The sequence below is a fragment of the Citrobacter sp. Cc139 genome, from assembly GCF_030334645.1.
Taxonomy (GTDB): Bacteria; Pseudomonadota; Gammaproteobacteria; order Enterobacterales; family Enterobacteriaceae; genus Citrobacter; species Citrobacter werkmanii.
Window position 1 is genome coordinate 1 of sequence record NZ_JAOWDM010000066.1, and the last position, 44,284, is coordinate 44,284.

The window sequence follows — 44,284 nt, forward strand, 5'->3', positions numbered from 1 at the left end:
CAGCGGCGCGGGGTGTGCATATTACGCTATCCCGCTTCAGAGTCAAGCGTTTATTTACGCTTTTCTCCGCTGACCCGGCGACGTGTAATCCGTTGTTCCGTGTCAGTGGAGGCGAATTATAGGGAGTTATTTCAGGCTGACAAGTTAAAAATACAAAAAACTTATCAAACGATTACTTTTCACTCAATCCTTCTATTTTTGCCTGGTTTTTAAACAAAAACGAGCCCCACAGGGCTCGTTTATTATCGTTTTGTGACTTACTGCACTGCCACGATACGGTCGTCGTTCACTTCCAGGCGAATGGCTTTGCCAGGAATCAGCTCCCCAGACAAAATTTGCTGCGCCAGCGGGTTTTCGATCTGTTGCTGGATAGCGCGTTTCAATGGACGCGCGCCATATACCGGATCGTAACCATTCGCGCTCAGCAGTTTGAGCGCTTCGTCTGAGATATGGATTTCATAGCCACGCTCTTCCAGACGTTTATACAGACGCTGCAGTTGGATCTGAGCAATAGAAGCAATGTGCTGCTCACCCAACGGATGGAATACCACAACCTCATCTATACGGTTGATAAATTCCGGACGGAAGTTATGGCTCACAACGCCCAGCACCATATCCTTCATGTGGCTGTAATCGAGCTCGCCAAAACGTTCCTGGATCAGATCAGAGCCCAGGTTCGAAGTCATGATGACCACCGTATTACGGAAGTCGACCGTTCTCCCCTGCCCGTCGGTCAGACGACCATCGTCAAGCACCTGCAGCAGAATGTTGAACACATCCGGATGCGCTTTCTCCACTTCATCCAGCAGGATGACGGAGTAAGGACGACGGCGCACTGCTTCAGTGAGATACCCCCCCTCTTCGTAGCCGACATATCCCGGAGGCGCACCGACCAGACGAGACACCGAGTGTTTCTCCATAAACTCGGACATATCGATACGCACCATTGCATCGTCACTGTCGAACATAAAGTTTGCCAGCGCTTTACACAGTTCGGTTTTACCGACACCGGTCGGCCCAAGGAACAGGAATGAACCAATCGGACGGTTCGGGTCAGACAGCCCAGCACGGCTACGCCGAATCGCGTTAGATACCGCTTCAACCGCTTCGTTCTGGCCAATCACACGGCTGTGCAACTCCTGCTCCATACGCAACAGTTTTTCCCGTTCGCCTTCCAGCATGCGGGCAACCGGGATCCCCGTCCAACGTGCCAGCACTTCAGCAATTTCTGCATCGGTCACTTTGTTACGCAACAGACGCATAGTTTTACCTTCCGACTGGGTAGCGGCTTCCAGCTGTTTTTCCAGCTCCGGGATTTTACCGTACTGCAGCTCGGACATCCGCGCCAAGTCGCCCACACGACGCGCCTGCTCGATGGCGATCTTCGCCTGCTCCAGCTCAGCCTTAATCGTCTGAGTACCGGAGAGCGAGGCTTTTTCCGCTTTCCACTCTTCTTCTAACTCAGAATACTGGCGCTCTTTGTCGTCCAGTTCTTCGTTGAGCATATCAAGACGTTTTTTACTCGCCTCATCAGACTCTTTCATTAATGCCTGCTGTTCCAGTTTGAGCTGGATAATACGGCGGTCGAGTCTGTCCAGTTCTTCCGGCTTGGAGTCAATCTGCATACGAATGCTGGATGCCGCTTCATCGATCAGGTCGATGGCTTTATCCGGCAACTGACGGTCGGCGATATAGCGGTGAGACAGCGTCGCTGCCGCAACAATCGCCGGGTCAGTGATCTGCACATGGTGGTGCAGCTCATAACGTTCTTTCAGACCACGCAAAATGGCGATGGTGTCTTCTACTGAAGGTTCAGCCACAAACACTTTCTGGAAACGACGTTCCAGCGCCGCATCTTTTTCGATGTACTGACGATATTCATCGAGCGTGGTTGCGCCTACGCAGTGCAGTTCCCCACGCGCCAGCGCCGGTTTCAGCATGTTCCCGGCGTCCATGGCGCCATCGGCTTTACCCGCGCCAACCATGGTGTGCAGCTCATCAATAAACAGAATGACGTTGCCTTCTTGTTTAGAGAGATCGTTCAGCACACCTTTTAAACGTTCTTCAAACTCGCCACGATATTTCGCCCCGGCCACCAGCGCGCCCATATCCAGCGCCAGTACGCGGCGACCTTTTAAGCCTTCCGGCACTTCGCCGTTGATAATACGCTGCGCCAGCCCTTCAACGATGGCGGTTTTACCGACGCCAGGTTCACCAATCAACACCGGGTTATTTTTAGTACGACGTTGCAGCACCTGAATGGTGCGGCGAATTTCTTCATCACGACCGATAACCGGATCGAGCTTGCCCTGTTCGGCGCGTTCGGTCAGATCGACGGTATATTTTTTCAAGGCCTGACGTTGGTCTTCAGCTCCCTGATCATTCACGCTTTCACCTCCACGCATTTGTTCAATTGCCTGAGTGATATTGGCGGTCGTCGCCCCTGCTGATTTTAATAAATCGGTCAGCGTACCGCGTGACTCAAGCGCCGCCAGAACGAACAGCTCTGACGAAATAAAGTTGTCCCCTCGTTTTTGCGCCAGCTTGTCGCAAAGATTCAGTACACGCACCAGATCCTGAGAAGGCTGCACATCACCGCCGGTACCTTCTACCTGCGGCAAGCGGCTCAACGCCTGGTCAATGGCTGTACGTAACTGGCCGGCATTAATGCCAGCAGAGGTTAATAAAGGACGTACCGATCCCCCTTCCTGATTCAGCAAGGCGCTCATTAGATGAAGTGGTTCGATGAATTGATTGTCGTGCCCCAATGCGAGTGACTGGGCATCGGCAAGAGCAAGCTGGAATTTATTAGTAAGACGATCCAGACGCATAACTCCTCCCATAACAGGTCAAAATTGCTACTGGAGATTAAATGAGGTCATCCCTCAATTATTCAAGGTGAATGACCTGAATTATGTGAAAAGAAAATTACACGTACCGGATCGTCTTGATTCTTTAGGTTATATCAGCCAAATAAAACTTGCCATACGACCCGTGGTATTGTCGCGACGATAAGAGAAGAAAGTCTCACTTTCGCTGAAGGTGCACCGGTCACCGCCGTAGAGGTGCGTCACGCCGACATTTACCAGACGCTGGCGCGCAAGCTGGTAGATATCCGCCAGATATTTGTCTGCGCGCGGTACAAATGCGAGGTCCGCCTGCGGATCATGCGCCATGAACGCTGCGCGGACTTCTGGCCCCACTTCAAACGCGTTCGGGCCAATCGCCGGGCCTAGCCAGGCAATAATGTTTTCAGGTTTGTCGGCAAAACACGCCACCGTCTCTTCCAGCACACCGGCGCATAATCCGCGCCAACCTGCATGGGCCGCCGCGACTTCCGTACCTGCACGATTACAAAATAGTACGGGCAGACAGTCCGCCGTCATCACCGCACACACGGTACCAGGCGTATTGCTGTATGACGCATCCGCACGTTTGGAGGAGTACGGCTCGCCCGTCAGTTTCAGGACGTCCTTGCCGTGAACCTGTTCCAGCCAGACTGGCTTTGAAGGCAGATTGCCCGCAGCAAACAGTCGTTTGCGGTTCTCTTCGACATGCTCCGGGTTATCGCCGCAATGGGCGCCCAGATTCAGCGAATCATAAGGCGGCATACTGATACCGCCAATACGGGTAGAACTACATGCCGCAACACCTTGCGGTATCGGCCACTGCGGGACAATTAGCTTACTCATAACCAGGCAATATCATCCTTATGTTGTTCGAAATCGGCGCGCATCACTTCAATCAGTTCCACCATATCTTGCGGAATTGGCGCATGCCATTCCATTTCGATACCGGAAATCGGGTGATACAGACGCAGCATGGTCGCGTGCAGCGCCTGACGGTCGAACTTACGCAATACGGAAATAAATTCGTCAGAAGCGCCTTTTGGTGGACGCGGACGACCACCGTAGACCGGATCGCCCACCAGCGGATGGGTGATATGCGCCATGTGCACGCGGATCTGGTGCGTACGTCCGGTTTCCAGACGCAACCGCAGACGCGTGTGCACACGGAAGTGTTCCATAATACGATAGTGCGTCACCGCCGGTTTACCCATCGGGTGTACCGCCATGTGTGTACGCTTGGTCGGGTGACGGCTAATCGGCTCTTCAACGGTTCCGCCCGCTGTCATATGACCAATCGCCACGGCTTCGTACTCACGGGTAATTTCACGCAGCTGTAATGACTCCACCAGACGCGTTTGCGCCGGAACGGTTTTTGCCACCACCATTAATCCGGTCGTGTCTTTGTCCAGACGATGGACGATACCCGCGCGAGGAACATCCGCAATTGGCGGGTAGTAATGCAGCAACGCATTCAATACCGTGCCATCAGGATTGCCTGCGCCCGGATGCACCACGAGGTCACGCGGTTTGTTGATAACAAGAATATCGTCATCTTCATAAACGATATCCAGCGGGATATCCTGAGGCTCAAAACGAACCTCTTCGTCAATTTCTGCATTGATGGAGACCTGCTCTCCACCCAACACTTTTTCTTTCGGTTTATCGCAAAGATTGCCATTTACCAGCACGCGCTGGTCGAGGATCCATTCTTTTATGCGCGATCGCGAATAATCAGGGAACAATTCGGCCAAAGCCTGATCTAAGCGTTGACCGAGCTGATTTTCGGAGACTGTTGCGGTGAGTTCTACTCGTTGTGCCATAAACTGCTTCTTTGTTTAACGTTGGGTTTTACGGCTTTGCCGTTTAATATAGTGTGCTATTGTAGCTGGTCTTAACCGGGAGCAGGAACAGAGAATCTCCCGTAAAACATTTTGAGGAAAGTCAAAACGTCATGACGCGCATGAAATATCTGGTGGCAGCAGCCACGTTGAGCCTGTTTTTGGCGGGTTGCTCTGGTTCAAAGGAAGAGGTGCCCGATAATCCGCCAAATGAAATCTACGCGACTGCTCAGCAAAAGCTGCAGGACGGTAACTGGAAACAGGCAATAACGCAATTGGAAGCGTTGGATAACCGTTATCCATTTGGACCGTATTCTCAGCAGGTGCAATTAGATCTCATCTACGCCTACTACAAAAACGCCGATCTGCCACTTGCTCAGGCTGCCATCGATCGTTTTATCCGTCTTAATCCGACACACCCTAACATTGATTATGTCATGTATATGCGTGGCCTGACCAATATGGCGTTGGATGATAGCGCACTGCAAGGATTCTTTGGGGTTGATCGCAGCGATCGCGATCCACAACATGCCCGAGCTGCGTTTAATGACTTTTCCAAACTGGTACGTGGCTACCCGAACAGCCAGTACACCACTGACGCCACTAAACGTCTGGTGTTCCTGAAAGATCGTCTGGCGAAGTATGAATACTCCGTTGCGGAATATTACACTGCCCGTGGCGCATGGGTGGCGGTGGTAAACCGTGTGGAAGGCATGCTGCGCGACTACCCGGATACCCAGGCAACACGTGATGCTCTGCCGTTGATGGAAAACGCTTATCGCCAGATGCAAATGAATGCGCAGGCAGAAAAAGTAGCGAAGATCATTGCCGCCAACAGCAGCAATACCTGATTTACCTCAGAATGCAAAACGGCAGCCCCAAGGGCTGCCGTTTTTTTATCCGTTTACGCCATAACTGAAGCGGTTTAGCTCCAACGCATCTCATCAAATATGGCCTGCTTTCTGCTATTCCTCAAGTAAAAAATCGCTTGTTCCTGCGGTGCCTCACAAAAAGGTTTTCTTGACAAAAAGCGACAAAATAATGTGATTTAAATCACACATTTTGACATTAGGAACGGTATGCTGGAATTACCAAGACGGGAAAGACAAGAGGTAAAATTTATGACAATGAACATTACCAGTAAACAAATGGAAATTACTCCGGCAATTCGCCAGCATGTCGCAGACCGTCTCGCCAAACTTGAAAAATGGCAAACTCATCTGATTAATCCACATATCATTCTGTCTAAGGAGCCACAGGGTTTCATTGCTGATGCCACCATCAATACACCGAACGGACATCTGGTCGCCAGCGCAAAACACGAGGATATGTACACCGCAATTAACGATTTGATCAACAAGCTGGAACGGCAGCTCAATAAAGTGCAGCACAAAGGCGAAGCCCGTCGTGCAACAACTTCAGTCAAAGACGCTAACTTCGTCGAAGCAGAAGAAGAGTAGTCCCTTACATTGAGTGTATCGCCAACGCGCCTTCGGGCGCGTTTTTTGTTGACAGGGTGAAAACAGTACGGGTACTTTACTGACGTAGCCAAAGGAAAATTACATGAAACTTGTCCCGTTCTTCTTCGCATTCTTTTTTACCTTCCCCTGAATGGGAGGCGTTTCGTCGTGTGATAAAGAATGCGAAGACGAACAATAAGGCCTCCCACAACGGGGGGCCTTTTTTATTGATAACAAGAAAGGCAACACTATGACATCGGAAAACCCATTGCTGGCGCTGCGCGATAAAATCAGTTCGCTGGATGAAAAATTACTGGCCCTGCTGGCTGAACGGCGTGGGCTGGCCGTAGAAGTCGGTAAAGCTAAACTGCTTTCACATCGTCCAGTACGTGATATCGACCGCGAACGCGATCTGTTAGACCGGCTGATTCAGCTTGGCAAAGCGCATCATCTCGACGCGCACTATATCACCCGCTTGTTCCAACTGATTATCGAAGACTCCGTCCTGACGCAGCAGGCACTGCTCCAGCAACATCTGAACAAAATTAACCCCCATTCCGCGCGCGTCGCCTTCCTTGGGCCAAAAGGCTCATACTCACACCTCGCCGCACGTCAGTACGCTGCCCGTCATTTTGAACAATTCATTGAAAGCGGCTGCGCGAAATTTGCCGATATCTTTAATCAGGTCGAAACCGGACAAGCTGACTATGCGGTGGTCCCGATTGAAAACACCAGCTCCGGTGGGATTAACGACGTCTACGACCTGCTGCAGCACACCAGTCTGTCTATCGTTGGCGAGATGACTATTACGATTGACCACTGCGTACTGGTATCCGGCACAACCGATCTCGAGACCATTGATACGGTATACAGCCACCCGCAGCCGTTCCAACAGTGCAGCAAGTTCCTGAGCCGTTACCCACACTGGAAGATTGAGTACACCGAAAGCACCTCAGCGGCGATGGAAAAAGTTGCACAAGCTAACTCACCGCGCGTAGCCGCATTGGGGAGCGAAGCCGGAGGCGTACTGTATGGTTTGCAGGTTCTCGAGCATATCGAAGCAAACCAGACACAAAACATCACCCGCTTTGTGGTACTGGCACGCAAGGCTATCAATGTTTCCGACCAGGTTCCGGCGAAAACCACGCTGCTGATGGCAACAGGCCAACAGGCCGGTGCGCTGGTTGAAGCGCTGCTGGTACTGCGCAACCATAATCTGATTATGACTAAACTGGAGTCACGCCCGATTCACGGCAATCCATGGGAAGAGATGTTTTATCTTGATATCCAGGCGAATCTGGAATCCCCCCAAATGCAAAAGGCGTTAAAGGAATTGGGGGAGATTACGCGTTCGATGAAGGTGCTGGGATGTTACCCGAGTGAGAACGTGGTGCCGGTCGATCCGAGTTAACGTGACAATGCCGGATGGCGCCAGGCTTATCCGGCATCTTAGTTAAGGACGGCTGTCATTCGCCTGGCGCAACAAAGTACGGCTTTCGCTCTGGAAGCGTTTCGCATAATCGCCAAACCAGTGCTCCACCTTACGGAAGCTGTCGATAAACGCTTGCTTATCGCCCTGCTCCAGTAAACCAATCGCCTCACCAAAACGTTGATAGTAGCGTTTGATCAGCGCAAGGTTGCTCTCAGACGACATAATGATATCGGCATACAGCTGCGGATCCTGGGCAAACAGGCGTCCAACCATCGCCAGTTCAAGGCGGTAAATCGGCGAAGAGAGCGCCAGTAATTGTTCCAGTTGCACGTTTTCTTCCGCCAGGTGCAGACCATAGGCGAAGGTCGCAAAGTGACGCAAGGCCTGAATAAACGCCATATTCTGGTCGTGTTCAACGGCGCTGATCCGATGCAGCCGCGCGCCCCAGACCTGAATCTGTTCCAGGAACCACTGATAGGCGTCCGGCTGACGTCCATCACACCAGACAACCACCTGTTTTGCCAGACTGCCGCTGTCCGGACCAAACATGGGATGTAATCCCACCACCGGACCATCGTGCGCTGCCAGCATCGCCTGTAAAGGACCATTTTTCACCGATGCCAAATCGACCAGGATACAGTCAGACGGCAGACGCGGTAATTTAGCGATCACCTGCTCGGTGACGTGGATCGGCACGCTGACGATCACCATGCCTGCATCAGAGACGATCTCCGACGCGCGATCCCAGTCCTGCTGTTCCAGGATCCGCACCTGATAACCTGACAGAGTGAGCATTTTTTCGAAAAGACGCCCCATCTGGCCACCGCCGCCGACGATCACTACCGGTCGTAGGGAAGGACAAAGCGTTTTGAATCCTTTGTCATTTTCACTGGAGTAGGACTCGCGCATAACCCGGCGCAGCACATCTTCAATCAGATCCGGCGGTACGCCAAGGGCTTCCGCTTCCGCGCGGCGTGAAGCCAACATAGAGGCCTCCCGCTCCGGCACGTAAATCGGCAGCCCAAAGCGGCTTTTTACTTCACCGACTTCGGCAACCAGCTCCAGGCGGCGTGCCAGCAAATCCAGCAGCGCCTTGTCGACTTCATCAATTTGATCGCGTAATGCGGTCAATTCAGCAACCATAACCAACCTCTTATGCTACACGCGCCGACAGCTGGCCGTTTAAATCCAGGCTAATTTCACGCAGTAGCGCATCCGTCATTTCCCAGCTAATGCAGGCATCGGTTACGGACACGCCGTATTTCATTGCGCTGCGCGGCTGTTCGGAAGACTGGTTGCCTTCATGAATATTACTTTCAATCATCAAACCAATGATCGAGCGATTGCCATCTTTGATTTGCGCAATCACGGATTCAGCCACGGCAGGCTGACGGCGGTAATCTTTATTGGAGTTACCATGACTGCAATCTACCATCAGGGAAGGTCTTAGTCCCGCCTGTTCCATCTCTTTTTCGCACTGGGCAACATCTGCCGGGCTGTAGTTCGGCGCTTTGCCGCCACGCAGGATCACATGACCGTCCGGATTGCCCTGAGTTTGCAGCAGCGCTACCTGCCCTGCCTGGTTAATACCGACAAAACGGTGTGACTGCGCCGCGGCACGCATGGCGTTGATCGCGGTGGCCAGGCTGCCGTCAGTGCCGTTCTTAAAGCCAACCGGCATCGAAAGACCAGAAGCCATTTCACGGTGAGTCTGTGATTCCGTGGTACGCGCACCGATTGCTGACCAGCTAAACAGATCGCCCAGGTATTGCGGGCTATTAGGATCCAGGGCTTCAGTTGCCAGCGGAAGTCCCATATTTACCAGTTCAAGCAGCAACTGACGCGCAATTTTCAGTCCAGCTTCAACATCAAAAGAGCCATCCATATGAGGATCGTTAATTAACCCTTTCCAACCAACGGTAGTACGGGGTTTTTCAAAATAGACGCGCATCACCAGGTAGAGGTTATCGCTGACCTCTGCGGCAAGGGCTTTAAATCGACGAGCGTACTCAATTGCCATTTCAGGATCGTGAATGGAGCACGGACCACATACCACCAGCAGACGCGGATCGCGACCGGAGATAATATCTGAAATGGTTTTACGCGACTGGGCGATTTGCGCCTCTTGTGCCTGGCTCAGCGGAAACTCAGCTTTCAGCTGTTCCGGAGTCATCAGAACCTGTTCGTCGGTAATATGTACGTTGTTCAGCGCGTCTTTTTGCATGATGGTGATCCTGTTTAGCTCGTTTGCGATAGTTGATCCTCAGCGAGGAGGAAATAACGATATCACAACAGGTAAAGATTTCAATCCATAATCCGTAAATTTTAATTTACAGTGCGCTATTAAACACTAAATAAAGCCTGTCTGCGTGTATATTTAAATTTACACCATCCTGATATCAGATCCACTATGCTTAAAAAAACGCGGGAGCACAGGCAATGAAGCAACTCATCAGCACCTTATTAATACTACTTCTTAGCGGATGTCAGATAGACCCCTATACTCACGCCCCTACCTGGACTGGCACCGACTGGTACGATGCCGGCATACGCGATGCCATTTCAGGCTATGCGGTTAAAGATAATGAAATTCTTGCCGACAATTACAATGATCCAGAAGTCGATCGTACGGAATATCTTAAGGGTTACGCCGAGGGACAACGTAAAACCTGCCAGCAGGATTTTGTTTACGCCAGGGGTCTGGCCGGGAAAACCTTTCCCCCAAGTTGCGATACTGTCGAAAATGTTGACCTGTTACACAACGCCTGGCAAAAAGGGGCAAACGAAGGTAATGCCGCTATAAGATTAAATTAAACAATAGCTTATATTTTATATACGCATAAGATTTAACTTAAATTATCCATAGCTTTATACCCGGAATAATGACGACTTAGGAAAATAATGTTATTTTGTCTCAAACAATCTTGAGTGTATTTCGACGCTTTACGGCAACCGCTGGTAGGTAACTATTCATGAGCTATTCTTACCGACTCATACTTCTACTGGCACTGCTCCTGACCGGATTACCGCTGTACGCCCAGAGCGTTACGGAAGAAGCAAAATCTGTACGCGCGATGGTTTCCGGCATCGTCAGTTATACACACTGGCCTGCACTTTCCGGGCCACCAAAACTGTGTATTTTCTCTTCATCGCGTTTTTCCAGTGTACTGGGAGATACCAGTACTGGTGCTTTACCCTATCTTCCCGTCATCATTCGTACGGAACAAGAAATATTAGTTTCGCAGTGTGATGGTTTTTATTTTGGAAAAGAATCCCCTGGTTATCAGGTGGAATTAAAGAATAAATATCCGACAAAGGCACTGTTATTAATTGCTGAACAGAATCCCGAATGCGTTATTGGCAGTGCCTTTTGCCTCATAATTAAAGATGAAGATGTGAGATTTTCCGTAAATATGGATTCCCTTTCACGCAGTGGCGTAAGGGTCAGTCCAGACGTATTGATGCTAGCACGGAATAAAAAGCATGGATAAGGGCCATTCTCCCATAACACGCCCGACGTTTAAGCGGACATTACGGCGTATCAGCATAATCAGCGTCCTGGTCACCATGACGTTGATCTGGCTACTGCTTAGCATTTCCTCCGTGCTGGCATTAAGACAGTATGCGCAAAAGAACCTGGACCTGACCGCAGCCACTATGACTCGTACACTTGAAGCTGCATTAGTTTTTTCTGACAGTGTTGCGGCAACAGAAACTCTGGCGGCGCTAGGGCAACAAGGGCAGTTTTCCGTAGCGGAAGTGCGTAATAAAAATCAGAACGTGATCGCCACCTGGCGCTATGACGCGCAGGACACCACGGAAAAGATCAGCGGTTTGATCAGCCACTGGTTGTTTCCACAACCGGTCACGCAGCCCATTTTGCATAATGGCAATGTTATTGGTGAAGTGCGCCTGACTGCCCGCGATAGCGTGATCAGCCATTTCATTTATCTGTCGCTGGCCGTTCTTACCGGATGCATTCTGCTGGCATCAGGCATTGCATTAATGCTCACTCGCTATTTGCACAATGGCGTAGTAGAAGCCCTGCAAAATATCACCGAGGTGGTACATGATGTCCGTACCAACCGTAACTTTTCACGACGTGTTTCAGAAGAACGTATCGAAGAATTTCATCTTTTTGCTCAGGATTTTAATAGCCTGTTGGACGAAATGGAGGAATGGCAACTTCGGTTGCAGGCAAAGAACGCTCAGCTTTTGCGCACCGCATTACATGATCCTCTGACAGGACTGGCAAATCGCGCCGCATTTCGCAGCAGCATTAACGCCCTGATGAACGACGATGCTGCCCGCAGCAGTTCTGCATTGCTATTCCTTGATGGTGATAATTTTAAATTTATTAACGATACCTGGGGCCACGCAGCGGGCGACCGTGTCCTGATTGAAGTTGCAAAAAGGCTGTCCGAGTTTGGAGGTGATCGACATCACCCCTACAGGCTTGGCGGCGATGAGTTTGCCATGGTGCTGTATAGCGTTCACTCAGAATACGAAGTTCAGCGTATCTGTGCCGCACTGTCACAAGCGTTTAACCGACCTTTTGACCTGCACAATGGTCATCTGGCAAGCATGACACTCAGCATTGGCTTTGCGCTGACGTGGGAACATGCCTCTGCCGAGAAATTACAAGAACTTGCCGATCAAAATATGTATCAGGCCAAACATTTGCGTTCTGAACGCATTATTAAATAAGGAATTACACACATGTTAAAACGCCTATTTTCACCGTTTTTTCTGCTTTTACTGATCGTGGCAGGCTGTCAGGCACCTCAGGGAAAATTTACCCCAGAGCAAATTGCAGCTATGAAATCGTACGGATTTAGCGAAGTTTCAGGAAACTGGTCTCTTGGCCTGTCTGACAATATCCTGTTTGATAAAAACGACTATAAGCTACGTCCGGAAAGTGAAAAGCAGATTCAGGAAATGGCATCCAAACTGGCTGCTACCGGGCTAAACCATGCTCGTCTGGATGGTCATACGGATAACTACGGCGAAGACAGCTACAACGAAGCTCTGTCGCTCAAACGCGCGAATGTCGTGGCCGATGCCTGGGCACAAGGCGCTAATATTCCCCGTACCAATCTGACCACCCAGGGACTCGGGAAGAAATACCCTATCGCCAGTAACCAGACCTCTAAAGGTCGTGCTGAAAACCGCCGTGTCGCGGTCGTGATCGCCACACCGTAATCATCCCCGGCTGACTGTATCCAGAGAGTATGTAAAGTCCCCCGGCAGTCAGTTTGTTCCCATCAGTAAATATCGCGATAAAAAAAGGGCCAGCCTTTCGGCCAGCCCTTTTCTAACAGGATGTCGCTTGCGCGAATCTTAGTTAAGACGCTCTTTGATACGAGCAGACTTACCAGTGCGCTCACGCAGGTAGTACAGTTTAGCTTTACGAACAGCACCACGACGTTTAACAGCAATGCTGTCAACTACCGGAGAGTGAGTCTGGAAGACACGCTCAACGCCTTCGCCGTTGGAAATTTTACGAACAGTGAATGCAGAGTGCAGACCGCGGCTACGAATAGCGATAACCACGCCCTCAAATGCCTGCAGACGTTTTTTGGAACCTTCAACAACCCATACTTTCACTTCCACGGTATCACCCGGACGGAAGGAAGGTACGTCCTGCTTCATCTGTTCTTGTTCAAGTTGCTTAATAATGTTGCTCATAATTTAATCTCTTATCCTGGGTAAACTGATATTGGGGGCTTACGCCTGCCCATCATGTTTATGTTGCTGTTGTGCGTGTTCCTTTTTGAACTCCGCCAGCAACCTTGCTTGCTCTTCAGTCAGAGCCAGGTTTTCCAGAAGTTCAGGTCTTCTAAGCCAGGTCCGGCCCAGCGACTGTTTCAAACGCCAGCGACGTATCTCAGCGTGGTTCCCCGACAGTAATACTGCCGGTACTTCCATCTGCTCTAACACTTCAGGTCGGGTATAGTGTGGACAGTCCAGCAACCCGTCAGCAAACGAATCTTCGATTGCTGATGCTTCATGACCCAGAACCCCCGGAATAAACCGGGAAACGGAATCGATCAGCGTCATTGCCGGTAACTCACCACCGCTGAGGACGTAATCGCCGATTGACCATTCTTCATCAATTTCGGTTTGAATCACGCGCTCATCGATACCTTCATAGCGACCACACACCAGAATCAGCTTTTGATTCGTGGCCAGTTCGCTGACGCCCGCTTGATCAAGCTTGCGTCCCTGAGGTGACAGATAAATCACCTTTGCGCCTTCACCAGCCGCAGCTTTTGCTGCATGAATGGCGTCCCGTAAGGGTTGCACCATCATTAACATCCCCGGTCCGCCGCCGTAAGGACGATCGTCCACGGTACGGTGCCGGTCATGAGTAAAGTCTCGAGGACTCCAGCTCTGGATGTTCAGCAGGCCATTTTTTACTGCCCGGCCAGTTACCCCGTAATCGGTAATTGCGCGGAACATTTCAGGAAACAGGCTAACGATACCTATAAACACAAGCCAATCCCCATAACGCCGACTTTTACCGTTTATCCGGTGGTTTAAAAACCAGGATCCCAATCTACTTCGATAGTACGAGTAGCGAGATCGACTTTCTTGATAACCTGCCCATCGAGGAACGGTACAAGACGTTCCTTGATACCAAACGCATCTTTCAGGTTTGCCTTGATGACGATGACGTCATTCGAACCGGTTTCCATCATATCGACGACTTTACCGAGATCGTAGCCTTCAGTGGTCACTACCTGGCAGCCCATAAGGTCTTTCCAGTAGTAGGAACCATCTTCCAGCGCTGGCAACTGCGAGGAATCCACGACAATTTCGCAATTGGTCAGTAGATTCGCCGAATCACGATCGTCAACGCCTTTCAGCTTGATGATCAGATCCTGATTGTGGTGCTTCCAGCTTTCCAGCTGTACTTGCTGCCACTGACCCGCCTTCTGGATAAACCAGGGCTGATAGTCAAAAATGCTTTCGGCGTCTTCAGTGGAAGAAAACACTCTGAGCCAACCACGAATACCGTAAGAAGACCCCATTTTCCCCAAAACGATGGGTTCCACAGGAGCCTGCGCGGCGAGTTGCTTGCTCATCATGACCACCGTGACAGATTAAGCTGCTTTGTTTGCTGCTTTGATCAGCGTAGCTACGCGATCAGAAATAGTCGCGCCCTGGCCAACCCAGTGAGCGATGCGATCCAGATCCAGGCGAGTGCCTTCTTCTTTTTCGCTAGCGATTGGGTTAAAGAAGCCAACGCGCTCGATGAAGCGACCGTTGCGTGCATTACGGCTGTCGGTGACAACAACCTGGTAGAACGGACGCTTTTTAGCGCCGTGACGAGCTAAACGAATAGTAACCATAACATCCTCTTGTGTGAATAAAACACCGGGCCCCATCGAGGGAAGGGACCCGGTGTCATATTAAAAGCCCGAAAATTTTACTGATTTCTGGGAAAAAAGCAATCAACAGTTAATAACTCTGCTGTAGAAGGCCGTCGGCGGCGCAGCGAGCTCGGTGCCGGCGTGCGCGCAGCCACCGCAGCGTACACACAGTACGTGAGGATGGCGAGCACACCCGGTGCCGAAGTAGCAAGTGAGCCAGGCCGGGAAATTAGCGGCCCGGGAAGCCTGGCGGCATCATCCCCTTCATACTCCGCATCATCTTCGCCATCCCGCCTTTCTTCATTTTCTTCATCATGCGCTGCATGTCGTCGAACTGTTTCAGAAGGCGGTTAACGTCCTGTACCTGCATACCGCAGCCGGTAGCAATACGGCGTTTACGGGAACCTTTGATGATTTCCGGCTTAGCGCGTTCTTTCATCGTCATCGAGTTGATGATGGCTTCCATACGCACCAGCACTTTATCGTCCATCTGCGATTTCACATTGTCAGGGATCTGACCCATACCCGGCAGTTTGCCCATCAGGCTTGCCATACCGCCCATGTTTTTCATCTGCTTGAGCTGCTCAAGGAAATCGTTGAGATCGAAGCCGTCGCCTTTTTTCAGCTTGCTGGCTAATTTCTCTGCCTGCGCGCGGTCAACTTTGCTTTCGATATCTTCGATCAGCGACAGCACGTCGCCCATGCCGAGAATACGTGAAGCAATACGATCCGGGTGGAACGGCTCCAGCGCTTCGGTTTTCTCGCCGACGCCGAGGAATTTAATCGGCTTGCCGGTGATATGACGAATAGAAAGCGCCGCACCGCCACGAGCATCACCATCAACTTTGGTCAGCACCACGCCGGTTAATGGCAGCGCTTCGTTAAAGGCTTTTGCGGTATTGGCGGCATCCTGACCGGTCATCGCATCGACGACAAACAGCGTTTCTACCGGCTTGATAGAAGCGTGGACCTGTTTGATTTCGTCCATCATCGCTTCGTCAACGTGCAGACGACCGGCGGTATCCACCAGCAGCACGTCGTAGAATTTGAGTTTGGCTTCTTTCAGCGCGGCGTTGACGATATCGACCGGTTTTTGACCGACATCCGACGGGAAGAAGTCCACACCAACCTGCTCGGCCAGCGTTTCCAGCTGTTTAATCGCCGCCGGGCGATAAACGTCCGCAGAGACCACCAGCACTTTCTTCTTGTGCTTCTCACGCAGGAATTTCCCCAGCTTACCCACGCTGGTGGTTTTACCTGCCCCCTGCAAGCCCGCCATCAGCACGACGGCAGGCGGCTGAGCAGCCAGATTCAGGGTCTGGTTTTCTTCGCCCATTGCCGCAACCAGCTCGTTACGGACAATCTTGACGAATTCCTGACCCGGCGTCAGGCTTTTGTTAACTTCATGACCAACCGCTTTCTCTTTTACGCGATTGATAAACTCACGCACTACCGGCAGCGCTACGTCAGCCTCCAGCAGCGCCATGCGCACTTCGCGCAGCGTCTCTTTAACGTTGTCTTCAGTAAGGCGTCCACGGCCACTGATATTGCGCAGCGTGCGCGACAAACGATCGGTTAAATTATCAAACATTGTCTCTCGCCTGGGGTGGAAACGGTCGGTCGCGACAGCGACACATCAACAGAAATTTGTCGCAGTATAACATGAAGCCGCCTTTGTTGTTATGCAACGGTTGGAGCAGCGGTCACGTAACGCTATACTGCTTTTCTTTATCACTGGCCAACTGTCGACACCTAATATGCCCGTTTTTGCTCTGCTCGCCCTTGTCGCCTACTCAGTCAGCCTCGCGCTGATTATTCCCGCTCTGCTGCAAAAAAACAGCGGCTGGCGGCGTATGGCTATTCTTTCTGCGGTCGTCGCGCTGGTAAGCCATGCTATCGCCCTGGAAGCGCGTATCCTGCCCGGCGGTGAAAGCGGACAAAACCTGAGCCTGTTGAACGTTGGCTCGCTGGTTAGCCTGATGATCTGCACGGTAATGACTATCGTCGCTTCACGCAACCGTGGCTGGCTATTACTGCCCATTGTCTACGCCTTTGCTCTGATCAACCTCGCCTTCGCGACGTTTATGCCTAACGAGTTCATCACTCATCTCGAAGCGACACCGGGCATGATGATTCACATCGGGCTATCGCTGTTTGCTTACGCCACGCTGATTATCGCCGCGCTGTATGCACTACAGCTGGCCTGGATCGATTATCAATTGAAAAACAAAAAACTGGCGTTCAGTAATGAAATGCCGCCACTGATGAGCATTGAGCGGAAAATGTTTCATATCACCCAGATCGGCGTGGTTCTGCTGACGCTCACTCTGTGTACTGGCCTGTTTTACATGCATAACCTGTTCAGTACTGAAAATATTGATAAAGCCGTTCTTTCTATCGTGGCATGGTTTGTCTATATCGTTCTGTTGTGGGGGCATTACCATGAAGGCTGGCGCGGACGTCGCGTCGTATGGTTTAACGTCGCAGGCGCAGTCATTCTGACGCTGGCCTATTTCGGCAGCCGTATACTGCAGCAGTTCGTGAGTTAAATCTTTAAGGAACCCTACGTGGAACACATCTCCACCACCACGCTCATTGTCACGCTTCTCATCATGGTGGTCATTTCCGCCTATTTTTCCGGTTCTGAAACCGGAATGATGACTCTGAATCGCTATCGTCTGCGGCATCGGGCCAAGCAAGGTAATCGTCAGGCAAAACGCGTTGAAAAGTTACTTCGCAAGCCGGATCGCCTGATAAGCCTGGTACTGATCGGGAATAACCTGGTGAATATTCTGGCCTCTGCGCTTGGCACTATTGTCGGTATGCGCCTGTATGGCGATGCCGGCGTCGCCATCGCCACCGGGGTGCTAACGTTTGTGGTACTGGTTTTTGCCGAAGTACTGCCAAAGACCATTGCCGCGCTGTATCCAGAAAAAGTCGCCTACCCGAGCAGTTTTTTGCTGGCCCCCCTGCAAATCATCATGATGCCGCTGGTCTGGTTGCTTAATACCATCACCCGTCTGCTGATGCGCATGATGGGTATCAAAACGGATATCGTGGTGAGCGGTTCGCTGAGTAAAGATGAACTGCGAACGCTGGTGAATGAATCACGCTCCCAAATCTCACGTCGTAATCAGGATATGCTGCTGTCCGTGCTGGATCTGGAAAAAGTCAGCGTCGATGACATCATGGTGCCGCGCAGTGAAATCATCGGCATTGATATTAACGAGGACTGGAAATCAATCGTGCGCCAGCTTTCGCACTCCCCCCACGGTCGTATTGTGCTGTACCGCGACTCACTCGACGATGCCATCAGTATGCTGCGCGTACGCGAAGCCTGGCGATTAATGGCGGAGAAAAAAGAGTTCACCAAAGAGACCATGTTACGCGCGGCTGACGAAATTTATTACGTCCCGGAAGGTACGCCCCTCAGCACCCAGCTCATTAAATTTCAGCGCAATAAGAAGAAAGTGGGTCTGGTGGTCAATGAATATGGCGATATTCAGGGGCTGGTCACGGTCGAAGATATTCTGGAAGAGATTGTCGGCGATTTCACCACATCAATGTCACCGACGCTTGCCGAAGAGGTGACGCCGCAGAATGATGGCTCAGTGATCATTGACGGCAGCGCCAACGTTCGTGAAATCAATAAGGCGTTTAACTGGCACTTGCCGGAGGATGACGCACGTACCGTGAACGGTATTATTCTTGAAGCGCTGGAAGAGATCCCGGTTGCCGGCACGCGAGTGCGTATTGGGCAGTACGATATCGATATTCTCGACGTGCAGGACAATATGATCAAACAGGTACAGGTGTTGCCGGTTACACCGCTACGCGAGAGCGTATCGGACCAGTGAGAGGAGTCCGGACCGGGTAGCGCATCAGCATTACCCGGCCCGAGGCTGATTAGCCTTTGGCTTTCGCCACGGAGACCATCGCCGCACGGATGGTACGTCCGTTCAGGGTATAGCCTTTTTGCATGACCATCAGCACATTACCGGCAGCAACGTCGTCAGACTCTACCATTGCAATGGCCTGATGCACGTTCGGGTCCATCGGCACATCGATATCCGCAACCACCTGCACACCAAACTTCGCCACCACATCCAGCATTGACTTACGCGTCAGCTCAATACCTTCAATCATCGGTGCCATCGCATCATTGTCTTTGTCCGCTACTTCCAGCGCACGATCCAGACTGTCCAGCACCGGCAGCAGCTCGTTGACGAATTTTTCCAGCGCAAATTTATGCGCTTTTTCTACGTCCAGTTCGGTACGACGACGCAGGTTTTCCATTTCCGCTTTGATACGCAACACGCTGTCGCGCTCGCGAGTTTCGGCCTCAGCAAGCTGAGCTTCCAGATTCGCAATTTTTTCATCGCGCGGATCCACCTGCTCAGCAGAAGCGTCTGGTTCAACCGCCTCAACTTCTTCGTGCTGATCCATGATAATTTCTTCCGGGGCTTGCCCCTCAGGCGTTTTCTGTTCTTTACTACTCATGAATTTCTCCGCGTTTTTTTCGCATTCATCTCGCTAACCTGGATTATTATGGGGATAAGATTCAGGGTTTCAAGGGAAGTACTCACATTGTCACTAATCTTCGTTACAAGGACCTCGAGAAAATGAACAATCATTTCAAGTGTATTGGCATTGTGGGGCATCCACGTCACCCCACTGCACTGACAACACATGAAATGCTCTACCGTTGGCTGTGCACCAAAGGTTATGAGGTTATCGTGGAGCAACAAATCGCTCACGAGCTACAGCTGAAAAATGTGAAAACCGGTACGCTCGCGGAGATTGGCCAGCAGGCAGACCTCGCCGTCGTCGTCGGTGGCGACGGCAATATGCTGGGCGCTGCGCGCACCCTGGCACGTTATGACATCAAGGTTATCGGCATTAACCGTGGTAACCTCGGTTTCCTCACCGACCTCGATCCAGACAATGCCCACCAACAATTAGCCGACGTGCTGGAAGGCCACTACATCAGCGAAAAACGCTTTTTACTCGAAGCCCAGGTATGCCAGCAGGATTGCCAGAAGCGCATCAGCACCGCAATCAACGAAGTGGTACTGCATCCAGGCAAAGTGGCGCACATGATTGAGTTCGAAGTGTATATCGATGAAATCTTTGCTTTCTCTCAGCGTTCCGACGGGCTAATTATCTCTACGCCTACCGGTTCTACCGCCTACTCCCTCTCTGCCGGAGGCCCAATTCTGACGCCATCTCTGGATGCCATTACGCTGGTGCCGATGTTCCCGCATACGCTTTCTGCGCGTCCGCTGGTGATCAATAGCAGCAGCACCATTCGCCTGCGCTTTTCTCATCGCCGTAGCGATCTGGAGATCAGTTGCGACAGCCAAATCGCCCTGCCGATACAGGAAGGGGAAGACGTATTGATCCGTCGCTGTGATTATCATCTGAACCTGATACATCCAAAAGATTACAGCTATTTCAATACATTAAGTACAAAACTGGGCTGGTCAAAAAAATTATTCTAATTTAACGCCAACCTCTTTACTGTATAAAAAACCAGTTTATACTGTATGTAATTACAGTTATGGTTTTTCATACAGGAAAACAGCTATGTTGGCACAACTGACCATCAGCAATTTTGCTATCGTTCGTGAACTTGAGATCGATTTCCAGAACGGCATGACCGTCATCACCGGTGAGACAGGTGCGGGTAAGTCCATTGCCATTGATGCTCTCGGTTTGTGCCTGGGCGGGCGCGCAGACGCTGACATGGTGCGCGCAGGCGCTGCGCGAGCCGACCTCTGCGCCCGTTTCGCCTTAAAAGACACCCCAGCAGCTTTGCGCTGGCTGGAAGAGAACCAGCTTGAAGATGGCCGTGAGTGCTTGCTGCGTCGCGTGATCAGCAGCGACGGCCGCTCCCGTGGCTTTATTAACGGTACCGCCGTTCCGCTGTCACAGCTTCGTGAGCTGGGCCAGTTGCTGATTCAAATCCACGGCCAGCACGCGCACCAGCTTCTGACGAAATCCGAACACCAAAAATTCCTGCTTGATGGTTACGCCAATGAAGCATCCCTGACCCAGGAAATGACCGCGCGCTATCAGCTATGGCACCAAAGCTGCCGCGATCTGGCGCATCATCAGCAACAAAGTCAGGAACGCGCAGCACGGGCGGAACTGTTGCAATATCAGCTAAAAGAATTGAACGAATTCAACCCGCAGCCGGGCGAGTTTGAGCAAATTGATGAAGAGTACAAGCGTCTGGCTAACAGCGGGCAATTGCTCACCACCAGCCAGCAGGCGCTGGCTATCCTCGCGGATGGCGAAGACATCAATCTGCAGAGCCAATTGTACAACGCAAAGCACCTGGTCACTGAACTCGCAGGCATGGACGGCAAACTTTCCGGTATCCTGGATATGCTGGAAGAGGCAACCATTCAGCTCAGCGAAGCCAGCGATGAACTGCGCCACTATTGCGATCGTCTGGATTTAGACCCTAACCGTTTGTTCGAACTTGAGCAGCGTATTTCAAAGCAAATCTCGTTGGCACGTAAGCATCACGTCTCCCCGGAAGCGTTGCCGCAGTTCTATCAGTCTTTGTTAGATGAGCAACAGCAACTTGACGATCAGGCCGACTCGCTCGAAACCTTAACCCTGGCGGTGAACAATCACCACCAGCAGGCGCTGGAAACAGCAAAAAGGTTGCACCAACAGCGCCAGCATTATGCGCAGGAACTGGGACAACTCATTACCGAGAGTATGCATACCCTTTCGATGCCGCATGGTCTCTTTTGCATTGATGTAAAATTTGATGAGCACCATCTGAGCGCGGACGGCGCCGATCGTGTGGAGTTTAAAGTTACCACTAACCCGGGTCAGCCGTTACAGCCGATCGCGAAAGTTGCTTCTGGCGGCGAGCTGTCGCGCATCGCTCTGGCTATTCAGGTTATTACCGCACGTAAAATGGAAACCCCGGCGCTGATTTTCGATGAGGTTGATGTCGGCATCAGCGGTCCGACGGCTGCGGTCGTGGGCAAAATGCTGCGTCAGTTGGGGGAATCAACCCAGGTTATGTGCGTGACTCACCTGCCGCAGGTTGCTGGTTGTGGTCATCAACATTTCTATGTCAGCAAGGAAACTGACGGCGCAATGACGGAAACACACATGCAGCCGCTTGATAAACGCGCGCGTCTGCAGGAGTTAGCCCGCTTACTTGGCGGAAGCGAAGTCACGCGCAATACCCTCGCAAACGCAAAAGAACTGCTGGCGGCATAAACTTTTTTCCCTTGTGAAGGTCTGAGTTCAACATAAAATCGCCGACCGACCCGACAGCAAAAGGTTTTAAAGTGGTGAAAGGTCTATTATCATCGGCATATTACATATGAGCCGCGTACTGCTCGGGCCCGAAAAGGAATCAAATCACTATGCGCTGTAAAACGCTGACTGCTGCTGCAGCAGTACTACTGATGTTGACTGCAGGCTGTTCCACTCTGGAGCGAGTGGTTTACCGCCCTGACATCAACCAGGGAAATTATCTGACACCGACCGATGTCGCCAAAGTGCGTACAGGCATGACGCAACAGCAGGTTGCTTATGCTCTGGGTACCCCAATGATGTCCGATCCTTTTGGCACAAACACCTGGTTCTATGTGTTCCGTCAGCAACCTGGACATGAAGGCGTAACTCAGCAAACGCTGACGCTGACCTTTAACAGCAGCGGCGTATTGACCAACATTGATAACAAACCTGCCCTGACCGACAATAAGTAGGTTTGAGAGATCAAAAAAAGGTGCTCAATGAGCACCTTTTTTATTGTCTGTTATTTTTTAGCGGATTTCTCTGCTCGCTGCCTGCGCAGCTCTTTGGGATCGGCAATCAGCGGCCGATAAATTTCCACCCGATCGCCGTCATGCAGAACATCAGCAAGCTTTACCGGACGGCTGTAGATGCCCACTTTATTTTTGCTGAGATCGATATCATTACGCAATTCCAGCAGCCCGGAAGCGCGGATAGCCTCTTCCACCGTTGCGCCCTGCTGCAGCGTTACGCGCTGTAAATACTGTTTTTCGGGCAGCGCATATGCCACTTCAACGACAATTTTAGCCGACGCTGACACTGTAAACCTCTTTCGCGCGAACCGTGAAAGCCTGCACCATATTCGAAGCCAGCTCTTTAAAGATGCGGCCAAACGCCAGCTCGATGAGTTTATTCGTGAACTCGAAATCGAGATGAAACTCAATGCGACACGCGTCCTGGCTTAACGGCGTAAACTTCCAGCCGCCAATCAGTTTCTTAAACGGTCCATCGACCAGATGCATCAGGATGCTCTGGTTACTGGTCAGTTGGTTACGCGTGGTGAACGTTTTGCTAATCCCTGCTTTGGAGACATCCACTGCGGCAGTCATTTGTCCCGGAGTCGACTCCAGTACGCGGCTACCGGTGCACCCCGGTAAAAACTGGGGATAGGATTTAACATCATTCACTAACTGATACATCTGCTCCGCACTGTAAGGTACTAAAGCGGTCCGGCTAATCTGAGGCATAACAATTTCCATCAATATCAATCACACAAATAATACCATTTATCACTCGCTAAAAAAAACGCTATAGCCCAACTCGTGCTAAGATAGCGCCTTGCGCCCCGCTGGATGAAATGGGGTGTTTTTCGATTCCAGATTACCTATACTGAGCGGCATTATGACGAAGAAAAAAGCACACAAACCTGGCTCAGCCACAATCGCGCTTAACAAACGCGCACGACACGAATACTTTATCGAAGAAGAGTTCGAAGCAGGACTCGCTCTGCAGGGCTGGGAAGTCAAATCCTTGCGCGCAGGTAAAGCTAACATCGGCGATAGCTACGTTATACTCAAAGACGGCGAAGCGTTCCTGTTTGGCGCCAACTTCACACCGATGGCCGTTGCCTCAACACACGTGGTATGCGATCCCACCCGTACCCGTAAACTACTGTTAAACCAGCGCGAACTCGACTCTTTGTATGGTCGTATGAATCGGGATGGTTATACCGTAGTAGCACTGTCGCTGTACTGGAAGAACGCCTGGTGTAAAGTAAAAATTGGCGTCGCCAAAGGTAAGAAACAACACGACAAGCGCTCCGACGTGAAAGAACGCGAATGGCAGGTGGATAAAGCACGTATTATGAAAAATGCCGGGCGATAACCTTCTTTTCTCTGTGGCCAGTCTATCACCATGATGACTGGCCTTTATTTTTTAGTTATTGAAAGTCGCACAATACATTCATAGTAATTATAGATTCCATTGCTGAATCGTTCAGTTAAAAATACGAACCCCAGCCTGCAGGCAAGCAGTAGTCCAATAAAATAAAACTTCAAGTACTCCCGCGCGCTATTTTTCATCTTTCAAAATAGCATTATTATTACTGTTGTTTATTATTAACAATAAATAACAAAAACAACAATTACAGCAACTTATAAATAAAATCTATTTATCGAAACGTTTAACTCATTTCGATGAAAAATATCACCATATGTTTTTAATATCTGGACATTGCAGAAAGTTTTCTTTCTGACTATATCATCTAATACGAAAGAACTATTTTGGTGCTCAGACTACGACTTAATTTTTTCAGAAACTGATACCAGTAAATCTTATCCATGAAATTACATGTGTAAGTTCATCATTATGATGAACGAGGCACCTGTCTGCTCATTTTCCCGGCACGCCGTTGCGGATTAATACTCCCGACCTGCCATCAGGAGTGAACATATGCGTCTACTCGCCGTTGTATCGAAGTTGACTGGTGTTTCTACCAATGTTGAAGCCTCTGAAATTACACTCAACTCACCTTCTATTGTGAAACTGTCCGTTTCACGTGAGGAGGTCAGCCAGTTGGCTCGTGTTAATCAGGATCTGGTTGTCACACTCCGTTCAGGTGAAACCATCACCATTAAAAATTTTTACGTCGGAAAAGGTGATGCGCAAAACCAGCTCGTTCTGGAAGACAGCAATGGCGCGCTATGGTGGGTTCAGGATACGGATGGTGCTTTCCATTTTCAGCACCTGGACGATCTCACGCCGCTGATGACGGCCGAAGGCAGTCATGACGGAGGCGCAATCTGGCCCTGGGTCCTTGGCGGGGTTGCGGTCGCTGGCGGAATTGGCCTCGCTGCAGGAGGTGGTGGTGGTGGCGGCGGCGGCGGCGGCGGGAGCGATAATAATGCCGGAAACGGTAATGGTAGCGGCGGCAACGGTAATGCCGGAAACGGCAATGGTAACGGCGGCAGCGGTAGTGGCGATGGCGATAACGGCGCGCCGCCAACAACAACCCCCAATATGCCAGACATGCCCGTCATCACCAGCGTAATTGACGACCAGGAGCTTATTACCGGCCTTGTCAATCAACAGGAGTCCACCAACGATAATACGCCTGAACTCCAGGGTACCGGCCCGGCAAATGCCACATTACATATTTTTGATAACGGCGTCGAAATAGGCCAGGTGACTATCGATGCCAACGGCCACTGGTCGTTTACCCCCTCATCCCCTCTTGCAGACGGCACTCACCAGTTTACCGTCAGCGCGTCAAATAATGCGGGTAGTAGTGGGATGTCAGACAGTTGGGTGATTATTGTCGATACGCTTGCCCCTGATGCCCCCGTGGTTACACAGGAAATCGACAATGTCGGTTCCATTACCGGTCTTATCGCCAATGACGGCGAAACCGACGATGCCACGCCAACTCTCACTGGTACTGGCGAAGCAGGGAGTACCATCAGCATCTATGACAATGGCATCCTGATTGGTATGGAGCCAGTAGATGACAATGGTAACTGGACCTTTACGCCTGATACGCCCCTCAGCGACGGCGTTCACAATCTGACGCTGACGCAAACTGACGCCGCAGGTAACGTGAGCGCGGAAACGAGCCTGCCGACATTTACCGTTGATACGACCGCGCCTGCAGGCGCGGTGATTTCCGCAGTAAACCTCGAAGGCACCACGGTAACGGGTAGAGCGGAAGCAGGAAGTCTGGTCACTATCATTGGTAGTAATAGCCAGGTTTTAGGTGCAATAACGGTCGATCAAACCGGCAATTTCGTCATCGCGATTTCCCCCTCACAGACGCACGGCGAAGCGTTGCTCGCGAAGATTCAGGATAAGGCGGGCAACATCGGGCCAGATACCCCATTTTATGCCACAAATTCCGGCTATCCAGGCGTACCCGTTATCGTCAGCGTTATGGATGATGCCGCACCGTCAATCGGGTTATTGAGCAACAATCAGGCCACCAACGATCAAACGCCAACGCTCTCTGGCACTGCGGACGCTAACAGCACCGTTAACATTTATAACAATGGTGCGATTATCGAAAGCGTGGTTGCCGACGCCAATGGCAACTGGAGCTGGACATCCGCCACGCCGTTGCCGGAAGGGCCGCACGCTTTCAGCGCCACGGCAACAAACCAGCTAGGGACAGGCGGTATGTCGCCAACATTTAATATTAGTATCGACATACAGCCGCCGTCGCCACCAGACGATCTCAGCGTCTCCGCAGACGGCAGCGTTGTCACCGGGACGGCCGAGCCGGGCAATACTGTCGTTATCACCGACAGTAATAACACTCCGATCGGCAGCGGCGTCGCCGGAGAAGATGGATCATTTACCATCCCCATCACCCCGCCACAGACCAATGGCGAAACGATTACCGCCATCGCTACCGATCCAGCAGGCAACCCAAGCCAGCCAGAAACCACGCTCGCGCCAGATATCACGGCTCCGCAGCCGCCTGCTAACCTGATAATTAATCCTACGGGCGATCAGGTTACCGGCACCGCAGAACCCAACAGTACGGTACATATTCTGGATCCAGATGGCGCAATCATTGGAACAGCAACTGCTGGCCCGAGCGGAGATTTCACCGCCACGCTGGTTCCGCCGCAGACTAACGGTGAACGCCTTAACGCGAATGCAACTGATGCAGCAGGCAATACCAGCGGTAACACTCCGATTACCGCACCAGATACCACAGCACCTGATGCGCCAACCGGCGTCATCGTCGCTGGGGACGGCGGTTCTGTAAGCGGACATGCCGAAGCGGGAAGCACCGTCACTGTCAAAGACAGCAACGGCAATCAGATTGGTGTTGGTCAGGCTGACAACGGTGGCAACTTCACCGTGTCGATTACACCGTCGCAAATGAACGGCGAAACGGTAAAAGTCACCGCAACTGACAGCAATAATAACGAAAGTCTGCCAACCTCGGCGCTGGCACCGGATATCACCGCACCAAACCAGCCGATTATCGTTGCCGTGACGGATGATGTTGCGGATGTCATCGGCCCCATCAGTAACAACGGCTTAACTAACGACGATAAACCTAAACTCGAAGGCACTGCCGAGGCCGGAGCTCAGGTTAAAATTTACGATAACGGCGAACTGTTAACGACCGTCACCGCTGATCTCAACGGTAACTGGAACTACACGCCCACAACAGCGTTGACCCAAGGCGCGCACATATTTACGGTGACGGCAACCGATGCCGCCAGCAATACCAGTAGCGCCGCAAGCTGGAAAATAATTGTCGATAGTCTCGCTCCAACCGTCCCCGTGATTACGCTGATTAACGATGATGTCGGCAGCATCACAGGTAGCGTCGCGAACAACGGTTGGGTCACCAACGATAATACGCCAACCATATCAGGCACCGGTGAACCCGGTTCTTTGGTGAGCCTGTACGATGGCAGTTTCCTGATGACAGTCATGCTTGTCGATAGCACGGGAACCTGGAGTTATACCGTTCCGGCAAATCAGGCGCTCAGCGACCGCATCCACCAGTTTACAGTCTCTGCTACAGATGCCGCTGGTAACGTCGTCACCTCCTCCACCGTGGTCAGCGTTACCGTAGATACCCAACCGCCAGGCAATCCTGTCATTTTGACTGCCACCGACGACGTCGGGAATGCGCCGATTGATCTGTCCACCGGTAGCCGCTCAAACGATACTTTGCCGCTGCTGAAAGGGACCGGGACAGCCGGTTCTACCATCACCCTCTATGATGGCGCCACGTCGATTGGCAGCACAACGGTATTACTTGATGGCACCTGGAGTATTCAAATCAGCCAGCCGCTCAGTGAAGGTCCACATAGTTTGTCAGCAATTGCGACAGACGTTGCAGGCAACGCCAGTAACCCAGGTAATTTCACGCTGACCATTGATACCACCCCACCGCCAGCCCCGGTTATCAGCTCAGCAGAAGGTCTGATTGGCACAACCCTACAAACGTTGAGCAACGGTGGCAGTACCAAGAGCACGACCCCCGAACTGTCCGGAACCGGCGAGCCAGGCGCGACGATTACCCTTTACGATAACAACGTTTTTCTTGGTACCACCACCGTTCAGCCAAATGGAAGCTGGACATATACGCCGACAGGTCCACTGCCGGACGGTCCGCACAAATTTACGGCGACGGCGACCGATGTGGCTGGCAACACGGGGATCCCGTCAGCAGGCTTTACGCTGACGGTAGATAACCTGCCGCCAGTAAAACCAGAGCCGCCAACCATAACGGATGACGTCAACCCGATAACCGGCATCATCACTAACGGCATCACTAACGATACCACGCCAACCTTTAGCGGCACGGGCAACCCTGGCGATCTTATTTCTATCTACCTTGATGGCAACACTTCACCGCTGGGTACTGCGACCGTTGGTGCAGATGGCTCCTGGAGCTTTACGCCCACCAGCCCCATTAATCCGGACAATTATCAGGTCACCCTCACCGCAACCGATCCTGCTGGTAACGTCAGTCCACGTTCGGATGCTGTTGCCCTGGGGATTGATACGACACCTTCAGCGCCGCCGGTGATTATCGCCGCTAACGATAATGTCGGCGACGTCCAGGGCGATGTTGCGGCTAACGGCGTGACCGATGACACCACGCCAACCATTCGAGGTACTGGCACCGACGGGGATATCATTACTCTGTATAACGGCGGTACGGTGCTCGGCACAGCAACGGTGGCAGGCGGAACCTGGAGTATTACGCCCGGGACGGCACTGACCAACGGGAGCTACACGCTGATCGCCACCGCAACCGATCCGGCCGGTAACATCAGCGACAGCTCAAACAGCATTTCGTTTACGGTTAACAACACGAAGCTGACCCTACCGCTGGTCACGGATATTCAGGATAACGTCGGCGTCTTTACCGGTTCGCTAATCAGCGGCAGCGTGACGGACGATACAATGCCAACCATTAGCGGGACCGGCACGCCGGGCAGTACGGTGTTAATTTATGACGGCACAACGACACCGATTGCCACGACTATCGTTGCCGCGAACGGCAGTTGGAGTGTCGAAGTTCCCCTTACGCCCAACGCTACTCACACATTGACCTTCGGTGCCCAGGATGGGGCCGGTAACGTACTGGCGGCAGATAATCCGCTAACGTTGATTGTCGATACGCTGCCTCCTGACATTCCAACTGTTACCAGCGTAGATCCTGATGGGACGAAAGTAAGCGGCACGGCAGAAATTGGCAGCACGGTAATTATCCGTAGCGGCAACACCGTTCTTGGTCAGGGAGTGGCTGACAGTTTCGGGAACTTTACTGTCACGATTTCACCGGCACAAACAACAGGTCAGGCGCTCACCGCTATTGCCCAGGATCCTGCAGGCAATCCGAGCGATCCTGCGCCGTTTAACGCCGCCATCTCCAACGTGCCACATCCCCCGACTCTTGAGATTGTCGATGACATCGCGCCCATCATGGGGGTGATTGGCAACGGTAAAACCACTAACGACACCTTACCGCTGCTGCAAGGAACAGCCACCCCTGGGGCGACTGTTAATATTTATATAGATGGTGTGTCACCTGCCATTACAGTGACCGCCGATGCTGTTTCCGGTGCCTGGAGTTATCAGTTACCCACTGCGTTGACTAACGGCACAACCTATAACTTCACCGTGTCACAAACTGTAGGCGGCATCACCAGCGGTTTATCGCCCAACTACGCCATCACCATCGACACCACCGCTCCGCAGGTGCCAACTATCACCAGCATCATTGACGATGTTGCCCCAGGCACCGGATCGTTGGATAAAGGGCAAATTACCAACGACTCACGCCCGACATTCAACGGAACCGGCGAAGCAGGCGCAACCATCACCCTTTACGATAAGGGCGTTGCTTATGCCACAACCACGGTAAACAGCAACGGTTTCTGGAGCTTTACCCCGACCGACCCTCTGGGAGAAGGCGACCATATCTTCACCGCTCGCGCAACAGATGCCGCAGGCAACCAGGGAGATCCGTCCAGTGATTTCCGAATCATTGTCGATACCCTGGCGCCGGATGCCCCCTCCATTGTGACGGTCACAGACAACGTTGGTACAACTCAGACCCTGACCTCCGGACAGTTGACCAATGATAATACCCCAACGCTCGCGGGCACCACTGAAGCGGATTCGGTTGTGACCATCCGCGATAATGGCGCAGTGATTGGCACAACCACCAGCGATGAAAACGGCAACTGGAGCTTTACGCCTGCGCCTGCTCTCGGTGAAGGCAGCCACTCACTGACCGCATCCGTCACGGATGGCGCGGGCAACATCAGCCCGGCCACGCCACCGTTTGTGGTCGTCGTCGACACGCTTCCCCCTGCTGCGCCAGTCATCACCTCGGTGATTGACGATCAACCCGGTAATACGGCGCTAACTAACGGACAGTTGACCAACGATGCGCTGCCAACGCTGAACGGTAAAGGTGAGATCGGCGCCATCATCACGATCCGTGATAATGGGAGCGACTTAGGGACAACTCAGGTGGATGCGTCGGGCAACTGGAGCTTTACGCCAGAAACGCCCCTGGGCCAGGGTCAGCATATTTTCACCGCCGTTGCCACCGATCGGGCAGGAAATACGGGCGGAGTATCATCATCGTTTACGATTGAACTGGACTCTATTGCCCCGTCAATACCGGTCATCAGCACGGTGCAGGACAACACCGCCCCGACAACAGGCCCCATAACAAACGGCCAGACCACGAATGAATCCCGTCCGGCCCTGAGTGGCACCGGTGAAATTGGCGCGACGATTACTGTCCTGAGCGACGGTCTGCCCATCGGCACTACGACCGTTGGCGCAAACGGTACCTGGAGCTTAACCCCAACGGATGCACTCAGTAACGGGCCACATACGCTGACCGTCACCGCTACAGACAGCGCGGGTAATACCAGCCTTCCATCCAATGGTTTCGCACTTATCGTCGACACGGTGTTGCCGGGGACGCCGGTCATTACTCAGGTTGCGGATGATGTCGGTCCGGCAACTGGTAATCTGAATAACGGCCAGGCCACAAACGATACACAACCCACACTCACCGGCACAGCTGAAGCCAATTCGACGGTCAAAATTTACGATAACGGAACGTTTATCGGTTCAACCACAGCGGATGGGACGGGCGCCTGGAGCTTCACGCCGCCAGCCCTGGGCAATGGCAACCACGCTCTGACAGCAACCGCGACGGACGCTGCCGGAAACGTCAGCCCAGCGTCCGCTGGATTTAACATCGTTGTTGATACCGTCGCTCCCCTGGTGCCAACCATTATTCAGGCTTTTGATGACGTGCTGCCGGGTACCGGAACGCTGTCGAACGGAGCCTTTACTAACGACACCCGTCCGTTACTCAACGGCTCGGCGGAAGCGGGCGCCCGAGTGGCCATCTACGATAATGGCACGCTGCTGGCGACGGTGACTGCGGCGATAGACGGCACCTGGGAATATCTGCCCGCCACGCTGGGCAACGGTCAGCATGTGTTTACCGCCATAGCCACCGACGCCGCCGGCAACGTCAGCCCGGCGTCGAGTGGATTTACTATTAATGTCGACACGCTTGCGCCAACTACCCCGATACTGGTCTCGGTGGTCGATGACGTCGCAGGCGGCGTGTTCAATGCGGCGCTCAGCAACGGGCAACTCACTAACGATGCGCGCCCAACGCTGAACGGCACCGCTGAAGCAGGCAGCACCGTCAGTATCTATGACGGGAGCACCCTGCTGGGAACGGCACTGGTGCAGAGCAATAACAGTTGGTCGTTTACCCCAACCACGCCGTTGGCGAGTGGATCGCACACCTTCACCATCACCGCCACCGACGCGGCGGGCAACACCAGCGGCGCGACGGCCGGTTTTAGCGTCGTGGTGGATACTACCGCCCCGACGCTGCCTGCAATCAGCAGCATTATTGATGATGTCGGACCAAACACCGGCGCGATTGGCAATAATCAGCCAACCAATGACGCACGCCCAACGTTAACCGGCACCACCGAAGCCAATGCGCGGATCGATATTTATGATAACGGCATCTTCGTCATCAGCGTGACGGCGGACGGCAGCGGCAACTGGAGTTACACCCCGTCCACCGAGCTGGCACAAGGTCCCCACTCCTTTACCATCACCGCAACGGACAGTGCAGGTAACACCAGCGGCACATCGGCTCCCGCAGCGATATTGGTCGATACCGTCGCGCCAGACATTCCTGGCGGACTTTCAGTAAACGCCACCGGCACGACGCTCACAGGCGTTGCCGAGCCCAACAGCACGGTCATCATTACCTCTAACGGCGGAACAGTGCTCGGTACGGCAACCGCGAACGCCTCCGGTAACTTCACCTTCACGCTGAACCCACCGCAAATCAGTGGGCAAACGCTGTTGGTTAGCGCACAGGATGCCGCGGGCAACATCGGTACAGCAGGCAACGTTCTGGCACCCTTTACCGGTGTACCGCCTGCGCCCGTTATTGCCAGCGTGTTCGATGACGTCGGCTCGGTCACTGGTCTGGTCACGGCGGGCAAAACCACCAATGACACCCTGCCAACGCTCAGCGGAACGGCGCAGGCTAGCGCCGTGGTCCGACTGTATAACAACGGGGTGTTCATGGGCGCCACGACCGCAGATGGCAATGGGCTCTGGAGCTTTACCCCAACCGGCGCGCTCAGCGAAGGTAACCACGCGTTTACCGCCACGGCAACAAATGCCAACGGCACCAGCGGATTGTCCGGTTCGTTCAGCGTGATTGTGGATACCACCCCGCCATCCGCGCCAACAATACTGATCAGCGCCGATGGCGGAACCGTAAGCGGCGTCGCCGAAGCGGGAAGCACGGTCACGATCTCTCTACCCAGCGGCACCAGCGTGACGGCCATCGCCAACAGCAGCGGTGTCTATAGCGTCAACTTGCCGGTTCGCCAGATTGAAGGTCAATCGCTGTCCGCCACGGCGACCGATGCAGCGGGTAATACATCATCGCCTACAAGCGTTATCGCCCCGGTATTGCCGTTGCTGGCCGAAGACAACATTACCCGTCTGCCGCTACAGACTGATGTGACCGTCAGCACCGAGCATAAAAGCGATTATGGTTTCCTGTTGGTCAACGCGCTGGGTAATGTGGCGAACGTGCTGGGGGACGATACGGCAACCGTCAATTTTAATATCGTCTCTGGCGGCAGCGGATCCATTACGATCAATGCAGCCGCGACCGGCGTGGTCCTGTCACTGCTAAACACGCTGGAGATCGTGATCCAGCGCTTTGACACTACGCTGAATGCCTGGGTGACGGTAGTGGATACCGGCCTACCCAACTTTGCCAGCCTTCTCACCTTAGGCGCTTCTGGCGTAACGCTTAATTACAGCGGACTGACGGGGGGTGATTACCGTGTCGTAAGCTATAACACCAACCTGCTGGCAACGGGCTCTTACACCAGCCTTGATGTCGCGGTGGTGAAAAGCAGCGCCGGGACCATCATCGGCGGTACGACGGAATCTGGCAACATCATCACGGATATCGATCCCACCAACGGGCAGGATAACGCGCCGTCTGGCACGCTGGTCACCTCCGTAACCGACGGTAACGGCAACATCGTGAGCGTCCCGGCGGGCGGTATTGATGTGCAGGGCAAATACGGCATCCTGCATATTAATCAGAACGGTAGCTATACCTATACCCTGACCAATACGTCAATTTCAGTGTATGGACGCTCCGAAAGTTTCACCTATACGCTGACGCATGGCGCAGATAGCTCATCGGCAAAACTGGTGGTAACGCTGGGCCAGCCCCCAGCGACCAGTACAGTCACAGCAGCAGATGATATTGCCGCGCTGACTTACGGGACGCAGGTCATTGCGATCGATAATGGAACGTCAAAACAAACCGGCTTCACGCTCGTTAACGTTGGACTGGGTAATGTGCTGGACGTCAGTCTGGTTAACGGCCTGACCAACCCTATCAAATTCAACGTGGATGATGGCGCAACCCGCACGCTGACCGTGCAGGCGAATGTTCTCGGCGTGACGGTGGGCGGCTTTGATCTCTACATTTATCGCTTCAATGAGTCTATTCAGCAATATGAACAGTTCCGTGTGAAGCCCAATTGGGTCACCGCGGTGTTAGCCGGCGGCTCTACGGAATACACCATCACGCTGCCTGGCGGAGACTATCTGTTCCTGCTTAACGCTTCCGGCGGTCTGGCTCTGGCAACCACCTATACACTGGACATTAAGGCGGATCATACCTACGCCGTAGACAGCCTGAGCGCGTCGACCAACGGAAATCTGTTGGTCAATGACTCGGCTCCGGCCAATACCGTTATTACCGAGGTGAACGGCGTCGCCGTTAATGGGACGGGTATCACAACCATAAACGGGCAGTACGGCACGCTGACTATTGATGCGAAGGGGAACTACACCTACACGTTAAAAAGCGGGCTGGGCGCGGACGGCATCAACACCCCTGACAGCTTCGTGTATAAGGTCCGGGCGCCAAACGGCGACACCGGCAGCGCGTCGCTGAACATTACGGCAACCCCGCAGGCACTGGATGCCGTCAATGACATCAGCCCCCTGATGGCGGTCACCACGCAGGCGGATACATCCCGGTCGTTCACCGATAATAGCGTCGGTAACGCCAGTTGGAACGCCCAACTCTTGTCAGCAACGTCACAAAATGGCACAGGAACTATTGAGGTTGCAGCGGGAACGGCGGTGCAAAACGCCATCCTGCATTTTAACGTCGCTTCAGGTCTGACGCTGGGCGGACTAACCGTCACCTGGACACTGTACGACAGTAATAACGTCAAGGTGACTAACGGCTCGTTCAACGGCGGATTGCTGGTTGGCGGCAATATTGATATTGCCCTGAGCGGGATCGTACTGCATAGCGGTAACTACCGCCTCGACTACACCGGCAGCGTCGGGGCCCTGGGCTTGGGGAATATCACCATCACCCCAAGCGTAAAAGGCACGATAATCGATCTGCAAAACTTCGAGACCTCCGCCGCAAACAGCGTCACGGGCAATATCTATGACGGAGACCATATTGCCAGCGTGCATACCCTGCTGACGGTGAACGGCACTGGCGGTAGCACTGCCACATTGGATCCGCTTGGCAACACGACCAGCGCTATCATTAACGGTCTGTACGGCAAACTGACCATCGACATAGACGGCCATTACACCTATGCCCTCAACAGCGATGTATCACTGGCCTCCATCACGACCAAAGAGACGTTCAACTACACCCTCAACGACCAGCAAGGCCATACCGATACCGCCACGCTGACCATCGACATGAATCCGCAGGTCGTGAGCACCGCGGATGCCGATCGTCTGACCGGCAGCGCATACGGCGATACGCTGATTTATCACCTGCTTAATGCCAACAACGCAACCGGAGGGAACAACAGCGACAGTTGGACCAACTTCTCGATGGCCCAGGGCGACAAGATCGATATCCACGAACTGCTGAGCGGATGGAACCATCAGGCTTCTACGCTTGGGAACTACGTACAGGTCACCACCAACGGATCCAACACCGTGATTGCCATCGACCGCGACGGCACGGGGGGAACTTATCAATCCACCAACCTCATCACCCTGGAGAACGTCAACACCACGCTGAATGAACTGCTACAGAACAACCATCTCATCACGGGTGGTTAATCCATAAAGCTCCGGGCGCCATGACGCCCGGAGCAACTGCCGTAACGGTTGTATTTTGAAAGGGATGAGATATGGGAAAAGTCATGCCCGTGGCATTACTGCTGGCATTAACACTGTGTTCCATGCGGGTGAATGCCGAAGATGAGCCGCAAGTTATTACGCCGGAAGGGTTGGCGAACAGCCAGATGCTTCCAAGCCTTGACGGCTCCGTCGCCGATCTGCCGCTAAGCCCTGCCGCCCCCGGTACTCTGACGCTGAACGATGCCGTGAGTCGTGCTGTGAGTTGGCACCCTTCCATTCGTGAATCTATCGGCAAACTGCTCTCACAGAATGAGCAGATAGACGTGGCGAAGTCGAAATATTATCCACAGGTAACTGCCGGAATGAACAACGGCTACAGCAATACTTACACCGACCACGGTTTTAGCCCGGCCCTGGTTATTTCGGTGTCGCAAATGCTGTATGACTTCGGCAAAGTGGCCAGCCAGGTCCGCGCTGAAACGGCAGGATCCGCGCAACAACAGGCTAATGTGTTACTCAGTATTGATACCATCGCCCACGCGACCGCCAACGCGATAGTCCAGGTGCAGACGTGGCAGCAAATGGTGGACGCCGCCGAGGAGCAACTCTCCGCTCTGAACGGCATTGGCCGATTGACCCGGCAACGCAATGATGAAGGCGCAACCTCACTATCAGACGTGGTGCAAACCGATGCGCGTATAGAGTCCGCGCGTTCGCAACTGGCGCAGTACCAGGCCAATCTCGACAGCAGCAAGGCAACGCTGATGAGTTTTCTCGGCTGGAACTCGCTCAACGGCATCAGCAATGAATTTCCCGGCAAACTGGACAGCAGTTGTGATGTCGTTAAACCCGACGATAAGCTGGTTCCTGCCGTGCTGGCGGCGTGGGCGCAGGCGAATGTGGCGCAGGCCAATCTCGACTACGCCAACGCGCAAATGACGCCGACTATCTCTCTGGAGCCATCGGTTCAGCACTATCTCAACGACAAATATCCCAGCCATGAGGTGCTCGACAAAACCCAGTACTCCGCATGGGTTAAAGTTGAAATGCCGCTGTATCAGGGAGGCGGACTTACCGCCAGACGCAACGCCGCCAGTCATGCGGTTGAGTCAGCCCAGTATTCCATTCAACGAACCCGGCTTGAGGTACGGCAGAAATTACTGGAATCCCGCAGCCAGGCGATGAGTCTCGCCACCGCTCTGCAAATTCTGCGACGCCAGCAGCGACTGAGTGAACAAACGCGCGAGCTGTATCAACAGCAGTATCTGGATCTTGGCTCTCGCCCGTTGCTCGATGTGCTTAACGCCGAGCAGGAGGTGTATCAGGCGCGTTTTGCTGAACTCCAGACCCAAAACCAGCTACGCCAGTTACAGCTAAACTGCCTCTACAACACCGGCTCGCTACGCCAGGCATTCGCTTTAAATAACCGCAGCATTCAATCGGTGGAGATACAGCTATGAGCGACGTCGATTCACATGCGGAAGAGGCCATTGGCGAACAGGCCCTGAGCCAGTGGGCGCAGGCGATGACGTATATTGCCAGCCACTATCGCGTTGCCTGCTCCCCCGGCGCAATCCAGGCCAACGCTCCATGGTTTGCAGGAAAAAACCGCACCCTCGCGCTGACGCAACTGGCGCGCCAGGCAGGCCTGTCATTTCACGCACTGGATACCACAAAGCAGGCGTTCAGCCAGTGGCGTTTACCGGTAGTGGCTGAACTGCGCGACGGCCAAATCATGGTGCTAGAACATTTCAACGGTGACGATGCGCTGGATGTTTTTATCATCGCCGAAGAGGGGCAGCGTAACCGGCTGACGGTTGCAGAGCTTGTGCCGGAGATCGTAAGCATTACCGCGCTGCGTCCGCTTTCGGCGCTAAAAGACAGTCGGGTAGACCGCTATATTTCTCGCTTTAAGCCCGACTGGATGCGCGAACTGGTTTTACAGGATATCCGCCCTTACCTGCCGGTGATGGTTGCCGCTTTCCTGATTAACGTTCTGTCGCTCGCCGGGATTATCTTTTCGATGCAGGTCTACGATCGGGTGATTCCGGCCCAGTCGTATCCGACGCTGTATGTTCTCTCAACCGGCGTTCTGGTGGCGGTACTGTTTGGCTTTCTGCTGCGCGAAGCACGTACCCACATTATGGATCTGCTGGGTAAACGCGCCGATATGCGCATTTCCGATCGGGTGTTCAGTCATGCCCTGCGGCTGCGTAATAGCGCCGTACCTCGCTCTACGGGGAGCTTTATTTCTCAACTCCGCGAGCTGGAGCAGGTTCGCGAGATGATCACCTCCTCGACTATGTCGACTATTGTCGATCTGCCTTTTTTCTTTCTGTTTATCGTGGTATTGGCCTGCATTGCCCCGCCGCTGGCATGGATAGCGCCCGTCGCCGCCCTGCTGATGATCCTGCCTGGTTTACTGTTACAGAAGAAGCTGGCGGTGCTCGCCAACCAGGCCGCACATGAATCCACCCTGCGCAACGCGGTACTGGTTGAAAGCGTTCAGGGGCTGGAGGACATCAAGCTGATGCAGGCGGAAAACCGCTTTTTACAGCAGTGGAACAGCTACATCCGCATTACCGGAGAGTCCGGACTGCGCACGCGCAAGCTGACTCAGGGGCTGATTGGCTGGGGCATGTCGGTACAAAGCCTGGTCTACGCCGCCATTATTATGTTCGGCGCGCCGATGGTCATTGAAGGCACGATGACCACCGGGGCCGTGGTGGCCGCCTCCATGCTCGGTTCCAGAATGATTGCCCCAATGGCTAACCTGTGCGGCGTGCTGGCCCGCTGGCAGCAGGTCAAAGCAGCGAAGATGGGGTTGGACAGCATCATGCAGCTCCCCACCGAAACGCAGTACGATGAAGATCGGGTACATCAGGAGATTCTTCACGGTCATTATCTCTTTGAAAACGCGCACTTTCGCTACCACAGCGACGATCAGCGCGTGCCGCTGCGTATCTCACGTCTGGAGATCATGCCCGGGGAACGAATAGCGCTCCTCGGTCGTAACGGCGCGGGGAAATCAACGCTGCTGCAGGCCATGGCGGGCGGCGTGGAGATTATTCAGGGCGAGGTCCGACTCGATAACCTAAGCCTGGCGCAAATCGATATGGCCGATTTACGCCGCAACATCGGTTTTCTCAGCCAGAATGCGCGGCTGTTTTTCGGCACCCTGCGTGAGAACCTGACTCTTGGCGCGCCGCATGCCAGCGACGCGCAGATATTCGACGCGCTGGAGGTCAGCGGCGCAGCGGCTTTCGTTAAACAACTCGCCAAAGGGCTGGCGCATCCGATTATGGAGGGCGGCAACGGTCTGTCCGGTGGACAGCGGCAGTCGATTTTGCTGGCAAGAATGCTGCTGCGCTCACCCAATATCGTACTACTCGACGAACCCAGCGCTTCACTGGATGAACATACCGAGCGGGAGTTTATTCAGCGGCTAAACCTCTGGCTGGGCAACCGTACACTGATTGTCGCCACCCATCGCGTGCCGGTTCTGGAGCTGGTCGAGCGCGTGGTGGTATTGAAAGAAGGTCAACTGGTAATGGATGCCCCGAAAGCGCAGGCGTTGAGTGCAAGTCGGGCAGCTGTACCTACTCACGGTCGGGAGTGGAAAAATGAAAACCAATCCGCATGACGCCGCCATGGACGATCTGGATATCCGCCGCGAACACCATTTTTCCGGGGCCAGCCGCATTATTCTGCTCAGCACGCTGTTATTTGCCGTGCTGGGTATATGGGCGTATTTCGGTAAACTTGATGAAGTCTCGACCGGCAGCGGGAAAGTGATCCCCAGCTCACGTGAGCAGGTATTGCAGTCGCTGGATGGCGGGATCCTCGCCGAGCTGACGGTACGCGAGGGCGATAAGGTGCAGGCCAATCAAATCGTGGCACGCCTCGATCCTACCCGCTCTGAGTCCAACGTTGGGGAAAGCGCCGCCCGCTATCGCGCCTCGTTGGCTTCCAGCGCGCGGCTTAATGCTGAAGTTAACGATCTGCCGCTGACCTTTCCCGATTCACTACGCGCCTGGCCGGATCTCATCGCCTCCGAAACGCGTCTGTATAAAAGCCGCCGCGCGCAGCTTGCTGATTCCATGGCGGAACTGCAGGACGCGCTGGTCTCAGTCAATAAAGAGCTGGCCATTACCCAACGTCTGGAGAAAAGCGGCGCCGCCAGCCATGTGGAAGTGCTGCGCCTGCAACGACAAAAAAGCGATCTGGGATTAAAAATCGCTGACCTGCGTTCCCAATACTTCGTGCAGGCGCGTGAAGCGCTGTCTAAAGCCAACGCCGAAGTGGATATGCTGGCGGCCATTTTGAAAGGACGTGAGGATTCCGTCACCCGGTTGACCGTGCGCGCGCCCATGCGCGGCATCGTGAAAAATATCCAGGTCACCACCATTGGCGGGGTTATCCCACCCAATGGCGAAATGATGGAAATCGTGCCAATAGACGATCATCTACTCATTGAAACCCGTCTGTCGCCGCGTGATATCGCATTTATTCACCCAGGCCAGAGAGCGCTGGTCAAGATAACCGCTTATGACTACGCCATTTATGGCGGTTTGGAAGGCGTAGTTGAAACCATCTCTCCGGACACTATTCAGGATAAAGTGAAACCGGAAATCTTCTACTACCGCGTGTTTATCCGTACCCATCAGGACTACCTGGAGAACAAACTGGGACGCCAGTTCTCCATCGTACCGGGCATGATTGCCACAGTGGATATAAAAACAGGTGAAAAAACCATCGCCGACTATTTAATCAAACCGTTTAATCGGGCTAAAGAAGCGCTACGCGAGCGGTAAATCCTTGAGGATTAGGGGTTGCGGGGGCTGGTCACGCGTGTCACAAGTCTGTTATACTTGCTCTAACACATTGGGGCTGATTCTGGATTCGACGGGATTCGCGAAACCCAAGGTGCATGCCGAGGGGCGGTTGGCCTCGTAAAAAGCCGCAAAAAAATAGTCGCAAACGACGAAAACTACGCTTTAGCAGCTTAATAACCTGCTCTGAGCCCTCTCTCCCTAGCTTCCGCTCTTAAGACGGGGATCAAAGAGAGGTCAAACCCAAAAGAGATCGCGTGGATGCCTTGCCTGGGGTTGAAGCGTTAAAACTAATCAGGCTAGTCTGGTAGTGGCGTGTCCGTCCGCAGGTGCCAGGCGAATGTAAAGACGAACTAAGCATGTAGTACCGAGGATGTAGGAATTTCGGACGCGGGTTCAACTCCCGCCAGCTCCACCAAAATTCTCCATCGGTGATTACCAGAGTCATCCGATGAAGTCCTAAGAGCCCGCACGGCGCAAGCCCTGCGGGCTTTTTTGTGCCTGCAATTTGTCCAGCGAAGTCCGAAGAGAACTAATTAAATCCGAACCTTTTAGGCCCATTGATAGGCCCAACGAAAAGCTCTATTGTTTTCGTTGGGCCTAAACGCATGGAGACTCCCCATGGCAAGAAAAACCAAGCCGTTAACCGATACGGAAATCAAAGCCGCCAAACCTAAAGATGCCGATTACCAGCTGTATGATGGTGACGGGCTTACTCTGCTAATCAAGTCCAGCGGTAGTAAGCTCTGGCAATTCCGTTACTATCGACCTCTGACAAAGCAGCGAACCAAGCAGAGCTTTGGAGCCTACCCTGCCGTCTCACTTTCTGAAGCGCGTAAACTCAGAGCTGAATCTCGAGTTTTATTAGCAAAAGACATTGATCCTCAGGAACATCAGAAAGAACAGGTGAGGAATTCTCAAGAGGCCAAAACCAATACCTTCTTGTTAGTTGCCGAGCGTTGGTGGAATGTGAAGAAAACCAGCGTAACAGAGGACTATGCCGACGATATCTGGCGCTCGCTTGAGAGAGATGTTTTCCCGGCAATCGGTGATATCAGTGTCACTGAGATTAAGGCTCATACTCTGGTTAAAGCAGTTCAGCCGGTTCAGGCAAGAGGTGCATTAGAGACTGTTCGCCGCCTTTGTCAGCGTATTAACGAAGTCATGATTTATGCGCAGAACACAGGCTTGATTGATGCAGTTCCCAGCGTAAACATCGGGAAAGCGTTCGAGAAACCGCAGAAGAAAAACATGCCTAGTATCCGCCCGGATCAACTACCACAACTAATGCAGACTATGCGCACGGCAAGTATCAGCCTGTCCACACGATGCCTGTTCATGTGGCAGCTTCTCACCATTACCCGCCCTGCCGAAGCCGCTGAAGCTCGATGGGATGAGATCGATTTTGATGCTAGCGAATGGAAAATTCCAGCAGCTCGAATGAAGATGAATCGGGACCATACAGTTCCATTATCTGATGGAGCTCTCACTATTCTGGAAATGATGAAGTCTCTCAGTGGTGGCCGGGAGTTTATCTTTCCCAGTCGCATCAAACCAACCCAGCCGATGAACAGCCAAACTGTGAATGCAGCGCTCAAGCGTGCTGGTTTAGGAGGAGTACTCGTTTCACACGGCTTACGTTCTATCGCCAGTACGGCACTCAATGAGGAAGGATTTCCTCCTGATGTTATTGAGGCAGCTCTTGCCCATGTAGATAAGAATGAGGTCCGTCGTGCGTATAACCGCAGTGACTATCTTGAGCAGCGTCGTCCAATGATGCAATGGTGGGCTGACTTCGTAAGCAAGGCCGACAGTGGGAGCATTGTTGAAACTGGGAAAAGAAAGTTAAAACTTGCGGTCTGAGTTCCTGGCTGGGCTGGTTTCATTAGTTTTTTCCTAGTGGAAGTGCATTGGCTCAAACCTTCTCTGCCTAGTTGTTGGTCGATCACAATAGTATCTGACAGTCAGATTTGAACGAACTGCGGAAGTTCGTTTTTTGCCACAGCCGCCGGGATGTACAACTAACATTGGCTTGTAAGAATCAACTAGGGACAAGTCAACGCTCCCAGCAGTTTTGTTCAATATGTTGGCCTAACAAGCCGCCATTAGCGGGCTAGTGCAACGCAATCTAATGAGAAAATGCTGGTAATGTAGCTAAAGTGACAGAAATACATCCCTACACCAGATTTCTGCCTAGCAGTATTTCAGCAAACTATGTCACTTCTATATTTACCTGGTGCGTTGAGTTTGAACAAAATGGCCTCCGCTGCGCATATGTAGTGGTCAACTAAAACTGGCCACGGCTTTAGAGTTTTTCCAGTATCGGTTTTCCGATTCGTTTGGAGGTAATCCACCGTTATAGTCATGCGGCCTTAGCGAGCTGTAATACCCGACGATATAGTTTGTGATCGCATGAGCTGCTTCGCTAAAGTTTATATAGCCTGTCACTGGCACCCACTCGTTTTTCAGACTTCTGAAGAAGCGTTCCATCGGGCTGTTATCCCAGCAGTTTCCGCGTCGGCTCATACTTTGCCTGATCCGGTAACGCCACAGTAACTGCCGGAACTGCCTGCTTGTGTAGTGGCTACCCTGGTCACTGTGGAACATCACTCCCGCTGGTTTACCTCGGGTTTCCCACGCCATTTCCAGCGCTTTGATGGTTAGCTTGCTGTCCGGTGAGAATGACATTGCCCAGCCTACCGGTTTCCTGGCGAACAAATCGAGAACGACGGCGAGGTAAGCCCAGCGCCTGCCTGTCCAGATATACGTCACATCGCCGCACCATACCTGATTAGGCTCTGTCACTGCGAACTGTCGCTCAAGGTGATTTGGGATAGCGATGTGTTCATGACCACCCCGTTTATACCGGTGGGTGGGTTGCTGACAACTCACCAGTCCCAGTTCTTTCATGAGCCTGCCGGCAAGCCAGCGTCCCATTCTGAAGCCTCTCAGGGTTGCCATAATGGCGATACTTCTCGCGCCAGCAGAGCCATGGCTAATGTTATGCAGCTCCAGAACCTGACTACGTAATACAGCCCGCTTGCCGTCTGGCTTTTCGGGGCTTTTCACCCAGTATTTGTAGCTGCTGCGATGAACCCCGAACACGTGGCAGAGTGTGACCACAGGATACTGCGCTCTGAGTTTCTCGATTAACGAGAACTGTTCAGGGAGTCTGACATCAAGAGCGCGGTAGCCTTTTTTAATATGTCGTTTTCCATTTCGATGCGTTGTAGCTTTTTCTTTAGCTCACGTATTTCAATCTGTTCTGGGGTTATAGGAGAGGCTTTAGGTATTTTGCCCTGTCGTTCATCCCGTAACTGCTTTACCCATCGCGTCATGGTAGAAAGCCCCACGTCCATAGCACTGGCCGCAGCTGCAACTGTGTAGTTCTGATCAAGGACCAGTTGAGCGGATTCGCGTTTAAACTCTGCGCTGAAATTTCTTTTTTTCATTGGGACACCTGTATTGTTCTGAGATGAGCATATCACCTCTGTTCAGGTGGCCAAATTCAGTAAACCACTACA

At 52.8% G+C, this 44,284-nt stretch carries 33 protein-coding genes, 1 other RNA gene and 1 other annotated feature; of the genes, 20 read left to right on the plus strand and 14 right to left on the minus strand.

What is annotated here, in order from left to right; all coding sequences use genetic code 11:
- Nucleotides 1-257 precede the first annotated feature (257 nt).
- From clpB to rluD, 3 genes are all read right to left on the minus strand, one after another.
- Nucleotides 258-2,831 (minus strand): ATP-dependent chaperone ClpB, encoded by a 2,574-nt coding sequence (gene clpB / locus OGV69_RS04315; protein WP_038642736.1) that lies wholly within the window; start codon nucleotides 2,829-2,831, stop codon nucleotides 258-260.
- A gap of 129 nt (nucleotides 2,832-2,960) precedes the next feature.
- Nucleotides 2,961-3,692, minus strand: a complete 732-nt coding sequence (gene yfiH / locus OGV69_RS04320) for a purine nucleoside phosphorylase YfiH (RefSeq protein WP_069325280.1) — start codon at nucleotides 3,690-3,692, stop codon at nucleotides 2,961-2,963.
- Entirely contained in the window at nucleotides 3,689-4,669 is a 981-nt protein-coding gene (rluD, locus tag OGV69_RS04325; RefSeq protein WP_069325281.1) for a 23S rRNA pseudouridine(1911/1915/1917) synthase RluD, read from the minus strand. The genes yfiH and rluD overlap by 4 nt, the downstream gene beginning before the upstream one ends.
- A 131-nt stretch (nucleotides 4,670-4,800) precedes the next feature.
- On the opposite strand from rluD, the gene bamD reads away from it, so the two are divergent.
- The 4 genes from bamD to pheA all read left to right on the plus strand — a co-directional run bounded on the left by bamD (nucleotide 4,801) and on the right by pheA (nucleotide 7,558).
- On the plus strand, nucleotides 4,801-5,538 hold the full coding sequence (bamD, locus tag OGV69_RS04330; protein WP_005130417.1) for an outer membrane protein assembly factor BamD: 738 nt from the start codon (nucleotides 4,801-4,803) through the stop codon (nucleotides 5,536-5,538).
- A gap of 270 nt (nucleotides 5,539-5,808) precedes the next feature.
- A complete protein-coding gene (raiA, locus tag OGV69_RS04335) occupies nucleotides 5,809-6,147 on the plus strand; it encodes a ribosome-associated translation inhibitor RaiA (protein ID WP_003031244.1) in 339 nt (112 codons plus the stop codon).
- A gap of 102 nt (nucleotides 6,148-6,249) precedes the next feature.
- Nucleotides 6,250-6,375, plus strand: a sequence feature (Phe leader region).
- A complete protein-coding gene (gene pheL / locus OGV69_RS04340) occupies nucleotides 6,251-6,298 on the plus strand; it encodes a pheA operon leader peptide PheL (protein WP_100250063.1) in 48 nt (15 codons plus the stop codon). It overlaps the preceding feature by 48 nt.
- Before the next feature lie 22 nt (nucleotides 6,376-6,397).
- On the plus strand, nucleotides 6,398-7,558 hold the full coding sequence (pheA, locus tag OGV69_RS04345) for a bifunctional chorismate mutase/prephenate dehydratase (protein WP_038642743.1): 1,161 nt from the start codon (nucleotides 6,398-6,400) through the stop codon (nucleotides 7,556-7,558).
- Nucleotides 7,559-7,600: 42 nt separating this feature from the next.
- Here pheA and tyrA read toward each other — a convergent pair whose 3' ends face one another.
- Together tyrA and aroF are read right to left on the minus strand one after the other, a co-directional pair.
- Complete coding sequence (gene tyrA, locus OGV69_RS04350; RefSeq protein WP_069325282.1) at nucleotides 7,601-8,722, minus strand: bifunctional chorismate mutase/prephenate dehydrogenase; 1,122 nt, start codon at nucleotides 8,720-8,722, stop codon at nucleotides 7,601-7,603.
- Nucleotides 8,723-8,732: 10 nt separating this feature from the next.
- Nucleotides 8,733-9,803: a 3-deoxy-7-phosphoheptulonate synthase AroF gene (aroF, locus tag OGV69_RS04355; RefSeq protein WP_038642747.1), complete on the minus strand. Its 1,071-nt coding sequence runs from the start codon at nucleotides 9,801-9,803 to the stop codon at nucleotides 8,733-8,735.
- 215 nt (nucleotides 9,804-10,018) lie between these two features.
- Between aroF and OGV69_RS04360 the strand changes: the two genes are divergently transcribed.
- The 4 genes from OGV69_RS04360 (at nucleotide 10,019) to OGV69_RS04375 (ending at nucleotide 12,781) form a co-directional block, all read left to right on the plus strand.
- Nucleotides 10,019-10,393 carry a DUF2799 domain-containing protein gene (locus OGV69_RS04360; protein WP_069325283.1) on the plus strand — a complete coding sequence of 125 codons (375 nt, stop codon included), beginning with the start codon at nucleotides 10,019-10,021 and terminating at the stop codon, nucleotides 10,391-10,393.
- Between the two features lie 158 nt (nucleotides 10,394-10,551).
- Nucleotides 10,552-11,070, plus strand: coding sequence for a regulatory sequestration protein YfiR (yfiR, locus tag OGV69_RS04365; RefSeq protein WP_038642751.1), 519 nt, complete (start codon nucleotides 10,552-10,554; stop codon nucleotides 11,068-11,070).
- Nucleotides 11,063-12,286: a diguanylate cyclase DgcN/YfiN gene (gene dgcN, locus OGV69_RS04370; protein WP_038642753.1), complete on the plus strand. Its 1,224-nt coding sequence runs from the start codon at nucleotides 11,063-11,065 to the stop codon at nucleotides 12,284-12,286. The genes yfiR and dgcN overlap by 8 nt, the downstream gene beginning before the upstream one ends.
- Nucleotides 12,287-12,298: 12 nt before the next feature.
- The gene (locus OGV69_RS04375; RefSeq protein WP_069325284.1) at nucleotides 12,299-12,781 is read left to right on the plus strand and encodes an OmpA family protein; all 483 of its coding nucleotides are present in this window, start codon (nucleotides 12,299-12,301) and stop codon (nucleotides 12,779-12,781) included.
- A 138-nt stretch (nucleotides 12,782-12,919) separates the two neighbouring features.
- On the opposite strand, the gene rplS is transcribed toward OGV69_RS04375, so the two are convergent.
- The 5 genes from rplS to ffh form a co-directional block, all read right to left on the minus strand.
- Complete coding sequence (rplS, locus tag OGV69_RS04380; RefSeq protein ID WP_006687325.1) at nucleotides 12,920-13,267, minus strand: 50S ribosomal protein L19; 348 nt, start codon at nucleotides 13,265-13,267, stop codon at nucleotides 12,920-12,922.
- Between the two features lie 39 nt (nucleotides 13,268-13,306).
- Nucleotides 13,307-14,074, minus strand: a complete 768-nt coding sequence (gene trmD / locus OGV69_RS04385; RefSeq protein WP_003031232.1) for a tRNA (guanosine(37)-N1)-methyltransferase TrmD — start codon at nucleotides 14,072-14,074, stop codon at nucleotides 13,307-13,309.
- 44 nt (nucleotides 14,075-14,118) lie between these two features.
- Nucleotides 14,119-14,667, minus strand: coding sequence for a ribosome maturation factor RimM (rimM, locus tag OGV69_RS04390; RefSeq protein ID WP_003031230.1), 549 nt, complete (start codon nucleotides 14,665-14,667; stop codon nucleotides 14,119-14,121).
- A gap of 18 nt (nucleotides 14,668-14,685) precedes the next feature.
- Nucleotides 14,686-14,934: a 30S ribosomal protein S16 gene (rpsP, locus tag OGV69_RS04395; protein ID WP_003031228.1), complete on the minus strand. Its 249-nt coding sequence runs from the start codon at nucleotides 14,932-14,934 to the stop codon at nucleotides 14,686-14,688.
- Between the two features lie 250 nt (nucleotides 14,935-15,184).
- Entirely contained in the window at nucleotides 15,185-16,546 is a 1,362-nt protein-coding gene (ffh, locus tag OGV69_RS04400) for a signal recognition particle protein (protein WP_006687321.1), read from the minus strand.
- Between the two features lie 166 nt (nucleotides 16,547-16,712).
- On the opposite strand from ffh, the gene OGV69_RS04405 reads away from it, so the two are divergent.
- Nucleotides 16,713-17,504, plus strand: coding sequence for a cytochrome C assembly family protein (locus tag OGV69_RS04405; protein ID WP_042313291.1), 792 nt, complete (start codon nucleotides 16,713-16,715; stop codon nucleotides 17,502-17,504).
- Between the two features lie 18 nt (nucleotides 17,505-17,522).
- Nucleotides 17,523-18,812 (plus strand): HlyC/CorC family transporter, encoded by a 1,290-nt coding sequence (locus OGV69_RS04410; protein ID WP_141700256.1) that lies wholly within the window; start codon nucleotides 17,523-17,525, stop codon nucleotides 18,810-18,812.
- 49 nt (nucleotides 18,813-18,861) lie between these two features.
- Here OGV69_RS04410 and grpE read toward each other — a convergent pair whose 3' ends face one another.
- Nucleotides 18,862-19,455 carry a nucleotide exchange factor GrpE gene (gene grpE / locus OGV69_RS04415; RefSeq protein WP_038642760.1) on the minus strand — a complete coding sequence of 198 codons (594 nt, stop codon included), beginning with the start codon at nucleotides 19,453-19,455 and terminating at the stop codon, nucleotides 18,862-18,864.
- A 122-nt stretch (nucleotides 19,456-19,577) separates the two neighbouring features.
- On the opposite strand from grpE, the gene nadK reads away from it, so the two are divergent.
- The 3 genes from nadK (at nucleotide 19,578) to bamE (ending at nucleotide 22,697) form a co-directional block, all read left to right on the plus strand.
- Nucleotides 19,578-20,456 (plus strand): NAD(+) kinase, encoded by an 879-nt coding sequence (gene nadK, locus OGV69_RS04420; RefSeq protein ID WP_038642764.1) that lies wholly within the window; start codon nucleotides 19,578-19,580, stop codon nucleotides 20,454-20,456.
- An 85-nt stretch (nucleotides 20,457-20,541) separates the two neighbouring features.
- A complete protein-coding gene (gene recN / locus OGV69_RS04425) occupies nucleotides 20,542-22,203 on the plus strand; it encodes a DNA repair protein RecN (protein WP_069325285.1) in 1,662 nt (553 codons plus the stop codon).
- A 149-nt stretch (nucleotides 22,204-22,352) separates the two neighbouring features.
- Nucleotides 22,353-22,697 carry an outer membrane protein assembly factor BamE gene (bamE, locus tag OGV69_RS04430; protein ID WP_003826401.1) on the plus strand — a complete coding sequence of 115 codons (345 nt, stop codon included), beginning with the start codon at nucleotides 22,353-22,355 and terminating at the stop codon, nucleotides 22,695-22,697.
- Between the two features lie 50 nt (nucleotides 22,698-22,747).
- Here the strand turns inward: bamE and OGV69_RS04435 are convergent, their stop codons facing one another.
- Nucleotides 22,748-23,044 carry an RnfH family protein gene (locus OGV69_RS04435; protein ID WP_038642768.1) on the minus strand — a complete coding sequence of 99 codons (297 nt, stop codon included), beginning with the start codon at nucleotides 23,042-23,044 and terminating at the stop codon, nucleotides 22,748-22,750.
- Nucleotides 23,028-23,471, minus strand: coding sequence for a type II toxin-antitoxin system toxin RatA (gene ratA / locus OGV69_RS04440; protein ID WP_038642770.1), 444 nt, complete (start codon nucleotides 23,469-23,471; stop codon nucleotides 23,028-23,030). Before ratA ends, OGV69_RS04435 begins: the two co-directional genes overlap by 17 nt.
- A gap of 154 nt (nucleotides 23,472-23,625) precedes the next feature.
- Here ratA and smpB point away from each other — a divergent pair, with 154 nt between their 5' ends.
- The 7 genes from smpB to OGV69_RS04475 all read left to right on the plus strand — a co-directional run bounded on the left by smpB (nucleotide 23,626) and on the right by OGV69_RS04475 (nucleotide 42,623).
- The gene (smpB, locus tag OGV69_RS04445) at nucleotides 23,626-24,108 is read left to right on the plus strand and encodes an SsrA-binding protein SmpB (RefSeq protein ID WP_043017973.1); all 483 of its coding nucleotides are present in this window, start codon (nucleotides 23,626-23,628) and stop codon (nucleotides 24,106-24,108) included.
- Between the two features lie 567 nt (nucleotides 24,109-24,675).
- A complete protein-coding gene (locus OGV69_RS04450; RefSeq protein ID WP_069325286.1) occupies nucleotides 24,676-35,907 on the plus strand; it encodes a BapA/Bap/LapF family large adhesin in 11,232 nt (3,743 codons plus the stop codon).
- A gap of 71 nt (nucleotides 35,908-35,978) precedes the next feature.
- Complete coding sequence (locus OGV69_RS04455) at nucleotides 35,979-37,388, plus strand: TolC family outer membrane protein (protein ID WP_069325287.1); 1,410 nt, start codon at nucleotides 35,979-35,981, stop codon at nucleotides 37,386-37,388.
- Nucleotides 37,385-39,571, plus strand: a complete 2,187-nt coding sequence (locus OGV69_RS04460) for a type I secretion system permease/ATPase (protein ID WP_069325288.1) — start codon at nucleotides 37,385-37,387, stop codon at nucleotides 39,569-39,571. Before OGV69_RS04455 ends, OGV69_RS04460 begins: the two co-directional genes overlap by 4 nt.
- 7 nt (nucleotides 39,572-39,578) lie before the next feature.
- Complete coding sequence (locus OGV69_RS04465; RefSeq protein ID WP_114140364.1) at nucleotides 39,579-40,742, plus strand: beta-barrel domain-containing protein; 1,164 nt, start codon at nucleotides 39,579-39,581, stop codon at nucleotides 40,740-40,742.
- A gap of 72 nt (nucleotides 40,743-40,814) precedes the next feature.
- Nucleotides 40,815-41,178, plus strand: a transfer-messenger RNA (tmRNA) gene (gene ssrA, locus OGV69_RS04470).
- Between the two features lie 203 nt (nucleotides 41,179-41,381).
- Entirely contained in the window at nucleotides 41,382-42,623 is a 1,242-nt protein-coding gene (locus OGV69_RS04475; protein WP_069325290.1) for an integrase, read from the plus strand.
- Between the two features lie 420 nt (nucleotides 42,624-43,043).
- Here OGV69_RS04475 and OGV69_RS04480 read toward each other — a convergent pair.
- Nucleotides 43,044-44,212 (minus strand): IS3 family transposase gene (locus tag OGV69_RS04480; RefSeq protein WP_114140367.1). Its coding sequence is split into 2 segments (ribosomal slippage): nucleotides 43,044-43,963 and nucleotides 43,963-44,212, totalling 1,170 coding nucleotides; the frame shifts between segments, so codons are not numbered across the junction.
- Nucleotides 44,213-44,284: the final 72 nt, after the last annotated feature.

Excerpts from the sequence above, each read along its gene's own strand:
- clpB (WP_038642736.1), bottom strand. The coding sequence starts at position 2,831 with ATGCGTCTGGATCGTCTTACTAATAAATTCCAGCTTGCTCTTGCCGAT.
- yfiH (WP_069325280.1), bottom strand. The coding sequence starts at position 3,692 with ATGAGTAAGCTAATTGTCCCGCAGTGGCCGATACCGCAAGGTGTTGCG.
- rluD (WP_069325281.1), bottom strand. The coding sequence starts at position 4,669 with ATGGCACAACGAGTAGAACTCACCGCAACAGTCTCCGAAAATCAGCTC.
- bamD (WP_005130417.1), top strand. The coding sequence starts at position 4,801 with ATGACGCGCATGAAATATCTGGTGGCAGCAGCCACGTTGAGCCTGTTT.
- raiA (WP_003031244.1), top strand. The coding sequence starts at position 5,809 with ATGACAATGAACATTACCAGTAAACAAATGGAAATTACTCCGGCAATT.
- pheA (WP_038642743.1), top strand. The coding sequence starts at position 6,398 with ATGACATCGGAAAACCCATTGCTGGCGCTGCGCGATAAAATCAGTTCG.
- tyrA (WP_069325282.1), bottom strand. The coding sequence starts at position 8,722 with ATGGTTGCTGAATTGACCGCATTACGCGATCAAATTGATGAAGTCGAC.
- aroF (WP_038642747.1), bottom strand. The coding sequence starts at position 9,803 with ATGCAAAAAGACGCGCTGAACAACGTACATATTACCGACGAACAGGTT.
- OGV69_RS04360 (WP_069325283.1), top strand. The coding sequence starts at position 10,019 with ATGAAGCAACTCATCAGCACCTTATTAATACTACTTCTTAGCGGATGT.
- yfiR (WP_038642751.1), top strand. The coding sequence starts at position 10,552 with ATGAGCTATTCTTACCGACTCATACTTCTACTGGCACTGCTCCTGACC.
- dgcN (WP_038642753.1), top strand. The coding sequence starts at position 11,063 with ATGGATAAGGGCCATTCTCCCATAACACGCCCGACGTTTAAGCGGACA.
- OGV69_RS04375 (WP_069325284.1), top strand. The coding sequence starts at position 12,299 with ATGTTAAAACGCCTATTTTCACCGTTTTTTCTGCTTTTACTGATCGTG.
- rplS (WP_006687325.1), bottom strand. The coding sequence starts at position 13,267 with ATGAGCAACATTATTAAGCAACTTGAACAAGAACAGATGAAGCAGGAC.
- rimM (WP_003031230.1), bottom strand. The coding sequence starts at position 14,667 with ATGAGCAAGCAACTCGCCGCGCAGGCTCCTGTGGAACCCATCGTTTTG.
- rpsP (WP_003031228.1), bottom strand. The coding sequence starts at position 14,934 with ATGGTTACTATTCGTTTAGCTCGTCACGGCGCTAAAAAGCGTCCGTTC.
- ffh (WP_006687321.1), bottom strand. The coding sequence starts at position 16,546 with ATGTTTGATAATTTAACCGATCGTTTGTCGCGCACGCTGCGCAATATC.
- OGV69_RS04405 (WP_042313291.1), top strand. The coding sequence starts at position 16,713 with ATGCCCGTTTTTGCTCTGCTCGCCCTTGTCGCCTACTCAGTCAGCCTC.
- grpE (WP_038642760.1), bottom strand. The coding sequence starts at position 19,455 with ATGAGTAGTAAAGAACAGAAAACGCCTGAGGGGCAAGCCCCGGAAGAA.
- nadK (WP_038642764.1), top strand. The coding sequence starts at position 19,578 with ATGAACAATCATTTCAAGTGTATTGGCATTGTGGGGCATCCACGTCAC.
- recN (WP_069325285.1), top strand. The coding sequence starts at position 20,542 with ATGTTGGCACAACTGACCATCAGCAATTTTGCTATCGTTCGTGAACTT.
- bamE (WP_003826401.1), top strand. The coding sequence starts at position 22,353 with ATGCGCTGTAAAACGCTGACTGCTGCTGCAGCAGTACTACTGATGTTG.
- ratA (WP_038642770.1), bottom strand. The coding sequence starts at position 23,471 with ATGCCTCAGATTAGCCGGACCGCTTTAGTACCTTACAGTGCGGAGCAG.
- smpB (WP_043017973.1), top strand. The coding sequence starts at position 23,626 with ATGACGAAGAAAAAAGCACACAAACCTGGCTCAGCCACAATCGCGCTT.
- OGV69_RS04450 (WP_069325286.1), top strand. The coding sequence starts at position 24,676 with ATGCGTCTACTCGCCGTTGTATCGAAGTTGACTGGTGTTTCTACCAAT.
- OGV69_RS04455 (WP_069325287.1), top strand. The coding sequence starts at position 35,979 with ATGGGAAAAGTCATGCCCGTGGCATTACTGCTGGCATTAACACTGTGT.
- OGV69_RS04460 (WP_069325288.1), top strand. The coding sequence starts at position 37,385 with ATGAGCGACGTCGATTCACATGCGGAAGAGGCCATTGGCGAACAGGCC.
- OGV69_RS04465 (WP_114140364.1), top strand. The coding sequence starts at position 39,579 with ATGGACGATCTGGATATCCGCCGCGAACACCATTTTTCCGGGGCCAGC.
- OGV69_RS04475 (WP_069325290.1), top strand. The coding sequence starts at position 41,382 with ATGGCAAGAAAAACCAAGCCGTTAACCGATACGGAAATCAAAGCCGCC.